Genomic DNA, 57,671 nt, shown 5'->3' with positions numbered 1-57,671 from the left:
CGCCCTGCTCGCGAAGCTGCAGGGCGTGCTCACCGAGCTGCGCGGCACGCTGCCGCAGCTCACAGACCAGGCTGGCGCTGCCGCCCAGCCTGAAGCGGACGCCCCGCCTGCGGCGGCGGGGCAAGACCCTGCCCGCGCGGCTGCACCGCCGCGCGGGGACAGCCCGGCTGCTGCGCAGCAGCCGGGCCAGGCACCCGCTCCTGCCCAAGACGCATCGTCTTGGGTCGGGCGGGTGCTGAAGCTGCTCGGTGCGGAGCACGAGCAGCAGGCAATCCGCGGCGGCACGGCAGCCGCGGGAGGGCGCGAAGCAGCGCTGCCGCCGGCGGCGCTGCAGGCAGCGGCCGGCGGGGCGGATGCCGCCGCCGATACGCTGAAGGGCGTGCTGCTGCAGGTTATGGGCAGCAGCGAGGCCCCGCCCGCGGTCAAGGATGCCGCGGGCCAGCTTGTGGCGCAGCTGACAGGCCAGCAGCTGCTGCTGAATACGGACCGCACCGCGCCGTTCGCGCAGGTGACGCTGTTCCTGCCGCTGCACGGGCCTGACGGCCAGGAGACGGCGTCAGTGCATATCCAGTCAAGGCGTGGCCGCAAAGGTGAGCTGGACGCGGCGAATTGCCGCCTCTGGTTTGACCTGGACATGAAGCAGCTGGGCCAGACCCTGGTGGATGTGCAGGTTGTGGACCGGATTGTCAGCCTGAAGCTGCATAATAACGACCCGTGGATGCTGGAGCTGCTTGAGGGCAGACGGGAGGATATAGCGGCTGCGGTAGAATCCATAGGCTATCAGCTCTCCAGCCTGCGTACCGAGCCGCTGCCGGAGCTGAAGACTGCTGCCTCCGGAGCAGCGGCGGCGGCAAAGCTGGCAGAATTTACTCCCGATTCCTATAAAGGAGTCGATTTCCGGATATGAGTGAGCACGAGAAGCAGGGAATGTCACAACGGATGAAAAAGGCGGTTGCCCTTAAATATACTCCCGGACAGAGCGATGCCCCGGTGGTTGTGGCCAAAGGCCAGGGGGTAATTGCCGAGGCTATCCTGCAGAAAGCCAAAGAGAACGGGGTGGCTGTGCAGGAGGATGCTGCCCTCGTTGAGGTTCTATCCAAGCTGGATCTGGATCAGCAAATACCGCCCGAGCTATACAACCTGGTGGCAGAGATTCTGAGCTTTGTATATCAGAGTGACCGGCAGGCCGGAAAGCGGAACCGTCAATGAGCGGACTCCCGGTAAGCGGAAGGTATAACCGTAAGCTAAAAGGGGCTGCGGCTGAAGCAGCAGCAGCACTCTATCTGGCCTCACGGGGCTATACTGTGCTAGAGAGGAATTGGCGCTGCCGCAGCGGTGAGCTCGACCTCATTGCGGAATATCAGGGCGTACTGGTTTTCATCGAGGTGCGCAGCCGCAGCGGAAGCCCGCTGCCGGGTACGCCGGAGGAGTCGGTGGATGCCCGCAAAATCCGTAAGGTGCGCAGCACAGCCAAGGTCTATTTGCACATGAGGAATCAAGAGGAGTGCGCCGTTTCATTTGATGTAATTAGTGTGCAGCTGAATCCGGATTTAAGCGTCGCTGCACTCCGGCATATCCGGGAGGCTTTTTGAACAAGGAGCGGCTCGTTCCTTTCCGAATGGAGTCTGAATTTGAGGCCAGTCCTGGTGCGGATGTGCTGATTGGGTCATTCCTCCAAGGAAATGGGTAAACATTATTGTGACTTTTAATGCTACCATGAGGAGGCTGTTCCCGTGAATAACCAACCGGTTAATATACAGGTGAGCTTTGCTTGCCAATATTGTGATCACAAGATAGAAGTGGATATGGGAGAGCGGCCTTCAGCGGTGATCTGCTGCAGCAAGTGCAGCAAGAGCTTTACCATTATGCGTCCCGCTATTGCGGAGGAAATCCTGATCGACTGGGAGAATGAGGCGCTGATCCAGAAGATCAGAGCTGAAAAAAGCTTGAGCAGCCACAGCAGTCTTATGTCACTCGTCATCCGGGTGATCGAGCTGCTGACCTGGCGCGACCGGGGGAATGGTCAGGTTGAGGCGATTAAGGAAATGCGCAAATGGCTGGTGGAGCATGAAGAGATCCCTTCATTGGCGGAATTGATTCATTTAGACTCCAACCAGCGTTCGAGCAAGCGGGACTGGCCTAAAGGATAAACCAAAAAAGGCTGGACTTAGGCTTACGCTGATCCCGGATGCCGTTCTGAAAGAACAGCCCGATGGTAAGCTGTTTTAATGAAGGTTTTGGAAGCTTAAGCCCCACTATGTGGGGTTCGTTCCTACCAAGTCCATTCTTTATGCGGGGACATCATTCTTTACATAACGGGAGGGTTATAGAATGCCGGGTGTCTTTTTTACATCGGACCATCATTTTGGACATAAGCTGATAATAGATTTTGAGTCACGGCCCTTCGCAAATGTGCAGGATATGGATCAGGCGATGATTGAGAGCTGGAATGCTGTGGTGGGAGCGGGAGATACTGTTTTTCATCTGGGGGATTTTTCGTTCCTCGGACTCGAAGCGACGCGTGACATTATCAGCCGCCTGCAGGGCTACAAAATACTGATCCTGGGCAATCACGACCGCGGCCGCGGTCGGAGCTGGTGGCTGGAGGCGGGCTTTGACGAGGTCAGTGAATACCCGCTAATCTATAAGGATTTTTTCTTCCTTTCCCATGAGCCGATGTATATGAATAAGCATATGCCTTACGTAAATGTGCACGGTCATATTCATGGGCAGAAATATGAAGGGAAGCATCATTATAATATTTGCGTAGAGCATACCGGGTATAAGCCGCTGTCATTTGAAGCGATTAGAGACGCGGTTACCGTCAGTGAGGAAGGTTAGACATTTTCATAAATATGCACAAGTGCTGCCGTTCCGGGCAGCTATGCATTGCTTGATCAGACATGCCTGTAACTGTATACTGTTATTAAATAGCAAGACTGCGGAAAATGAGGAAGCACCCTTTTTCTTGAGTGATGACGCCCTGCGCGGGCGTATTTCAGGAGAAGAGGTGTTTTTTGTTATGTACGGAAAAATGCACAGTGCCTGCCTGTATGGCATCGAAGGTGTGATGATCGGTGTTGAGATTGATCTGTCCAACGGCTTGCCCCAGACCAGTATTATCGGCTTACCTGATTCAGCTATCCGCGAAGCGGTGGAAAGAGTACGCGCAGCGGTCAAAAACTGCGGATACCGCTATCCCCAGCAGCGGGTTACAGTCAATCTCGCTCCTGCAGATTTGCGCAAGGAGGGCTCAGCCTTCGATCTGGCGATTGCACTGGGTATTCTTACAACCAGCGGGCAATTGCTGATGCCGGCGGCTGCAGAAATGCTGCTGATCGGCGAGCTGGCTCTTGACGGGAGCCTCAGACCGGTGACAGGTGTCCTGCCGATGGTTGAAGCTGCCCGGCGCTCCGGCCTTCAGAGAGTGCTGGTGCCGCACGGCAATGCGGCTGAGGCTGCGTTAATCAGCGGCATGGCTGTCTATGCAGCCGGTCATCTGCGTGAGCTTCCTCAGCCTGCTGACAAAATAACGGTGTCGGCTGCCGGTCAGGCTGAAGGACCCGTTGAGAAGTCGGTTAATCCGGAAGCTGCAGCAGCTTCTGCAGTACATCCGGAAAGTGAGCCGCTGCTCCCGTTTCCGGTTACTGTAATGGAGCATAAGAATGATTCCGGCCGCAGCTGCCAGCCGGTCATGGCACTTGATCTTGAGCACTTACGGTATATTCCGGAAGCCTATGCAAGCAGCGCCTTTAGTCCGTCAGAAGGATTGTTAAAGGAGGATTATGCAGATGTGCTTGGGCAGAGCCATGTGAAGCGGGCTTTGACAATTGCAGCCGCCGGTATGCACAATATTGTACTGGTAGGCCCGCCCGGAACCGGCAAAACCATGATGATCAAGAGGCTGCCTGGTATCCTTCAGGAGCTAAATGACAGTGAATCACTGGAGGTCACCAAAATATTCAGCGCGGCCGGCAAGCTGACGGATACCCGCAACGGGCTTTTGCGCAGCAGGCCTTTCCGTGCCCCGCATCATACCATTTCAGCAGCCGGTCTGATCGGCGGAGGGGGTATACCTAAGCCGGGTGAGGTCAGCCTGGCTCACCGTGGGGTGCTTTTTCTGGATGAGCTGCCTGAATTCTCGCGCAATGTGCTTGAGGTGCTGCGGCAGCCGCTGGAGGATAGCGAGGTTACAATAAGCCGCGCCCGTGCTGCGTTCACCTTTCCAGCCCGTTTTTTGCTGGCCTGCTCGATGAATCCGTGCAGCTGCGGGTATTTGGGGAATGCCGGAGCCCAGCAGCGGTGCACCTGCAGCCCGGCGAAGATTGCCCAGTACCGGGCCAAAATCTCCGGCCCGCTGCTGGACCGGATTGATATGCAGGTGGATGTTCCCCGTCCTTCAGACTGGAACGGGCAGAGCCCGGCCCTATCGTCTGCAGAAATGCGCAAAGACGTACTGAGAGCCCAGCAGTTTCAGGCAGAGCGCTACAGCAAGCTCCCTATTTCCTGGAACAGTGAGCTATCGGGAGCGGCTCTCCGCCGGTATGCTGCCCTAAATAAAGAGAGCAGCATACTGCTGCAAGGAATATTGGAGAGCCTGGGTCTGAGCATGCGGGCGCATGACCGGATTATTAAGCTCGCCCGGACCATTGCCGACCTTGAGGGTGCGGCAGCGATCAGCTCTGCCCACCTGGCGGAAGCTGTGCAATACCGGAATCTGGACCGGCAGGTCGTAACAGAGGAGCTGTTCTGAATCTTTTCCTTCATTATATATGTCCGTTTACAGCTTTAATCCCTTAGCGAAGCTGCGTATTAGCAGTCTGCAGCATAAACAAGCCGCCCGGATCTGTTCCGGACGGCTTGTTTCATACCGGGATAATTCACCGGCAAATGAAAAGCTTAAAGCACATTAAGCTCAACAGCAATGTTGCCGCGGGTAGCGCGGGAATAAGGGCAGGCGCCATGTGCGGCTTCTACAAGCTGCTTGGCAGTTTCGTGGTCAACACCCTTTACCAGCACGTCAAGCTTCACAGCGATGCCGAAGCCGCCGTCCTCAACCTTTCCAAAGCTTACAGTAGCGGTAACCTCGCTGCCTTCAATTTTTATTTTACCGAGCCGGGCTACCATATTCAGTGCGCTGTCAAAGCAGGCGGAATATCCGGCTGCAAACAGCTGCTCGGGATTAGTGCCTTCTCCGCCGGCTCCGCCCATTTCGCGGGGTGTGCTGATGGTCAGGTTCAGCTTAGGGCTTTCAGATTCAATATAACCGTTTCTTCCGCCTACCGCTTTTACTGTTGTTTCATACATTTTTTGTTGAATAGTCATCATAATTAATCACTCCTGTTTTGTATTTAATAAACATTGTACACAATTTAATTTAACACAAAATATAATATAGTCAATAAATTTTTTGCTATTAACATGATATTGCAAGTGAATTGTGATAAAATAACGACATAAAGGCAGGTGAAGAAAAAATGCAAGAACCAACAACTACCCCTGAACTGATGCTTGATAATCAGCTGTGCTTTACGATCTACGCATGCTCGCGTGAATTTACGAAGCTGTATCAGCCTCATCTAGACAAAATCGGACTAACATATTCGCAATATCTGGTTATGATTGTGCTGTGGGAGAAGCAGCAGTGTACGGTTAAGGAGCTTGGCGAAGCCCTGTTCCTGGATTCAGGCACGCTGACTCCGCTGCTGAAGCGGCTGCAGGCCGCAGGCCTTATTCTTCGTGAACGTTCCCTGCAGGATGAACGGAAGGTGCTCATCTCGCTGACCGAAAAAGGCTGGGAGCTGAAGAACGAAGCTGTATGTATTCCGGCCAAAATGGCAGAAGGCGCGATGCTCTCCGCTGAGGAATTTGTCCATCTTCTGGGCCAGTTCAAGGACCTGCTGGGAAGGGTTCATGAAGCAAATAACAAAGCATCTAAATAGTAGTACAAGCCTGTGTCAATGCAACCGTTCGCATTCCGGCATGAAATCAAGCGAAAATATATGTATAAATAGTGAAAGTTTTTGAGGAAAGCGGAATTGAATCATGTTACAATATTCTGGGTTTCACTTTATATACTATAGGTAGGTGCAAATCTGTACCCCGCTGATCAAAACGGAATGCGGCATGGCTGCAGGCTGCCTGCATAAGCCGCCGCAACACTTTAGGAGGCTTCCGGTATGAATATCCACGAGTATCAGGGAAAAGAAGTACTTAAGAAGTACGGCGTTGCCGTACCGAACGGAAAAGTAGCTTATACAGTGGAGGAAGCAGTAGAAGCTGCGGCATCACTCGGTACACCGGTGGTGGTAGTGAAGGCTCAGATTCATGCAGGCGGAAGAGGAAAGGCCGGAGGGGTCAAGGTTGCCAAGTCCCTGGATGAGGTCCGCACCTATGCGGGCGAAATTCTCGGAAAGACACTGGTAACCCATCAGACCGGACCGGAGGGCAAGGAAGTGAAGCGGCTGCTTATTGAAGAGGGCTGCCAGATTGCCAAGGAATACTATATTGGAATTGTCGTAGACCGCAGCTCCGGCCGGGTAGTTATGATGGCCTCCGAAGAAGGCGGAACGGAAATTGAAGAGGTGGCAGCATCCCATCCGGAGAAAATTTTTAAGGAAATCATTGATCCGGCTGTAGGACTGCAGACCTTCCAGGCACGCAAACTGGCTTACAGCATCGCTATCCCGAATGAGCTGGTCAATAAAGCGGTCAAGTTCATGCAAGCGCTCTATTTGGCTTTTGTGGATAAAGATTGCTCGATTGCCGAGATTAATCCGCTGGTTGTGACTGCTGACGGAAATGTAATGGCACTTGATGCCAAACTGAATTTTGACTCCAATGCTTTGTTCCGCCATAAGGATATTCAAGAGCTTCGTGACCTTGATGAAGAAGACGAGAAAGAGATCGAAGCCTCCAAATTTGATCTCAGCTATATCGCCCTGGACGGCAATATCGGCTGTATGGTCAATGGTGCGGGGCTGGCCATGGCGACAATGGATATCATTAAATATTACGGCGGCGAGCCGGCCAATTTCCTGGATGTAGGGGGCGGTGCGACGACTGAGAAGGTTACCGAAGCGTTCAAAATCATTTTGTCTGACGATAAGGTGAACGGCATCTTTGTCAATATATTCGGCGGCATTATGCGCTGTGATGTTATTGCTGAGGGTGTGGTGGAAGCGGCCCGGCAGCTGGGTCTGACCAAACCGCTCGTTGTCCGGCTTGAAGGCACCAATGTGGCACTCGGCAAGCAGATTCTGGCCGGCTCCGGACTCAATATCGTGGCAGCAGATTCCATGGCGGACGGCGCCCGTAAAATTGTGTCTCTTGTGTAACCCCGTACTCGTATTCGACAAACTAAGTAGGGATGTGACCTAAATCATGAGCATTCTTGTAGATAAAAATACGAAAGTGATCACACAGGGAATCACCGGCTCGACAGGCCTGTTCCATACCAAAGGTGCACTGGATTACGGGACCCAGATGGTAGGAGGAGTAACTCCGGGCAAAGGCGGAACCTCTGTTACTATTACTCTGGAAAACGGGAGCGAGGTAAGCCTGCCGGTATTCGATACTGTTGTCCAGGCCAAGGCTGCAACCGGTGCGACAGCCAGTGTGATTTATGTGCCGCCGGCTTTTGCTGCGGATTCCATCATGGAAGCGGTTGATGCCGGGCTGGAGCTCGTTATCTGCATTACCGAAGGCATTCCGGTGCTGGATATGGTCAAGGTATCGCGTTATATGGAAGGAAAGTCCACCGTGCTTATCGGACCTAACTGTCCGGGGGTTATTACTCCGGGAGAGTGTAAAATCGGCATCATGCCGGGCTATATCCATACCCCCGGGTATGTAGGCGTAGTCTCCCGCAGTGGAACCCTTACCTATGAAGCGGTGCACCAGCTGACTGAACGCGGGATCGGGCAGTCCTCGGCTGTCGGAATCGGCGGCGATCCGGTTAAAGGCTCGGAGTTTATTGATATTCTGAAGCTGTTTAATGAAGATCCCGGCACAAAGGCAGTCATTATGATCGGCGAGATCGGCGGAACGGCAGAGGAAGAGGCTGCGCTGTGGATCAAAGAGAACATGACGAAGCCTGTGGTCGGATTTATCGGCGGGGTTACGGCACCTCCGGGCAAACGGATGGGCCATGCCGGAGCGATTATTTCCGGGGGCAAGGGCACTGCCAGCGAAAAAATCGCTGTGCTTGAGTCCTGCGGAATCAGGGTCGCGCCAACTCCGGCCGAAATGGGATCAACGCTGGTGAGTGTGCTGGAGGAGCGCGGTATTTTGAACGCTTTTACCACGCATTAATTCTGATACGGTGAAGCTTTGTCCAAAAAATCATTGTGCTGCTATTCATCAAGTAGTATGATTTGTTAAAGGTAAGCAACCTTTTATTCCTGTGCGCAGGGTAAAGGGTTGCTTTTTTGCGTTCAATTCAGCTGTTGCTGTGACCGCGCTTGCATTTTTATCCGCATTATCACAAAATAGGGAAGGCTGGCCCTTCCCGTCAAAGGGAGAGCGTACATATGGACACACGTGATTTGTTATTCGGGCTGAATGAAGTGGAGGGGATTGGCTGGAAAAGCATCGACAAAATCCGCCGGGCGGGACTTTTGTCGGATCGTGCGTTTGGTTGCCATGCGGAAGAGTGGCAGCAGGTCGGATTAAGCGCGAAAATGTCACAGCGGCTAACCGAAGAATTTGACGCCGGATGGGTCGAAAGGCGCCGTCTTTTAATGGAAGAAAGCGGCGCGGCGATGGTTACCATTCTAGATGAGGAATATCCTCCTATGCTGAAAGAAGCGGCTGAGCCGCCATGGGTGCTGTATTACCGCGGTTCTCTGAAGCTTGCGTCACAGCCTGCGGTCGCCATGGTGGGGACACGGGTGCCGACAGCCTATGGGCGTAAAATCGGGGAAATACTTGCGGAGCAGCTCTGCCGTGCCGGCTTTGCTGTGGTCAGCGGACTGGCCCGCGGCATCGACAGCGTCTGCCATGAGGCTGCTCTGGCCAGCGGCGGGAGAACGATTGCAGTGGTTGCTACAGGGCTCGACACTGTCTATCCGCCTGAGAACCGTGAGCTGGAGCGGGAAATTTCACGCAAAGGTCTTGTCCTGAGCGAATATCCGCTGGGCACCAAAAGCCATCCGGGACTGTTTCCGCAGCGAAACCGGATTATTGCCGGACTGACGCTCGGGACGGTGGTTGTCGAGGCGGATTCCCGCAGCGGCTCGCTCATAACCGCCGATGCAGCCCTTGAGGCCGGAAGGGACGTGTTTGCCGTTCCCGGACCGGTTACCTCCCCGAAGAGCAGAGGCGCGCTGGATCTGATCAAGCAAGGGGCAAAGCTAGTAACCTGTGCTGAAGATATTATTGAGGAATACATAGCTTTTTTACCGGCAAATACAGAAAAAGCGGGAGAAAACAGATGCCAGGATACCTGTTCTGATGACAGGCTCACCGAAAAGAAATTGACAAGTGAGGAGTCTCACCTATACCATATACTGCATCAAGGCCCGTTTACACTGGATGAGCTGCTCTCCAGAACAAGCTGGGATTTTGGACATTTGCATTCAGTTCTGTTATCTTTAATCATAAAAAAAGCGGTAACACAATTGCCGGGTGCAATTTATAAGGTAATTTAATATAGAAGGAACAGAATTTGAGCATAGTCTATCAGTACTTTAAGACGGATTGGCGGCAATGCTCACATCACTTTTAGGAGGATCAATCTATGGCGGATACATTAGTCATTGTCGAATCGCCTGCCAAAGCGAAGACAATCGGCAAATATTTAGGCAGTAAATATATTGTAAAGGCGTCTATGGGGCATATCAGAGATTTGCCGAAGAGTCAGATTGGCGTAGAGGTGGAGAATGACTTCAGTCCCAAGTACATCACGATCCGCGGTAAGGGTTCAATTCTGAAGGAACTTAAAGACGCCAGAAAAAAAGTGAAAAAAGTTTATCTGGCGGCTGACCCGGACCGCGAAGGGGAAGCAATTGCCTGGCATCTGGCGCATGCGCTGGATCTGGATAACACCGAGGAGTGCCGGGTTGTTTTTAACGAAATTACGAAGCAGGCGGTCAAGGATGCCTTCAAGACTCCGCGCAAAATCAATATGGATCTGGTTAATGCGCAGCAGGCCCGGCGTATTCTGGACCGGCTGGTAGGCTATAAGATCAGCCCTTTATTATGGAAGAAAGTCAAAAAGGGCCTGTCAGCCGGCCGGGTGCAATCGGTTGCGGTTAAAATCATAATGGACCGTGAGAATGAAATTTCGGCATTTGTCCCGACTGAATACTGGAGCATCACTGCGAAGCTGGGTATCAAGGGCACTGATTTTGAAGCGAAGTTTCATAAGCTGAACGGCGCGAAAAAAGAGCTGGGTAAGGAAAGTGACGTCCAGGAGGTTCTGGAGGTTATCAAGAATGCGGACTTCAGAGTAGCCGAGGTAAAGGAAAAGGAAAGACAGCGTCATCCTTCCGCACCGTTTACAACAAGCTCGCTTCAGCAGGAGGCTGCCCGTAAGCTTGGCTTCCGCGCTGCCAAAACGATGTCCGTGGCCCAGCAATTGTATGAAGGCGTTGAGCTAGGCAAAGAGGGTACAGTCGGTCTGATCACCTACATGCGTACTGACTCAACACGTATTTCCACAACGGCCCAGGATGAGGCGAAAGAACTGATTCTGGGTAAGTATGGTGAAAAATTCATTCCCGAAACGCCCCGCCAGTATTCCAAAAAAGCAGCAGGGGCGCAGGATGCGCATGAAGCGATCCGCCCGACCTCTGCACTGCGGGAGCCTGAACTCGTCAAGGAATACATGAGCCGGGATCAATTCCGCCTGTATAAGCTGATTTGGGAGCGCTTCGTCTCCAGTCAGATGTCCTCGGCCCTTCTCGATACCCTCTCGGTAGATATTACTGCGGGAACAGCCATATTCCGGGCTGTAGGCTCCAAGGTATCCTTCCCCGGCTTTATGAAGGTTTATGTGGAAGGCAACGATGACGGAACGACGGATGAGGAGAAATTCCTTCCGCCGCTGAAGGCTGGCGACGAGCTCGACAAGCAGGCCATTGAACCTAAGCAGCACTTTACCCAGCCGCCGCCGCGTTACACGGAAGCACGCCTGGTCAAAACGATGGAAGAGCTGGGCATAGGCCGTCCGAGTACGTATGCCCCTACACTGGAAACAATCCAGAAACGCGGCTATGTGGCGATCGAAGAGAAAAAATTCATGCCGACAGAGCTGGGCGAGCTGATTATAGAGCAAATGGAGCAATTCTTCCCGGAAATCCTTGATGTGGAGTTCACTGCTCACATGGAGGGGGACCTTGACCACGTCGAGGAAGGGGCAGAGGATTGGGTCAGAGTGTTGGCCGGATTCTACGAATCCTTTGAGAAGCGGCTGGAGTTTGCCGAGGAAGAAATGAAGGAAATTGAAATTGAAGATGAAGTATCGGATGAGCTCTGCGAGAAATGCGGCAAACCTATGGTGTATAAGCTTGGCCGGTTCGGCAAGTTCCTGGCCTGCTCCGGCTTCCCGGACTGCCGTAATACCAAGCCGATTGTAAAGGACATTGGGGTTACCTGTCCTAAGTGTAACGAAGGCAAGGTCGTGGAGCGCCGCAGTAAAAAAGGACGGGTGTTCTATGGGTGTGACCAGTACCCTGGCTGTGATTTTGTTTCCTGGGACCGTCCGTCCATTAAACCATGTCCTGCTTGCGGATCGTGGATGGTGGAAAAGCGCAACAAGCAAGGAACCAAGCTGCAATGCACTTCCTGTGATCACACGGAAGCAGTGCTTGAAAGCGATGAATTAGCAGAATAACAGACCGTTAGCAGGAGGAACAGAACTTGAAAGACACAGCAAAAGTAACAGTAATCGGCGCGGGCCTTGCCGGCAGTGAGGCTGCCTGGCAGATTGCCTCAAGCGGGGTTCCGGTCAGACTATATGAAATGAGACCGGTGGTTAAAACACCGGCGCACCATACCGACCAGTTTGCCGAGCTGGTATGCAGCAATTCGCTGCGGGCGAACGGGCTTGGCAATGCAGTAGGTGTACTGAAGGAGGAAATGCGGCGTCTTAACTCGCTGGTACTCGGAGCAGCCGACCGTCATGCGGTCCCGGCCGGCGGTGCGCTGGCAGTTGACCGTGACGGGTTCTCGGGAGAGATCACCCGTACGCTGCACGACCATCCGCTCGTGGAGGTTATAAATGAAGAGCTGACGCAGCTGCCTGAGGAAGGGATTGTCGTAATTGCCACCGGTCCCTTGACCTCCCCGGCTCTTTCTTCCGAGATCAAGGCACTGCTTGGGGAAGAGTACTTCTACTTCTATGATGCGGCAGCTCCAATTGTTGAGAAGGACAGCATTGATATGAGTAAGGTATATCTGGCTTCCCGGTACGATAAGGGAGAAGCAGCCTATTTAAACTGTCCGATGAATGAAGAGGAGTTTGAACGGTTTTATGATGCGCTTATTACAGCTGAAACTGCAGCATTAAAGGATTTTGAGAAGGAAATTTATTTCGAAGGCTGCATGCCGATTGAAATCATGATGAAGCGCGGCAAACAGACAGCGCTGTTCGGACCGATGAAACCGGTTGGACTCGTTAACCCCCATACAGGCAAGCTGCCTTATGCAGTTGTTCAGCTGCGCCAGGATAATGCCGCAGGCACACTGTACAATCTGGTAGGCTTCCAGACCCATCTGAAATGGGGCGAGCAAAAACGCGTATTCTCAATGATTCCGGGCCTGGAGAATGCTGAATATGTCCGTTACGGCGTAATGCACCGCAACACCTTTATTAATTCTCCTAAGCTGCTTCATCCTACCTACCAGATGAAGGGTCACGAAAGGCTGTTCTTCGCGGGACAGATGACGGGCGTTGAAGGCTATGTGGAATCCGCCGCATCCGGTATGATTGCCGGAATTAATGCAGCCAGAGCCGCTCAGGGTCAAGAGGGACTAGTCTTTCCTGAGGATAGTGTGCTGGGCAGCATGCCAGCCTATATCACTTCTGCTGATCCGAAGCACTTCCAGCCGATGAATGCCAACTTCGGGCTGCTGCCGAAGCTGCCGAATAAAATCCGCAACAAAAAAGAAAAAAATGAGCTACTTGCCCACCGGGCACTGGATAGCCTGGCTGACTTTGCAAGCCGGACAGGCCTGGAATATAAAGAAACCGTGACAGTGGAGCAGGACCAGTCATAATTTGAAGTTTGCGCAGCATAAGCTTATGATTTATAGAGGATGAACTTAAGGATGCCAGGACCTTCATTCTTAAGTTCATTTGCGTTTAGAAGTGAGTTTATTCAAGGAGGTTGCCAAATTATGTTACCCAGCTTTCATGCAACTACCATCTGTGCCGTGAGACATAACGGCCATGCCGCGATCGCAGGCGACGGCCAGGTCACTTTCGGTGAAAGTGTAATTATGAAGACGACTGCCAAAAAGGTGCGCCGGCTGTACAGAGGACAAGTTATCGCCGGCTTTGCGGGTTCCGTAGCCGATGCCATTACCCTGTTTGAGAAGTTTGAGGGCAAGCTGGAGGAGCATCATGGCAACCTGCAGCGTTCAGCGGTTGAGCTCGCAAAGGATTGGCGGCAGGACCGCATTCTGCGCAAGCTGGAGGCGCTTATGATCGTCATGGACAAGGAAGGCATGCTGCTTATTTCCGGTAACGGAGAGATTATTGAGCCGGATGATGATGTGCTCGCCATCGGTTCAGGGGGGAACTTTGCCCTGGCATCAGGACGGGCGCTTAAGCGCCATGCACCAAATCTGAGTGCAGCTGAGATTGCGAGGGAAGCGCTTCAGATCGCATCCGAGATTTGTGTATATACCAATTCCAATATTATCGTTGAACAATTGTAGGCACGGTGCCACAGAAAGAGGGAGGAAGTCGTAATGGTGAATCAATCGCTCACACCACGCCAGATCGTCGCTGAACTTGATAAATATATCGTAGGCCAGAAGCAGGCTAAGAAATCGGTGGCTGTTGCCCTGCGCAACCGTTACCGCCGCAGCAAGCTGAGTGATGAGCTGCGCGATGAAATTGTTCCTAAAAACATCCTGATGATCGGACCTACCGGTGTCGGCAAAACCGAGATTGCCCGCCGGCTGGCCAAGCTGGTCAATGCCCCGTTCATTAAGGTAGAGGCTACTAAGTTCACCGAGGTAGGTTATGTGGGCCGCGACGTGGAATCTATGGTCCGGGATCTGGTTGAAACCTCCATCCGGATGGTCAAGCTTGAACGGACGGAGAAGGTGAAGGACCGTGCCGAAGAGCTGGCTAACGAACGGATCGTCTCGATTCTGGCTCCTTCATCCTCGAAGAACAAATCCCAGCGCAACCCGTTCGAAATGATCTTCGGCGGGAATAACGCGGGACCGGAAGACACAAAGGATGAGCCGGAGGACGGAAGCCTGAGCGAACGCCGCCGCGGGATCAAGTTTAAGCTGCTTGCAGGCCAGCTGGAGGAGGACATTATTGAGATAGATGTGGAGGATACCTCACCAACGATGCTCGATATGTTTGCCGGCCAGGGAAATGACCAGATGGGCATGAATATGCAGGAGATGTTTGGTAATCTGCTGCCTAAGCGTACGAAAAAACGCAAGCTGCCAATTAAGGAAGCACGCAAGGTGCTGATTCAGGATGAGGCTGCCAAGCTGATTGACATGGATGATGTGATCCAGGAATCGGTTGCCCGGGCAGAGCAGTCCGGTATTATTTTTATCGATGAAATTGATAAGGTAGCCAGCCAGGGTAAGGGATCAGGACCTGATGTCTCCCGTGAAGGCGTGCAAAGGGATATACTGCCTATCGTCGAGGGCTCTACAGTAATGACCAAATACGGTCCTGTGAAGACAGACTACGTGCTGTTCATTGCAGCCGGGGCATTTCATATCGCCAAGCCCTCTGACCTCATTCCGGAGCTGCAGGGCCGCTTTCCGATCCGTGTGGAGCTGAGCAGTCTTACACTCGATGATTTTGTATCCATCCTGACCGAGCCGCAGAATGCACTTACCAAGCAATATGTTAATCTGCTTAAGACAGAGAATATTGAAATCCAGTTCAAGGATGAGGCGATTCAGGAGATTGCCAGAATTGCTGCTTCTGTTAACCAGAACATGGAGAACATCGGTGCGCGGCGTCTGCATACAATCCTGGAAAAGCTGCTGGAGGACCTTTCTTTTGAAGCGCCTGAGCTGACACTGGAGACTATGGTGATTACACCGGAGTATGTTCGCGAAAAACTGGCAGGAATCGCGCAGGACCGCGATTTGAGTCAATATATTCTATAAAGAAGTTAATAATTGCTTTTACTTTAAATTTAGGTATATTGAATTAGTGACTTGCATAAAAGTCGAGAAAAAGAGTTAAAACGTGCAATATATTGACAAATGAAGGCATTTCATGGCATAAAAATGGCAAATAATTGAAAAAGCATGCTTTAAGCCCTCTCTTTTCTGAAAAGATAGGGCTTATTTCTTATTGTAATAATATACAAATTCTACGAGAATCAATGTAGATGAGATTGCTTATAGAACTTTCCATCGACAGCTTTCGACTGCTTGGAGGATAAAAATAGTAAGAAATTTAGCTTTTTTTGTCGAAACAAGCAGGGATTCGCGAGAAGTTGTGGAATTCTTTTCATTATGATAGCTTTGGAAGGGGGATTTCCATGGGTTTGCTGAACAGTGTCAGTTTTCAGAGATTACAGGGAGGCCTTGCTGCCGCCACTAAACGACAAAGTGTCCTGGCCAACAACATCGCTAATGCGGACACACCGGGATTTAAACGCTCAGATGTTTCATTTGAAAGTTTACTTGCCGGGCAGGAGAATGGATTGAAGCCGACACTTGGTGCGAAGATAACTGATTCTCGCCACTTCCAATTCGGGTACGTTTCCGCTGTACCATCTGCTGTCGTGAGTACAGATGCATCAATATCGATGAATAACAACGACAATAATGTGGATATGGACCGCGAGATGGCGCTCAGCGCCGAGAACCAGCTAAGATACAACTCGTATATCGAACAGTTAAACAGTCAGATTACTATGATGCGTACAGTTGTGCAGGGAGGGTAATATATAGTGAACTTTGGTAGCAGCTTTGGAATCAGTGCCTCTGCCTTGACTGCGCAGCGGCTTCGGATGGACGTGATTTCCTCTAACATTGCAAACGCTGAAACGACCAGGGCTTCGGTAGTTGACGGTAAGGCTGTTCCGTATAAGCGCAAGCTTGTCGTGCTTGGAACCGAGCAGAACAACAGCTTTTCCAATATTCTGAATTCCAAGATGAATGGCGGCAGCGGGACCGAGGGTGTGAAGGTGCAGTCTATTATTGAGGATGCTTCGCCTTTGAAGCCCGTCTATAATCCGAGCCATCCGGATGCGGATGCAGAAGGATATGTCTTTATGCCTAACGTCGATCTGACTAAAGAGATGGTAGACATGCTGTCTGCCTCCCGTTCTTATGAAGCTAATGTAACGATGCTTAATGCATCCAAGGCTATGGTAAGCAAAGCGCTCGAGATAGGGAAGTAGGCTTAAAAGAATTTTTAGGAGGGTAATCATTGATACAGAACCTTATGATTGGAACACAGACTGTCCAGCCCCTTGCCATGAAATCCGCAACAGCACAGACGGGTGAAGCGGCCGGTTCCGGTCAAAGCTTTGGAACATTTCTGGAAGACGCTTTGAATCAGGTGGCTGCCCAGGAGCAGCAGGCAAAGGACATGAATAACAAATTTATTCTGGGAGAAGTCAATATCGATGAAGCGATGATTTCTTCACAACAGGCATTACTGAGTTTGCAGCTGACTACACAAGTCCGGAACAAAGTGATTGAAGCCTATCAGGAAATTATGAGAACTCAGATCTAAATAATCCTAGCTTAGTTTCGGATGGGGTGACACTGTGAATGAAAGATTTGCCCAATACAAAGAGAAAGTAAACGAGTATTGGAACAGATTTAGCGGTAAACAAAAAATATTATTTTTCTCTACTCTCTCTATCATTATCGTAATAATCGTAGTTTTGACGGTGCAGCTTTCGAAGACGGAATATGAAGTGGCATTTCGGGATTTGGACAGTACTGACTCCGCCGGAGTTATGGCCTACCTGGATTCTGCGGGAATTCCTTACCAGCTGAGTCCGGATGGCAGAAGCATTTCAGTTCCAAGCACCCAGGCTAACCGTATTAAGGTGGATATCGGATCTCAGGGGATTGTTCAGGAGGGCTCAATCGGATACAAGGTTTTTGATGAATCCTCATCTATGATTGGTACAACAGACAGCGAGTTTGATGTTAAATACAATAACGCGCTGAACGGTGAGATTGAGCAGCTGATGAGACGGATGCAGGGAATTAAGGATGTTAAAGTATTAATTACTCTCCCGAAAGAAACTGTTTTTGCGGCCCAGGAAGGCCAAGAGCAGGCTTATGCGTCCATTGTGCTTTCTTTTGATCCGGGTTTCAGGCCGACACAGGATAATATCGATGGATACTTTAATTTAGTTAAGACCGGTGTCCCGAATTTACCTGTTGATAACATCACGATCACCAGTAACGAGACTGAATTAATGCCTTCAGCCAGAGGCGGACAAGCCGGAATATCCAGCCAGGTGGAAGAGAACTTTGCCCTTCAAAAGAAATTTGAAGACGAAGTCAAAAAGAATGTAAAACAATTTCTCAGTACGCTGACAGGCCCTGATAAAGTGGATGTTCTGGTATTCTCCAAACTCAACTTTGACAAGGAAAACCGTACGGAAAACCTAGTCACGCCTGTGGATACGGAAAATATCCGGGGAATCGAGATAAGCTCACAGATTATCAGCAATACCTATTCGGGTGAGAGTAACGGCACTGGTGGAGTTGCAGGTACAGGGTCGGAAGATGTCGCAGGTTATCCTTCGGGGGCGGATACAGGCACCACTACTTCTGAGGAATCTTCGGAGACCAGAAACTTTGAAGTGAACCGTATTACTAAGGATATTATTGCAAGCCCATATACTGTTAAAGATTTAACCATTAATGTCGCGGTTGAACCACCTGCCGGACAAGAAACTTTGGATGAGGCTACCTCGGACGCAATTCAGAATATTCTGGTTAATATTGTGGGCGCGTCACTTGCAGATTCAGGAGTTGCTTATACTGACGAGGAATTGGACAATAAAGTCTTTGTTTACTCGCAGCAATTTGGAAGTAGTACGGCTGCAGCAAGCGCGGGCGGGCTGCCGACATGGATGATCTGGGCAATTGGAGCAGCGGCGCTGCTAGTCGGTGCCGGCGGAGGCTTCTTGATCTACCGGAGCCGCAAGAATAAGCAAGAGGAAGAAGTGGAAGAAGACATTCCGCTACAGGTTCCTACTGAATTCCCGTCCATTAACTTGGAGAGCGTGACGAATGAAAGTCAGGTTCGCAAGCAACTGGAAAGCCTGGCGAAGAAGAAGCCGGATGAATTCGTAAACCTGCTGCGTACATGGCTTGCAGACGAACAGAGGTGAACTAATGGCAAAAGCTAGCCAGCAGGGTCTCAGCGGCCGCCAAAAGGCGGCGATCCTGCTTATCACACTAGGGCCCGAGGTATCGGCGCAAATATTCAAACATCTACGAGACGAAGAAATTGAACAGCTCACTCTGGAAATAGCCAATGTCCGCAAGGTGGACAGCATGGAAAAAGAGTCGATTATGTCCGAGTTTCATCAAATCTGTCTCGCACAGGAATATATCTCCCAGGGCGGTATCAACTACGCTAAGGAAATTCTTGAAAAGGCGCTTGGTTCAGCCAAGGCGCTTGAGGTCATCAACCGCCTGACGGCGACTTTGCAGGTCAGACCCTTTGACTTTGCACGTAAGGCTGATCCTAACCAAATTCTGAATTTCATTCAAAATGAGAATGTTCAGACGATCGCCCTGGTCTTGTCCTATCTTCAATTTGAACAGGCAGCCACCATTCTGTCCTCATTGCCTCAGGAGAAGCAGGCAGAGGTGGCGAGAAGAATTGCGATTATGGACAGTACCTCGCCGGAGGTTGTTACCCAAATCGAGCGGGTACTGGAACAAAAGCTGTCGGCAACTGTGACTCAGGATTACACGAATGCCGGCGGTATCGAATCTATCGTACAGATTCTGAACGGCGTGGACCGGGGAACAGAGCGGACCATTCTCGATTCACTGGAAATTCAGGATCCGGAGCTGGCCGAAGAGATCAAAAAGCGGATGTTCGTATTCGAAGATATCGTCAACGTCGACAACCGTTCGATCCAGCGTATCATCAAGGATATCGAAAACGCCGATCTGCAGCTGGCACTCAAGGTGGCAAGCGAAGAGGTGCGGGATGTTATTTTCCGCAATATGTCCAAACGGATGGCCGAAACCTTCCGCGAGGAAATGGAATATATGGGTCCAGTGCGGCTGCGTGATGTTGAGGAAGCCCAGACACGCATTGTAGGCACGATCCGCAGACTGGAAGAATCCGGTGAAATTATCATCGCCCGTGGCGGAGGAGATGACATAATTGTCTAAGCTGATCAAACACTCCCAATATGTTCCGGTAGATGTGCTTAAACGGCTGGAACAGGCCAGACAGAATGCTGGAATTGCCGAGGCCTCAGTTGTGGAGGAGCCGGCAAGCGTGGTTCATTATCACGACCCGGCCCGTGAAGAGGCAGAGCAGAGCCGCAGGCAGATGCTGAAGGACGCTCAGGATTTTGCTGAAGAACAGGTGCGCAGTGCATCGCTGGAAGCTGAAAATATTGTGGAATCGGCACGGACAGAAGCGGAAGAATGGTGGCGCCAGCGCCGGGAACAGGACGAGCATTTGATAGAAGGAGTCAAATCCGAAGCGTTTCAGCAAGGCTATCAGGAAGGTCTTACACAGGCAGAGCATGATATGGCCATACGAATGAATGAGATGATGGAAGAGGCGCGTATGGTGCTGCAGGAGGCATACAAGGCGCGCGACGTCATTATTCAGGAAGCAGAGCCTTTCCTGGTGGAGCTAAGCTGCTCTATTGCCGAGAAGATAGTAGACAAGCAGCTGACGGTAGAGCCGCAATTCGCCATGGATCTGATCCGCAAAAATCTGGCGCGCAAACGGGAGCAGGGACTGATCTCCCTGTGTGTCTCTCCTTCTCAGTTTGCCTTTGTCAATGCGGCCCGGGAAGAGCTTGCGCTTGCTGTAGATTCACAAGCCGAGCTTCAGATACTGCCTGATTCCACAGTGAAGGATATGGGGTGTGTCATCCGTTCCTCCTTCGGCAGCATTGATGCACGGATTGACACCCAGCTTGGAGAAATCAAAAAATCGCTCGTGAGAATCGCACTGGACACTGAGGAGCACAGAAATGGGGAAGCCGATGCTTGACAGTGGGCGGTATAAAGAACATTTGCGGAATTTTGATCCGGTCAGAATCAACGGGAAGGTCACCCAGGTTATCGGACTGATGGTGGAGTCGGAGGGTCCGGATGCCAGCATCGGTGATGTGTGTTATATCTACCCTGCCAAAGGCAACAAACCCCTTCAGGCAGAGGTGGTGGGTTTTCGGGACAATAAGGTGCTGCTGATGCCGCTTGGCGAGCTGCAGGCCATCGGGCCGGGCTGCGATGTGGTTGGCACCGGTAAACCGTTGAGCGTCCAGGTAGGCTCTGAGCTGCTGGGCAAGGTGCTTGACGGGCTTGGCCAGCCGCTTGACGGCTCGCTGATTCCGGCACGGATGCCGCATAGCTCCACCTTCAATATTCCATCCAATCCGCTAACGCGTCCGCGTGTGCATGAACCGATCAGCATCGGCGTCAGAGCAATCGATGGCTTGCTGACTATTGGCAAAGGCCAGCGGGTAGGTATTTTTGCCGGCTCAGGGGTAGGAAAGAGTACGCTGATGGGGATGATTGCCCGGAATACCGCAGCTGATGTCAATGTCATTGCATTGGTCGGGGAACGCGGAAGAGAAGTCCTTGACTTTATTGAGCGTGATCTGGGTCCTGAAGGGCTGCAGCGGTCGGTTGTAGTGGTCGCCACATCTGACCAGCCCGCCCTGATCCGGATTAAGGGAGCGCTGATTGCTACCACCATTGCTGAATATTTCCGGGACCGCGGCCTCAACGTTATGCTAATGATGGACTCGGTTACGCGTTACGCGATGGCCCAGCGGGAGGTCGGACTTGCGGTCGGCGAACCGCCGGCTATGAGAGGCTATACGCCTTCTGTATTCGCTAGTCTTCCTAAACTGCTGGAGCGGGCAGGGACCGGCCCTACGGGCTCTATAACAGCCTTTTACACCGTGCTCGTCGACGGTGATGATATGAATGAGCCGATCGCTGATGCCGTGCGGGGAATTCTGGACGGGCACATTGTCCTTAACCGAAGTATCGCCAATAAAGGACATTTTCCGGCTATCGACGTTCTGTCAAGCATCAGCCGGGTGATGAAGGATATCGCACCTGAGGAGCAAATTGCCGCGGCTGAGAATGTAAAGCGGCTGATGGCTGTGTATAAGGATTCTGAAGACTTAATCAATATCGGGGCCTACCAGCGGGGCTCCAACGCCCAGATTGACGAGTCCATGCACTATATCGACAGCATCTGGGAATTCACCAAACAGAAGGTGAATGAGAAGGTTACTTTGTCCGAGGTTCAACAGTCTCTAATTTCACAGTTCTCAAGGAGTTGATAGGCAATGAGGTTCCATTATACTTTTCAAAAAGTTGTGGACTTGAAGGGCAACGAGAAAACACAGGCAGAGTGGATGCTCTCAACTGCACTCGGAGAACTGCAGGCACAGGAAAAAAGCCTTGATGAATTAATGGCCCAGCGCAGTTCACTGATGCTGTCGCTGCAGAACGCAGCTGAACAAAAAACGCCGATGGCTAAAATTATTGAAATGCAGCATTATGTGCAGTACCTGGATTCCTGTATTGCCCGCAAGCATACAGACATCAGACGTGCCCACCAGGAGGTTCAGCACAAGCAGGATCACCTTAGCACAAAGGTACTGGATGAGAAGGTCTGGCTGAAGGCCAGAGACAAGGCACAGAATATTTTTCAGCAGGATATGATTTTACGGGAACAAAACGAACTGGATGAGATGGCTACCGTCCGCTTCGCGATGAAATCCCTCTAACCCGGGAGGTTTCCGCCAGTGGCTAATAATGATATGGAACTTGAAAATGAAGAGTCGGCAAGCAAATTTGAGCGATTTTTGTTCTTGATGATACCGATTATTTTTACGCTCGTGCTGCTTGGAGTGCTGCTGACTCTTTTTAATATGGATATCCGCAACAAAGCGCTGGAAGTGGGGAATAAGCTCCCTTTTGTCAGTCAATGGATTCCTGATCCCCCTGCCGAGCCGGGAGGTGAAGCGGCAGAAGAAGAAGGAGGCAAGGAGCAGGCGGAAAGCTCAGAATCAACGATCAAGGAGCTCAAAGCCCAGCTTGCCGAAAAAGATGCGCAGCTGCAACAGATTAACAACGAGAAGACAGAGCAGGCAACACAGGTTGAAGCGCTGCAAAAGCAGATTGACACGATGACGGCAGAGGCTGCAGCGGCGAAGGCTGCTGTGGAGGAAGAGGATCCCTATCAGGACAAGGTGACTGAGCTTGCTAAGCTGTATTCAGGCATGAAGGCTTCCAAGGCAGCGCCGATTATGGAGAATCTGACTGCAGAAGAGCAGGTGCAGATTTTGAGCGCGATGAACAACGCCAGCAAAACGGCCATTCTTGAAAAAATGGACCCGGAAATGGCGGCGGAAGTGTCAATAAAGCTAAAGGAATCCACTAATTCTACCGATATGGCTATTGCAGCCCTTCAATCAAGGCTCAAACAGAACCAGGCTGACACGGCTGCTGCTCCTGCGGCATCCGGCAATCTGGATCAGGAAAAGCTGAGCCAGACCTTTACGTCAATGCCGGCTGCAGAAGCGGCTGCACTGCTTAGTTCAATGTACACTGTGAGCCCGGACAAAGTAATCACGGTGCTGAATACGGTTGGTGATACTGTAAGATCCTCCATTTTGGCGGAAATGACCAAGAAGGACAGTGCCCTATCCGCAAAAATTCTGAACCGTCTGATGGGCGGTAAATAATTTGCTTGAAAGGAGGTGAAAACAAATATGAGTTTAGTTGTATCATCATTTTCCGCAGGCAATATGCTTCAGGCTGGCGGAGGTGCCGGAGCAGGCGGAACAGTTTCAGCTTCCGGGACGGCTGCGGCTGCAGGAGGCGCAGCAGCACAGCCATTTGCCCAGCAGCTCGTTCAGACAATGAACGGAGCAAACACCCAGGCTGGAGCAGCACCCCAGTCCGGAGGGATAGCTTCATTGCTTCAAGGTCTGCTGGCTGCTGTGCAGTCCGGCGGAGAAGAGGCAGATAGTGCCAGTCACATTGACTTGCTGCAAAATTTGACAGAGGATATGGAACAGCTTGATGAAAGCCTCGCTGCCGATCCGGCACTGCTGGCAGCACTTCAGGGCTGGCTTCTGCAGGTGACCCAGCTGCTATCAGGAAAGGGAGCACCAGATCAAGAGGGTGCTAATGAAGGTAACGGAAATGCCGTGCTTTCGCCGCTCGCCCAGAATCCTGAAACAATCCGTTTCGCGGTTCAGGATGAGCTTAACAGTTTGGTTACTATGCTGCAGCAGGCAAATGTGGAAGGGGATCAGGCACTAACAGGTTCGGGTGCTGAACTATTGAAACAGTTTTCCGCTATCATGACTGAAGCGGCTGCTACTGAGAACAAAGCCAAGAGCAAAGGTTCGAATCACACAGATTCCGCAGCTCTTGTGCCTGTCAAAAACAATGTCGCAGCAGACAACGGAGGCAAATCGCAGCCATCTGAAAAAGTGGTTCCGGTTCTTGTTAATTCATCGGCAGCTACAACTGCTGCAACCATTACACCCCCTGCAATTCCGGCAGGTACTGGTGAACGGTCTGATGTAAATCCTCTGGCACCTGTAGCTAATGCAGCAAATGCAACAGAAGAGAACAGCATTTCCGTATTGACCAAAACACCTCTTGCTGCAGAAAGTGGCAATTCCGCTAAAGCAGAAGAGTCTGTGCCAGAAGTGAGAGCAACTGCTGACAGTAATGATGTAGTGACCGCAGGCCAATTATTAATTAGAGAAGGCCTCGCAGCACCGCTAAAGGCTGAATCACCAAAGGTACCCGTCAGTCAATTTGCCCAGCAGATGGATACGTTTATCAGCGGCAAACTTGAAATAGTACGTAAAGGCGGAATAGCCGAGGCGATTATTACCTTGTTCCCTGAAAATCTGGGGCAGGTTGATGTGAAGATTACAATGCAGAACGGGAATTTGATTGCCCAGTTTGCAACAGTTCATTCCGGGGCCAAAGAAATGCTGGAGCAGCAGATGAGCCAGCTTCGGGCTGCTTTACAATCTCAGGGGATTCAGGTAGAAAAGCTTGAAGTAACACAAAGCACACCGCTTTTCTCCCAGTTCAATGGACAACAGGGACGCCAGCAAAATTCAGGCGGCCAGCAAAACGGCAGCTCCAGAGACCGGCGTGAAGATATCGGGGATGCAGTGCTCGCTGCTGAGCTGAACGGAGAGTTCAAGGAATGGGCGGTGAATAACCGGCAGGAAATTCGCAACCAGGATGGCAGCTTTTCGGCCAAGGCATAGCTTTATGAAAAGTGAGGTGAATTTTTAATGGCATCAACAACTCCAGTATCAAATAATAACCAGTGGAATTACGTGGCAAACAATTCTGATACGGCCAAAACAACAGGCAACTCCACACTGGGTAAAGACCAGTTCCTGAAAATACTGATTACCCAGCTGCAGAATCAGGACCCGATGCAGCCGATGGAGGATAAGGAATTTATTGCCCAGATGGCCCAGTTCTCGTCAGTAGAGCAATTAATGAATATATCAACACAGCTCACCGCCATGAATCAGTCCCTCGGCTCTGTCTCTGGTCTGATCGGCAAGGACATTACCTGGAATGATGCTTCTACAGAGCTGCCGAAGTCAGGCAATGTAGAATCTATCGTGGTCAGCGGCGGGATACAATATGCAGTTGTAGGCAGTGAACGTATTGCTCTCACAAACATTACACAGATTCAGAACGCAGCTCTAAAAGTGGAAACTGTGAGCGGCAATGAGGCAGAAGTAAACAGCGGGGAGAGCGGGGCGATCATATGAACGAACGGCTGACTATAGGCCAGCTGTATCCAGGTACGGTTCATCCGCAGGCGCTCAGACGGTCACCAACGGCTAAAAGCGGTACAGGCAGTGAGGCAAGCTTTGAAAGTGTATTGCAGAATAACATGCTTAAGTTCAGCAATCATGCCGCCAAACGGCTTGAGCAGCGGGGAATTGAGCTTGGCAGCCGCCAGCTGGACCAGATTTCAAATGCTGTAGAGAAGGCAGCAGCTAAGGGCAGCAAGGAATCTCTGATTCTTATGAAGGATATGGCACTTATTGTAAGTGTACCGAACCGTACAGTGGTAACAGCAATGGATGGCAGTTCAATGAAGGACAATGTATTTACGCAAATTGATAGTGCAGTAATCATTTCTTAACCGGCCGGTCCTAACCGGAGAGCCGGAATGGCCGCCGACCGACTGACGCGGCCATGTCAGAATGTATCTATACAACATTTATAAAGAGTCAGCTGACTCTCAATCTAGGGGGACAATAATCAATGTTAAGATCTATGTATTCAGGTGTTTCGGGTATGCGCGGATTTCAGACAAAGCTGGATGTTATCGGTAACAACATTGCCAACGTGAATACAATCGGCTTTAAATCGGGACGGGTTATGTTCAAGGATATTATGAGCCAGACCATCTCCGGTGTTTCAGCGCCGGTAGATGGCGGCCAAGGCGGAGTGAATGCCAAACAGATCGGACTTGGTGTAAGTATTGGCTCTGTTGATACTCTACATCTGGCAGGCAGTGCGATGACTACTAACAATCCTACCGATCTGCGGATCGACGGGGACGGCTTCTTCCTGGTCCGGCTATCCGATGATCAGGAAACTCCGTTTCTGACCCGTGCCGGTGACTTCCATGTAGATGCTAACCGTAACCTGATTACCTCTGACGGTATGCACGTCCTGAGTTCTGACAGTGAAGCAATTCAGCTTGGTGAGGATGTAACGGCCTTCTCAATATCAAGTGACGGCACCATTGTGCAGACAATGGCTGACGGTACGACGGAAGCCGGTGTGCAGATTGGTGTAGCAAAAGTAAGCAACCCGCAAGGTCTGGAAAAAATCGGCGGTAACCTGTTTCGGATGACACTTAACGCTAATGCGGAAGGCGAGCTTGTTCCGACCACCGCCAATGACGCCGAGGTTGGAACAGGTTCAATCGTTGCAGGCCAACTGGAAATGTCCAATGTCGATCTGACCGGTGAATTTACAGAGATGATCGTTACCCAGCGCGGGTTCCAGGCAAATTCCCGGATCATTACTACCTCCGATGAAGTTCTTCAGGAAGTTGTAAATCTGAAACGATAATTCTTTTAGCCTTCCTCGTAAACTTGCTGTATAATAGTAACGTTTCGCCTTCTGGCGTAACTGTTATTAAACCGTCGTGGGGGAGAAATCCTCCCCCTATTTTTTGTTAGGAGGCCTGTTATGATTTCGGTAACAAGATTGAACGGGGCGCCTATGTGGCTTAATGCGCTGCTCGTGGAAATGGTAGAAGAAAGCCCTGATACGTATATCACACTTGTAACAGGCAAAAGATTGATTGTGCTTGAGAAGGCAGAAGAGGTAATAACGAAGATTAGGGATTATAACAGGGACATAGGCACATATGCTGCCACCATTAAAGTCCAATCAATGGAGGAGCTTTCATGAAAAAGATGCTGCCATGGCTCATTACGATTTTACTGGCGATTACGCTTATTGTGGTTGCCGCATTTTTATTGATGGATAGGATATTTCCGAGTGATGTCAATGATGTAAATGCAGCCGTTCAGAATATGGAGGTTGAGAGATTGAGCGCTGACGAAATCGTTGAGCTGTCAACTGAAATTACAGACATCAAAACCAATCTTGCCGACCCCGATTATATCGTTCTAATAAATTTTGCATTTCAGCTGAATACCGTTAAGGCCAAGGAAGACTTTGAAAAGATCAAGGACCTCAAGATCAAACCGCTGCTGATCAAAACGCTTGCCGATACGAAGCCCGAGGAGCTGAACGGGGCGAACGGCAAGGATCAGCTGAGCAGCAAACTGGTAAATCTGATTAACAAGACCTTAACTGAAGGCAAGCTGACCCAGGTTGAAGTGACCAACTTCATCATGACTTCCATTTAGCTGCTGACAGGATAATTCCTTGATAGGGGGGTGAATAAATTGGTTGATGTACTATCACAAAACGAAATTGATGCTCTGCTTGCCGCACTATCTTCCGGTGAAATGGATGCTGACGAGCTCAAAAAAGAAGAAACCCAGAAAAGAATCCGCTCTTACGATTTCAAACGGGCTGTACGCTTTTCGAAGGATCATATCCGCAGCCTTACACGTATCCATGACAATTTCGCCCGCTATCTTACAACCTATTTTTCGGCCCAATTACGCACCTTCGTACAGATCAATGTCGTTCAAGTAGAGCAGCTCCCTTATGATGAGTTTATCCGCTCCATACCCAAGATGACGATTCTGAACATTTTCGAGGCGGAGCCGCTGGAAGGCCGCATGGTTATGGAAGTGCATCCGAATATTGCGTTTGCAATGCTGGACAGAATGCTTGGCGGGTTCGGCACAGCTCCTACCAAAATTACTGCATTGACCGAAATCGAAACAACCATTATGGAAAGAATCTTCAGCAGATGCTTTGAGAGTCTGCAGGAGGCCTGGAAAACGGTCCTTGACATTAGTCCAAGGATGGAGGGGCTCGAGACCAATCCGCAATTTATGCAGATCGTGTCGCCGAATGAAACGATCGCCCTGATATCCCTGAGCACCAAAATCGGGGATACCACCGGGATGATCAACCTCTGTATCCCGCACGTTGTTCTGGAGCCGATCATGTCAAGGCTTTCTGTCCATCAATGGTTTGTATCAGAGAAGAAGGTCAGGGATGAAGTTGAATTAGAGGCGATAAGGTCGAGAGTTAACATGGCACAGCTGCCAATTGTAGCAGAGCTAGGCGAATCGAGGTTATCCATTGCTGAATTTCTCGGGCTTAGTGTCGGCGACGTTATCTCTCTGAACAAAACGGTGGACGCAGGCTTGTCCATTAAAGTAGGGGACAGGCTGAAATTTATCGGAAGCCCCGGGATGATAAAGGATCGTGTGGCTGTACAAATAGACGAGATTGTCAGTGAAGGAGTTGAAGAGTTTGACGAGTAAAGATTATTTATCCCAGGAAGAAATCGATGCTCTTCTCAGACAATCTGCGGAAGGCTCTCTGGCACCCCAGATCAAGACAGTAGATGATTTTCTGACCCCGTTTGAGCAGGATGCCTTAGGGGAAATCGGTAATATTACATTCGGCAGTGCGGCAACTGCGCTTTCTACCCTGCTCGGCAAAAAGGTTGATATCACTACTCCAAAGGTATCGATTATTACGCGCAGCGAGTTTGAAGAGGCTTTCCCGAAACCGCATGTAGCCGTACATGTTCAGTATGTGGACGGGTTCCAGGGAATCAACTCACTGGTTATCAAAATCAGGGACGCCCAGGTTATCGCCGACCTCATGCTTGGCGGAGAAGGTGAACCCAAGGATGAAGAGCTGAACGAAATTCATATCAGCGCCGTGCAGGAAGCTATGAACCAGATGATGGGTTCCTCTGCAACCTCCATGTCAACCATTTTCAACAGGTTTGTTAATATTTCCCCTCCGGGTATTGATATTCTCAATATGTCGAGTGGTGAAGGCGTCGGCAGTCTGCCCGATGATGAAACCTTGATTCAAATCTCCTTCCGCCTAAAGATTGGAGAGCTGATTGATTCAACGATTATGCAGCTCCTGCCTGTGCAGTTTGCCAAGGATATGGTAACCATGCTGCTCGGCGATGTCGGCCAGCCGGAGCAGGAGACTGCAGCAGCGCGGACGGAAGCGCCGCCGGCGCCAGCCGCCTCTGCACCTCCTGCTGCTGAGCCGGCACCGCAAGCACCTCCGGCTCAGCAGGCTCCGCCTCCGCAGGGAGGAATCCCGCCACAATATCCGCCGCAGGGAATGCCGCCTTACCCGGGTATGGAGGGAGGATACTATTATCCTCCGGCAGGGATGCCCGCTTACGGTATGCCGGGCATGCCTCCTTATGGCATGCCGCAATACGGTATGCCGCCGCAGGGAATGCCATATGATCAGGCTCCTCCGCAGACACCGCCGCCAAACCGTAACGTAAATGTGCAGCCTGTACAGTTTGCTAACCTGAACACAGGGGCTTTTGGCAATGTGGATGAAAATAATTTAAATTTATTGATGGACATACCACTGAGAGTAACCGTAGAATTAGGAAGGACCCAAAAGCAGATCAAAGATATTCTGGAAATGTCACAAGGTTCGATTATCGAGCTGGACAAGCTGGCTGGTGAGCCTGTGGACATTCTGGTTAACAACAAGCTGATCGCCAAAGGGGAAGTCGTAGTTATCGACGAAAACTTCGGGGTTCGCGTTACGGATATCGTCAGCCAGTGGGACCGAATCCAAAAATTACAATAAACATACTTAGGGAGGATTTTTTTAAAATGGCTAACCGAATTCTAATCGTGGACGATGCAGCATTTATGAGAATGATGATCCGTGACATTTTGTCGAAAAACGGATTTGAGGTAGTAGGAGAAGCGCAGGACGGTTCGCAGGCAATCGAGAAGTTTAAAGAGCTGCGCCCTGACCTGATTACAATGGACATTACAATGCCTGAAATGGACGGAATTGCCGCCCTGAAGGAAATTAAAAAAGTGGATGCCAACGCCAAAGTCATCATGTGCTCAGCCATGGGTCAGCAGGCTATGGTTATTGATGCCATTCAAGCCGGAGCGAAGGACTTTATTGTGAAGCCTTTCCAGGCAGACCGTGTTGTTGAAGCAATCAACAAAACGCTGGGCGTATAGGCTGGAATAGGGCATGCTAGCCAATTCCGGAATGCTCGGAGACAGCAATCCCCTGCTGAGTTTAATTAAGGTTATTTTTGTGCTTGCCATCATTGTTGTAATTATTGTGCTGCTGATCCGGTTTCTCGGTCGCCGCAACCAGACTTTAATGAGCGGGCAATCCATCCGGACGCTTGGAGCGGCCGGCATGGGCCCTAACAAGTCGGTGCAGATACTGGAGATCGGCGGCAGTCTCTACTTAATCGGGGTCGGTGAGAATATAACCATTCTGGATAAAATCACGGATCCCGCCGAAGTAGCACTTATAGTATCAAGATTTGAGGATCAGGCGGCAGGGCAAAACAATTTTCTCATGCCGCTCCTGTCCAAGGTGAAGGCGAAGATGCGCGGAGAAGTACCTTCACAGGAAATCGAACTAAATGAAACATCCACTTTTTATGAGACCTTGCAATCCAAGCTTGCGCAGGCGCCTGAGCGTAAAGAGAAAATGGAAGAGCTTCTCCGGGATGATAGTCTTAAGGATGAGTCGAGGAACTTATGAACAAAAAGCTGATTCTTTCTTTTCTGTTGCTCGGTATTTTCAGTATGCTGCTCTTACATCCGATTCACGCAGATCCTATTCCGAATATTAACATTCAGGTCGGAGACGGTGACGGTACAGCCGGCGGGGGAACCAGTTCCCTCTCAATTTTGCTCCTTGTGACCGTTTTGAGTGTCGCCCCGGCTTTTTTAGTCCTTATGACCAGCTTTACAAGAATAGTTATTGTGCTGGGCTTCGTCAGAACCTCTCTTGGGACACAGCAGATGCCTCCGAACCAGGTACTGGTGGGGTTGGCGCTGTTTCTTACCCTGTTTATAATGTCACCTACGCTTTCACAGGTGAATGAGCAGGCGTTACAGCCATATATGAACGGGACCCTTACCCAATCCGAGGCGCTCGACAAAGCTGCCGATCCGATGAAGGAATTTATGTTTAAGCAGACGAACACTAAGGATTTGCTGCTGTTTATGAATTATACGGGCAGCAACGCTACGGTTAAGCCTGAAACCTACAGCGATATTCCGCTTACCGTTATGGTGCCTGCGTTTGCCATCGGTGAAATGAAAAAGGCATTTATGATGGGGTTCATGATTTTTATCCCGTTTTTGATTATTGATATTGTAGTTTCAAGTACTCTGATGGCTATGGGGATGATGATGCTTCCGCCGGTCATGATCTCATTACCCTTCAAAATAATGCTCTTCGTACTGGTCGACGGCTGGTATCTGGTCGTTCAGTCACTGCTGCTTAGTTTCAACACCTGACAATAAGAGGAGGCGTATGGGATGAATGCGGAGTTTATCATCGGTCTGGCAGGCCAAGCCGTATATTTGATTCTTGAGACAAGTGCTCCCATGCTGATTCTTGGTCTGGTGGTGGGACTGATCGTCAGTATCTTTCAGGCAACAACGCAGATTCAGGAGCAGACCTTGGCCTTTGTTCCAAAAATTGTTGCTGTACTAATGGCCTTGCTGATTTTCGGGCCTTGGATTATTACTAAGCTCGTAGATTTTACCCGTCAAATTTTGGGCAGTCTTTATATGTATATCGGTTAGGGTTATGGATATGGAGACACTGCTGCAAAGTTTTCCTGTCTTTCTGCTGATTTTTTGTCGAATTACCTCCTTTTTTGTTGTAGTTCCGGTGTTTTCTTCACGGAGCGTGCCAATGCAGTTCAAAATCGGATTGTCTTTTTTTGTTGCCATGGTGGTATTTAGCTCAGGCGGGACTAGTATCACGGTTCCACAGGATCTGACTTATATCATCCTTATTATCAGAGAAGTGTTAATCGGACTGCTGCTGGGATTTCTCGGTTATCTGATGTTTATGACGATTCAGGCGGCCGGTTCATTTATTGATATTCAAATCGGCTTCGGTATCGCTAACGTAATAGATCCGATGACAGGTTCCTCAGCCCCGATTTTTGGTAACTTCAAATTTATGATAGCGTTGACCATGTTTGTCATTATGAATGGTCACCACTATTTGCTTGATGCCATCATTTACAGCTATAACTGGGTGCCTATCGATAACAACCTGTTTGTCAAAATGTTAGACGGTAGCCTGTCGGATTTTCTGGTGCGAAGCTTTGCACAATCGTTTATGCTGGCTTTTCAAATGTCTGCGCCGTTAGTCACAGCATTGTTTCTTACAGATGTCGGCTTGGCTTTCCTGGCACGAACCGCCCCGCAATATAATGTGTTTGTAATTGGAGTTCCGCTTAAAATTATTGTAGGTCTAGCATTGTTCCTGATTCTAATGCCAAGCCTCGCATTCTTGTTTCAGAACCTTTACGACATCATGTTTGAGTCAATGCAAAACCTTCTAAAGCTTCTGGGCAATAGTCCTTAGCTGATTGTTGGGAGTGACAGGAATATGCCAGACATCAAGCGCTATAAGCTTGATCTTCAGCTTTTCGGGGGCGACAAGACGGAAAAGGCAACCCCTAAGAAACGTCAGGATGCCCGTAAAAAGGGACAAATAGCCAAGAGCCCTGAGGTCTCAGGTGCGGTTGTGCTGTTGGCTGCAGTGCTCAGCCTGACTATATTCGGCGGGTTTATGAAAAAACATGTGCTTACGCTGTTTCTGGATGTTTTTCAAAACCGGATGGAAATGGATGTAACCGCGGAAAATGTAGCACGCATGTTCAACGAATATGGGCTGCAGATTTTAATTCTGCTTGCTCCTTTGCTTGGTATTACCTTTGTGCTTGCATTAATTGCTAATTATGCCCAGGTTGGATTTATGGCGACAGGCGAAGGAATAACCCCGAAATTCAGCAAAATCAACCCGATCAAAGGCTTCAAAAATATCTTCTCTATGCGTTCTTTTGTAGAGTTCCTTAAATCGATCTTTAAACTTGTGATTATTACCTACCTGGTGTACAGCACGCTATGGGGTGAAAAGGAGAGCTTTGCCTCCCTGTCACGTATTGATGCGGAAGGGACTTTTAATTTTGCCGCGAAACTGACTATGAATTTAGGCATCAAAATTGGAGTTGCTCTGTTCATAATGGCTGTCTTCGACTATATGTACCAGAAATATGAGCATGAAAAAAGCTTACGGATGTCCAAGCAGGACATCAAGGACGAATACAAAAAAATGGAAGGCGATCCTATTATAAAAGGTAAGATAAGGGAACGCCAGCGCCGGATGGCCATGCAGCGGATGATGCAGGAAGTACCGAAAGCGGATGTTATTATTACAAATCCTACGCATTTTGCGGTTGCCCTGAAATATGACGGCTCCAAGATGGAAGCGCCTGAGATTGTCGCCAAGGGTCAGGATTATGTAGCGCTCCGCATCAGGGAAATGGCCAAGGAGCACGGCGTCATGACTATCGAGAATAAGCCGCTGGCACGGGCATTATTCCAAAGGGCAGAGATCGGGGATGTTGTTCCCCAGGACCTGTTCCAGGCGGTTGCCGAAGTGCTGGCCTATGTATATAAGCTTAAAGGCAAGAGGAGATAAGCCGGGGGAGGAAGAGGGCAGTGAAAGGTAAAGATCTAACAGTTCTGCTGGGCGTTATCGGCATAGTGCTTATGATGATTCTGCCCATCCCGGAATGGCTTCTGGATATATTACTGATTGTTAATATATCAATAGCACTCACAATAATTCTGGTAGCAATGAATACAAGGGATCCGTTGCAATTCTCAATTTTCCCCTCATTATTACTGATTACGACTTTGTTCCGGCTTGCGCTGAATATCTCAACCACCAAGCTGATTCTTTCCGAAGGTCATGCGGGTGAGGTTGTAGCAACATTCGGTGCCTGGATTGCCAGGGGACAGATCGCGATCGGTTTTATCGTGTTTCTGATTCTGGTTGTCGTCCAGTTTATTGTAATTACCAAAGGCTCCGAACGCGTTGCCGAGGTAGGCGCCCGGTTTACACTGGATGCGATGCCCGGTAAACAGATGAGTATCGATGCCGATTTGAATGCCGGAATGATTAATGAGCAGCAGGCCCGGGAACGCCGCCGTAATGTAGAGCGGGAAGCCGATTTCTTCGGGGCGATGGACGGTGCCAGTAAATTCGTAAAAGGTGACGCAATCGCCAGTATCATCATCCTCTTTATTAACCTCATCGGGGGGTTTATTATCGGGATGACGGTTCACGGGGATTCGTTTCAGGAGGCGCTTGCAACCTATTCCGTTCTGACTATCGGGGACGGTCTGGTCAGCCAGATTCCGGCACTGCTCATTTCAACAGCATCCGGTCTGATTGTTACACGCGCCGCATCTGAAGGTAATCTGGCTGAGGATCTCACTGGACAGCTACTGTCTTATCCGAAGCTATTGTATATTGTAGCTGTAACGATCGCTTTTCTAGGATTCTTCACTCCTATTACGGTAATGTCCACATTACCGCTGGCAGGACTTATGGCATATGCGGCCTACAGTATGGGTCAAAAGGCTAACAAACAACTGATTGCCGAAGAGCAGCTGGTTGAAGAAAAGCAAATCGAAGAAGTGCGGAGCCCGGAAAGTGTCATTAACCTGCTTACGGTTGATCCGATTGAGTTCGAGTTCGGCTATGGGCTGATTCCGCTGGCTGATACCGGACAGGGCGGAGATTTGCTTGACCGGATTATTATGATCAGGCGGCAATGCGCACTTGAAATGGGACTTGTTGTTCCGGTTATACGGATCCGCGACAATATTCAACTAAAACCGAATGAATATGTCATAAAAATTAAAGGGAATACCGTCGGCGGCGGTGAATTACTACTTAATCACTATCTCGCCATGAGTCCCGGGTATGATGATGAGTCGATTAACGGCATAGAAACTGTCGAACCGTCCTTTGGCCTTCCGGCCCTCTGGATCGATGAGACGGTTAAAGAGCGGGCTGAGCTGTCCGGCTATACCGTTGTAGATCCGCCTTCTGTTGTAGCAACACATCTGACGGAGCTGATCAAGCGTCACGGGCACGAGCTGCTCGGACGCCAGGAAACAAAACAGCTCGTCGACAATCTTCGCGAGAACTATCCTGTGCTGGTTGATGAACTTATTCCTTCAGTGCTGGCTATCGGTGATGTCCAGAAGGTACTGGGCAAGCTGCTGAGAGAAAAAATCTCGATCCGCGATCTGGTTACCATTTTTGAGACGCTTGCTGATTACGGAACTTATACCAAAGATCCGGATATTCTGACGGAATATGTCCGGCAGTCGCTTTCGAGACAGATTACCCAGCAGTTCTCCCAGACCGGAGAGACCCTGCGGGTCATTACTGTCGGGCCTAATCTGGAAAAGAAAATTTCCGAAAGCGTCCAGCAGACCGAGCAGGGCAGCTATCTGGCGCTAGATCCGGTTTCAACCCAAACTGTGTATCAGAGACTCACTGAACAGATTAACCGTCTCCTGCAATCCGGCCAGCAGCCGATTGTGCTGACATCCCCGACCATCCGGATGTATTTGCGCCAGGTGATTGAACGGACGATGCAGGATATTCCGGTATTATCCTACAGCGAGCTGGAGCCTAATATTGAAATTCAAAGCGTTGGGGTGGTGAACTTATGAGAGTGAAGCGTTATGTGGTAGACACAATGCCTGACGCGATGCAATCCATCCGAAGCGAGCTTGGCAGTGATGCCGTCATCCTCAGCACCAAGGAAGTTAAGGTCGGCGGATTTATGGGATTGTTCCAGAAAAAAAAGATAGAGGTTGTAGCTGCAGTGGAGGAGGCGCGTAAGCCGGCTGCTGCCGTAAGCGCACCGCCTGCACCGCCGAGCATACCGCGCAGCGCTGTGCCGCAGGCATACCAGAAGGCTGTTACAGCCACCCAGGGTCCGCCTAAGGAGAAACGGCCGGCAGCCGAGACGTTTGCCGCCGAAATAGCAGCGGCGCTGTCTGAGGGCAAGGAGGCCGGCGGCGGTGTGGCGGTGCTGCAGGCCGTTACGGAGGAGGAGTATCCCCGGCAGACTGAGCGGAGACCTGTTGCCCCGGAGCCGGCAACTCCCGCCAAAGAAGAAAAGCAGCGTTCGTTGTCGGCCCTTTACGAAAGCATGGATGCAGAGCTGGAGCCTGCCATTTCGACGGCGCTTGAAAGCGATGTGCTCCGTGAAATCAGGGATATGAAGCAATGGATGGAACGGATTGCCCGGTATTCCTCAAGCGGCATCGAGCTGCCGCAGATGCTGGATGAGCTGAAACGCCTGCTGATTGACCAGGATACGGATGCAGTGCTCGTAGAGGAATGGATCGGTACTATTTATGACCGCTGGAATGAGGAAGGCCGGACCTGGACTGCTGACCGGTTTACGGAGATGCTGCAGGAGCAGATTAACACGTTTCTGGCCGGAAGAATTGCCGGCGGGATTGCTGCTGATACCAGCATAGTCTATATCGCCGGACCGACCGGTGTCGGCAAGACAACCTCCATCGCCAAGCTGGCTGCGGAGCAGCTTTTTAAGCACGGCCGGAAGGTAGGACTTATTACTTCGGATACGTACCGGATTTCTGCAGTGGAGCAGCTGCGAACATACGCGGCTATTTTAAATATACCGCTGGAGGTTGTTCAGTCACCAGGTGATCTGCAAAGAGCGATGTTCCGCCTCGAGAGCTGTGACCTGGTATTAATGGATACAGCCGGGCGCAATTACCGTAATGAAATGTTTGTTGCCGAGCTCCAGAGCCTGCTGGCCAAGGAATTGAAGAGCGAAACCTTTCTTGTGCTGAGCATGACCTCCAAGAGCCGGGATATGAAATTAATTGCCGAGCATTTCGGCCGCTATCAGCTCGACAAGGTTATTTTTACCAAGCTGGATGAGACAGGCAGCTACGGGCCGCTGTTCAACGTGTTGAACGATTTTCCGCTCAAGCTGTCTTATCTGACGAACGGCCAGAATGTTCCGGATGATCTGCTGATGGCCTCCAAAGAATTGCTCAGTGAAATGCTGCTGGGAACAGGAGGCTCTTGATGGATCAGGCTCAATCTTTACGGCAGCTGGTATCCAGCCGGGATCCCAAACGCGAGCCCGGATCCGGGCCTACTGCCCGGATCATTACCGTGTGCAGCGGGAAGGGCGGTGTCGGCAAATCTAACTTCACGCTGAATTTCGCTTTGGCGCTGAAGGCGATGGGCAGACGGGTGCTTTTGTTCGATGCCGATATCGGGATGGCCAACATCGACGTGCTTATGGGAGTAACGGCTAAATACAATCTGTACCATCTGTTGAAAAGAGAAGCGGATATCGCTCAGATTATCCAGAACGGGCCCGGTGATCTGCCGTTTATTGCAGGAGGCTCAGGGATGGATGAGCTATTCTCGCTGTCTGAGAGCGACCTGAATTACTTCACGGCACAGATTGCCCAGATTGCTGATACTATGGACTTCATCCTGTTTGATACAGGTGCCGGTCTGTCGAAGGAAACGCTAAAATTTATAACCTCGGCTGATGATTGTCTGGTAGTTACTACACCGGAGCCAACCGCAATAACGGATGCATATGCACTTATGAAGGTTGTACACAATTCCCATCCTGACGTATCCTTCAAGCTGATTGTCAACCAGGCGGGGGATGAAAAGGAGGCAAGGAACACAGGCGATAAAATCCGCATGGCGGCAAGCCGGTTCCTGCAGCTGGACATCCCTTTTCTCGGATTCATCAGCAGTGATGCGCATGTGGTTCAGGCAGTCAAGAAACAAGTTCCATTCTCAGTGGCCTTTCCGAACAGTGCAGCAGCCAAAGACGTGCAACGGCTTGCCCTGAATTACCTCTCCGCCGAACCGGTGGAAACGACAAAGGTACAGGGCATCAAGGGATTTATCAACAAGTGGTTGAAGCGAAAACAGTAATTGTTCAGAATTAGATGGACAGAGGTGGAAGTGCTATGAGGCCATATAAAGTTTTGGTTGTGGATGATTCTGCATTTATGCGCAAGATCATATCCGATTTAATTGAAAGTGATCCTGATTTCAAGGTGACTGATACGGCGGCTACTGGCCGTGAAGCGATAACGAAGGTGAACGAGCTTCAGCCTGATCTGGTGACCATGGATGTGGAAATGCCGGAAATGAACGGCTTGGAGGCATTGAAGGTGATTATGGCCAATCACCCGTTGCCGGTTATTATGCTCTCGGGCATTAACGAGGAGGGCATGAGGGAAACCATTATGGCGCTCGAATCGGGAGCCTTTGATTTTATCCGCAAGCCCTCGATAACCAATTCCCAGGATATAATGGCCGTTGGCGTATCGTTGATTGAACAGATGAAGGGGGCCATGCTTGCCCGGGAGCAGCGTGAAGCGCGAATCTCTTCCCTGAAGGAGCCTGAGGCTGTACTCCCAGAACCTGTCCGTCCCCAGGCTGCAAAGCCTGTTGTTCCTGAGCTGCCGGTGCGGCTGCCCGGGCCGCCTAAGACTAACGAGTCTCCGGCCAAACCTGCGGCAGACAAGCCTAAGTCGGCAGACACGGAGCTGGGTGTAAAGCGGCCTGACTCTGCCAGATCCGGTACGGAGTGGGCCCGGAAGCTGCCTAAGCCTCCGGCAGCTCCTCCCAAACCGGCAGCTCCCGAGCGGCTTAAGAGCCGCAGACAGCTTGAGGCAGCTCCTCCTGCGGCACCTGAGGTTAAAGCGGTGCCAGAGCTTACTGCACCTCAACAGCCTGAGCCACCTGCTGCAGCCGGTGACCGGAAGCAGGGAGGAAAGGGGCTGCGTAAGCTGGTTGCAGTCGGCTGCTCTACAGGAGGCCCGCGGGCGCTTAAAACGTTCCTAGAAAACATCCCGGCGAATTTCCCGGCACCGATAGTGATCGTACAGCATATGCCGCCCAATTTCACGAAGTCACTGGCCCAGCGCCTGAATACCTTTAGTCCGCTTGAAGTGTCTGAGGCTGAGCACGGCATGATTCTTCGCCAGGGTGCTGCCTACATTGCTCCAGGGGGATATCATGTGAAGGTCGTTCCTGCCGCTGGAGGGCAGTACGCTATTGAGCTTACTACAGAAGATGCCCGCAACGGGCACCGCCCTTCAGTCGATACGCTGTATGAATCCCTGCTGCCGCTCACCGGGCTGGAGCGCCATGCGGTCATTATGACCGGCATGGGCAGTGACGGTGCAAGAATGATGAAAGCTTTGTACGATTCAGGGGTAACCTCGACATTCGCCGAGAATGAAGAGACCTGTGTCGTGTATGGAATGCCGCGTTCCGCGGTTGAATTGCATTGTGTTAAATATGTGCTGCCGCTGCAGGAAATTGCACCCCGGCTGGTACAGGCTGTTAAATAAAGGAAAATGCGAACTCGAAGGGGAGGTGCTCGTTAGTGGACATGAATCAATATTTATCCATGTTTATTGATGAGTCAAATGATCATCTGCAGTCATTGAATGAGAGCATGATGGGGCTGGAAGCAAATCCTGAAGATATAAGTATCGTACAGGTGATTTTCCGCTCCGCGCACACCCTAAAGGGTATGGCGGCTACAATGGGATTCGAGGATTTGGCTTCCCTCACCCATCAGATGGAGAATGTGCTTGACCTGGTGCGCAACAATAAACTGCGGATGCAGGATTTTATTTTTGACACACTGTTCAAAAGCCTGGATGCCCTTGAATCCATGGTGCAGGATATTACGGCTGGAGGCGAAGGCAAAGCCGATGTAGCAGCGATAGTCTCTGCACTGCAGGCTATTGTCCGCGGTGAAATTCCGGCTGCAGGAGGAGCTGCTGCGGCAGCGCCGGCTGCTGAAGCCTCCAGTGATCTCCAGATCACCCTGGATGAATTTCAGTATTCTGTACTGGAGCAGTCCCTTCAGGAAGGGCATCAGGTACTGTATATTGACGTAGCTATCCGCAAGGACTGCCAGCTCAAGGCGGTGCGGGCGTACATGGTCTTTGATCTCCTGGAGCGTTCAGGAGAAGTGGTCAAATCCTTCCCTTCGGTTCAGGATATAGAGCAGGAGAAGTTCGATTACGGCTTCTCGCTCTATTACATAACCCAAAAGGGTGCCGATGAAATGAAGTCGATGATCATGAATGTATCTGAAATCGACAATGTAACGGCTGTAGCGCTTGATCAGGAGTCACTCGCCCAGATGGCGCTGGAGGCCGCAGCAACCGCTGAGGCGCCCGCTCCTGTGCAGACGGCTCCCGCAGCTGCTCCGGAGACTTCTCCAGCCGCTCCTGCAGCCAGAGAAGAAAGTGCCGCCAAGGCAGCACCAACCCGCACAGGGTCGGCTCCATCCCGGACAATCCGCGTCGACATCGAGCGCCTGGATGTGCTGATGAACCTATTCAGTGAGCTGCTGATTGACCGTGTACGCCTGGAGCAGCTTGCTTCAGAGGTGCAGAACAGTGACCTTACAGAGACAGTTGAGCATATGGGCCGTGTCAGCGGCGATCTGCAGAACATTGTCATGAAGCTGCGGATGGTGCCCGTAGATACCGTGTTCAACCGGTTCCCGCGTATGGTCCGTGACTTGGCCAAATCGCTGGATAAAAAAATTGATCTTATTGTTACCGGGGCTGAGACCGAGCTGGACCGCACCGTTATCGATGAGATCGGCGATCCCCTGGTGCATCTCCTGCGCAATGCGGTTGACCACGGCGTTGAGTCCATTCAGGACCGGGTTGCCACCGGCAAACCGGAGACGGGTACAGTAAACCTTCGTGCCTTCCACAGCGGCAATCATGTATTTATTGAAATTGAAGATGATGGTGCAGGCATTAAGCCTGAGAAGATCCTTCAATCTGCAATCAAAAAAGGAATTATTACGCAGGAGCAGGCTTCAGGCTACTCAGATGATGAAGCGATTCAGCTGCTGTTCGCTCCGGGCTTCAGTACTGCCGAGGTAATCTCCGATGTATCGGGTCGCGGGGTCGGTCTGGATGTCGTCAAATCGAAGATCACATCACTGGGCGGTAACGTGGTTGTATATTCCACACCGGGCAAGGGTACAAACTTCTCAGTACAGCTTCCGCTCACCCTGTCCATCATTGCGGCCATGCTTGTAAAGATCGGACCAGAGAAATATGCAATCCCGCTCTCTTCCATTGTGGAAACCGGGATCGTGAAGCAAACCCAGATCCGCACCATTCACGGCTCCAAGATGATCGAGTTCCGCAACAGCCATATTCCGCTGCTCTCGCTCAGCAGGTTCTACTCCATTCCTGATTTTGATGAAAGCACAGAAGAGGAAACAGAGATTATCGTTATCCGTAAAGGCGAACGAATGGCGGCTCTAGCTGTTCAGGATTTCATCGGGCAAAATGAAATTGTTATCAAGAATCTCGGCAAGTATCTGCCGGAGGTTCAAGGCATCTCCGGTGCGACCATTCTGGGTGACGGGCAGGTTGCTCTTATTATTGATCCTAATGCATTTATAAAATAATCAGGATAGAACAGGGAGGTTCATTCCATGGCTGAGGATATCAAAGTAATTGTGTTTAAGCTTGGATCAGAAGAATACGGCATTGAAGTGGACAAAGTACAGACTATTGAGCGCATGATGCCGATTACACGTGTTCCGAAGACCTATTCCTTCATCAAAGGCGTTATCAATCTGCGCGGTGTAGTTATTCCGGTAATTAATCTGCGCGGCCGCTTTGGAATTGAAGAGGCCGACCATACCGACCAGACCCGGGTAATTATCGTCAATGTCAATGAGATGGAAGTCGGCTTCATTGTGGATTCGGCTAATGATGTCATTGATTTGAACCGTGATTCTATCGACACACCGCCTGAGGTTGTAGGGGGAATCAAGGCGAAATATCTGGACGGGGTGGCTAAAATCGGAGAAGACCGTCTTCTGATTATGCTTAACCTGTCTGAAGTATTAAATAAGAGTGAAATCGTGCAACTGGAAAGCCTAGAGGGATAGTCCATGGAGCTGTTCAAGAATTTTAAGGATTTCAAAATGGATGTTTTGAAGGAAGTCGGCAACATTGGAGCCGGTAACGCCGCCACCGCGTTGTCCCAGCTTTTGAATAAGCCGATCGATATGGCAGTGCCCAAGGTTCAGCTGCTGAGCTTTGAAGAAATTACCGACAAGGTAGGCGGAGCAGAGGAACTGGTCTATGCCGTGTTTCTGCGCGTTGAAGGGGAAGCACCAGGTAATCTCTTCTTTATTCTTACTCCAGATGCAGCGATCAGCCTGCTGAACCGGATTGCCGGAATTGAAATTCTTCCGGATCAGGAGCTGGGAGAGATGGAATTCTCCGCGCTCAGTGAGATCGGCAACATTCTGGCAGGCTCTTATCTTTCATCGCTTGCAGATTTCACCTCCCTGTCCATGTATCCGACTGTGCCTGCACTGGCTATGGATATGGCCGGGGCCATTCTGGGCTACGGGCTGCTGCAATTCGGCCAGATGGGTGACGATGCGCTGCTCATTGATACCACCTTCCTGGAAGGGCAGAATGAAATTGAAGGCCAATTTTTCCTTATTCCGGATCCCGAATCATTCCCGAAAATTTTCAAAGCATTAGGAGTTCCGTTTGATAATGATTGAGGAGCAAAGCATTATTAAAGTAGGAATGGCAGATCTTAATGTTGGCAGCCAGGACAGTCTGATCCGTACGACCGGTCTTGGCTCCTGCGTGGGCCTTACCTTGTTTGATCCGGGTAAAAAATTGGCGGGGATGGCTCATGTCATGCTGCCTTCCTCAGACATTGCCCGGGAAGGCCAGCTAAACATAGCCAAGTTTGCGGACACGGCGGTTCCTGAGCTGCTGTCCCGCCTGCTGGCACTTGGTGCGGTCCGCAGCCGGATCGTAGCCAAAATGGCCGGAGGCTCGCAAATGTTTGCTTTTGCCGGAGGAAATGACACCATGAGGATCGGGCCTCGTAACGTCGAATCCTGTAAGCTTGCCCTTGAGTCGCTCCGCATTCCCCTGATTGCCGAGGACACGGGCGGAAATTTCGGCCGCACGATTGAAATTGCCTGCAGCACAGGGATGCTTCATATCCGCAGCGTCCAAAAAGGCACAAAGGAAATATAGCCATGGGGAAAATGTTAATCAGCTTTTTGTCCGGGTTAATTGGTTTTTTATTTACCTTTCTGACTAATTACGGGCATAATTTACTTGGGACGAGTCTGATTCGGGGGATTTATGGATTTATTCTTTGGTTTGTGCTTGCTTTCTTCCTGAGATGGGTATTGGGTTTTATTGTGAAGCAATCCGCTTCAGGCAGGAGCAGTGAGCTTGCCGGGGACGATGAAGCACTGGGGGGCAATCTTGATCTGAGCACACCTGATGAAGATGAGGAATTAATCAATCTGCTTAAGCAGAAGCCGGCAGAGGATAACGGGGGCAGTGAAGGCTTTACCCCCCTGCAGCCGCCTAAGCTGGTATCCATGAAAGATCCTGAAGAATTGGCCAAGGCCGTTCGTCACCTGAAAGAAGAATAAGCGGAGTCCTTGCGTCTTGACGGTTTTCCAGCCTGCAGGATGTCCGCTGACTAAACTTTGGGAAGGGTGAAAGCCATTGAACGAGCAAAAAGCTTCTCAAGCAGTCACAGACGGGCTGTGGGAGCAGTGGAAAGAGCACGGTAACCCAGAGGCCAAAAAAAGGCTGATTGAGAATTACCTCCATATTGTTGATTATGTGTCCAGCCGTCTGGCAGTCGGATTACCCAAAAATGTGTCCAAAGACGATCTGGCCAGCAACGGTGTAATGGGGCTTATAGATGCCATAGAAAAGTTCGACTACAAACGCGGCCTGCAGTTCCAGACTTACGCATCCTGGCGTGTACGCGGTGCTATTCTGGACTCTTTACGCCAGAGCGACTGGGTTCCCAGGTCCGTTCGGGAAAAAGCGAAAAAAATCGAGGATGCCTATCAGCAGCTGGAACAGAAATACTTAAGATCAGTCAGTGATGAGGAAATGAGCCAGCATCTGAACATTTCGGAGACGGAGTTTCAAAATATGCTGCAGGATGTGGCTGTCATGTCACTCTGCTCTCTGGAAGACCCGATCCGCGAAGAAGAATCCGAAACACGGATGTCCATACTGGTGGACGATAAAGCCAAAAATCCGGACCGTAAAGTAAATGAGTTTTATCTGCGCGAAACACTCACCAAAGGCATCGAAAAATTAACGGTGAAAGAACGGACCGTAGTGTCCCTTTTATATTATGAGGATTTATCCTTAAGTGAAATTGCCGAGGTGATGTCTTTATCGCCTTCGCGGATTTCACAGCTTCATTCAAAGGCAATTTTGCGTCTGCGTGGAACACTTGAGAAGAACCGTGACCTGCTTATGCAAAATGATTAACCGGGCGACGGTGACAAGGGGGAGCAGTAATTGATCGGTCAGTATGCTTTGAACCAATACGTGAGTATTACGTTTTCGGAGGATAAAGGGATTGCTTATCTTGAATTCTCCAAGAAGGATGAGAATTTTTCCTGTTCCGCCGAAGATTTGGAAAGCTTCCTTTACAGTCATGAAGTTCGTTACGGTATCCAGCACGACATCGTGAAACGGATCAGCAGCAATCCGGAAGAATACTTTTTCAGCAGAGTGCCGGTTGCCATCGGCAATGAGCCGGTCCATGGTGTTGACGGGTATGTTGTCATGGCCATGGATCTGGATGAAGACCGCAAGCCGCTTGAAAAAGAAGACGGCAAGGTAGACTACAAGGATCTGGTGCGGCTTAACAATGTGTTTAAAGGGCAGTTAATCTGCCAGGCTGTTCCGCCGGTGCCCGGTCAGAAGGGCAGGGCTGTTACAGGTGATGAAATCCCGTGCAGACCCGGAAAAGATGCCCGTTTTAAAATCGGTAAAAATGTGCTGCTTGACCAGACTGAGACAGCCATGTATGCGGCAATTGACGGCTTGGTCACGCTCACTGATAAGGGTAAAATCAATGTGTTTCCTGTCTACGAGGTCAATGGCGATGTGGATTACAGCACCGGTAATATTGATTTTGTCGGGACTGTGGTTATCCGCGGCAATGTGCTGACAGGCTTTTCAGTGAAATCCGCAGGCGATATCCGTGTTGTCGGCGGAGTTGAGGGAGCGGAGCTGACTGCCGGGGGCTCTGTGGAGATCACAGGGGGGATAATCGGCTATAATAAAGGACTGATCAGCGCCGGCAAAAATGTTAAGGTCAGCTTTATCCAGGACGGCAATGTGCTTGCGGCTGAAGATGTAATCGTATCCCAGAGCATTATGCACTCCAATATCCGGGCAGGACGGGATGTTTTGTGCAACGGTACCAAGGGGCTGATTGTTGGCGGAATTGTCCAGGCCGGTGAGCGAGTGGTAGCCCGGACAATCGGGAACACAATGTCAACTGCTACGGCAATTGAAGTAGGTGTGGTTCCCGAGCTTCGCAATGAAATCAACGAGCTCCGCCAGGAGCTCCGTCAGCTGCTGGAGAACGATGACAAGACTAACAAGGCGCTGTATTTGTTGAATCAGCTGGCTAATAACGGGCAGCTGTCTTCAGACAAGGTGGCGCTGCGTGTGAAGCTGAATGCAACCAAGCAGGCCCATATGCGTGATGAAAGACGGATTAAAGAACGGGTGCTAGAAATTGAAAAAATGCTGGAGGATACAGCAAAAGCAAGGGTTGAGGTTGTAAAAACAATCTATGGCGGCTCCAAAATCGTGATCGGCAGATACACCAGGTTCGTCAAGGATCCGACGGAACGGGTTGTTTTTCGTTATTCCGACGGCGATATTTCCCTTGCGCCGTATATCTAACAGGCGGGCAGCGCAGGCGGCCGGCCATTCCTGTCTGCCGGAACAATACATTTGGTTTATGGGGAGGGGAACACTGTGAGCCTGAAACCAGTCGAACTGCAAATTGCACTGCCCCGGACAACGGATGCAGGCAAAGTCCAGAACGAACTGCTTCACCGTCCTGTACTCGACCAGCAGCAGCTGGCGGGACAGAACGTAAAGCATGCTGCTGAGCTCGCCCGGCGAACGAATGAAATTGAGGAATCTCCGGATTCGAAGCTAAGAAATGACGGGGAACGCGGAAACGGGCAGGGCAACCATCCATCAGGACAAGGACAGCGCAAAGGCGAGGCTCCCCATGATGCAGAGCACCCTTATAAAGGGCGGCGGTTTGACCTGAGCCTCTAAGCGTCCAAATGAAACCGTAAAGGAGAACACGCATTTGCAACCATGGATATACATTGTGCTGGTAGGCGCTGTTGCTATTGTCTACGCGCTTATCCTGCCGGCACGCCGCAAGGAAGATGGGTCCGAGAAGCAGAGCCTAAAAGATACAGAAGCGGCACTGGAGCTTTATATGGCGGATTTGGAGCGGGAAAACAGTGAAATGCTTGAGCTCGTCAGCAGCATCAAGCAGCAGTCGCAGAGTACCAAGGCAGCTTTGCAGGAAGAGATCAGCGAACTGCGTGAACAGGTTGCCGTTCTGCACAAGAGCACTGCGCTGCTGGATGCCCGGCTGACGGCGGAGGAAAAGGGGCTGCTTCAGCTTACTGCCTTGACCAAAGATAGTGCTGCCAGACGGCCCGCTGAGGGGGGTTCAGCAAATCAGGAAGCTGCTCCGGCTCCAAAAGCAAAACCCGTGAGCTCGATCAAGCTGCGCTATCCGCGGCTATTTGAGCTGCATGAGCAGGGCAAATCCATTGACTCTATCGCCAAAACGGCCGGCCTTCAGCGGGGCGAGGTTCAGCTTATTCTGCAGCTGGCCAAGCAGGAGGAGTCGGTATGATGAAGAACCGTTCATTCATGCTGGGTCTGGGCACGGGACTGATAGCAGGAGCGCTGCTCCTGCAGCTGATGATTTCCGGAGGCGCAGCGCCGCTCACCCGGGAGGAGCTTGTCAGGCAGGCTGAGCAGCTTAACCTGACTGTTACAGACCCGGCTGCCGGGCCGCTGGCTACAGTGGAGCCGGACGGAGCGGATTCTGCGCCTGAGGGTCAGACCGGCGCGGCGCCGGGCGCTGCTACTGCTGCTCCTGCAGCTACACCAGCGCCTACGTCTACACCAGACGCTGCGGTCCAGCCGAGTTCGGCTGCCAAGCCTAGTACGCCCGCCCAGCCGTCCCAGCCGTCCTCAAGCAGCGGGAACGCTGTAGCTCCGGCTGTCCCGGCCAGCCCGCAGACTGCTGCAGCCGGCGTGATTGCCGTGCGCATCCCCTCCGGCAGTACGCTTACACAAACAGCGCAGCTGCTTGCAAAAGCCGGGATTATTAGCGATCAGGCAGGATTTCTGGAGACAGCTATTGACCGGAAAATCAACACAAAAATACAATCCGGCAGTTACAATTTCATCAAAGGTGAGAGTGTGAACTCTATTATTGAAAAGCTGATTACCGTGAAATGAGGCGTAATACGCCAGTAATTCACAAAACTTTTTGTTAATCGTTGCATCCCGTATTTTAATATGGTATAGTAATTGACGGTGTTAAAACACACGCCGGTTGATTTCGACAAGGGGTGCTTTCTTCTGAAGAAAGTCTTGTAGGAAAATGACGCATGGCGGAGGAGACACACAATAAACCAAATCTAGGAGGTGTGTGAAGATGGCAGTAATCTCCATGAAACAGCTTCTCGAAGCTGGGGTACACTTCGGTCACCAGACTCGTCGCTGGAACCCTAAGATGGATCGTTATATCTTCACTGAAAGAAACGGAATTTACATTATTGACCTGCAAAAAACGGTTAAAAAGGTAGAGGAAGCTTACAACTTTGTTAAAAGTGTAGCTGCTGACAACGGCACAATCCTCTTCGTAGGAACCAAGAAGCAAGCTCAGGATTCCGTTAAGGAAGAAGCTGAGCGTTCGGGTATGTTCTTCATCAACCAGCGTTGGCTGGGTGGTACCCTGACTAACTTCCAGACTATTCAGAAGCGTATTGACCGCCTGAAGAAACTGGAAGCTTGGGAAGAAGACGGTACCTTCCAAGTTCTGCCTAAGAAAGAAGTTATCCTTCTCCGCAAAGAGAAAGATCGTCTTGAGAAGTTCCTGGGCGGTATTAAGAACATGAAGGGCCTGCCAAGCGCGCTGTTCATCATCGATCCTCGTAAAGAGCGTATCGCTGTTGCAGAAGCCCGCAAGCTGGGTATCCCTATCGTAGCTATCGTTGATACGAACTGCGATCCGGACGAAATTGACTACGTAATTCCAGGTAACGATGACGCTATCCGCGCCGTTAAATTGTTGACTGGTAAGATGGCGGACGCTGTTGTTGAAGCTCACCAGGGCGAAGACACAACTACTGCTTAAGTAGTAACCGGAACATAAACAAGAACTTAAATGAAAAGGGTGGTTGGCAGGTGGATAACCTCTCACTGCCCTTTTTTTAGGATAAAGGCCTAGAATGGAATAAAACGACAACTATCTGGAGGGAATAACAATGGCAGTAGATGCAAAATCCGTAAAAGAACTTCGTGAAAGAACAGGCGCAGGTATGCTTGATTGCAAAAAGGCGCTTGAAGAAGCAAACGGCGATATCACCAAAGCCGCTGAACTGCTCCGCGAAAAAGGTCTTTCCGCAGCAGCTAACAAAGCTGGACGTATCGCTACTGAAGGTACTGTAGAATCTTACATCCACGCTGGCGGACGTATCGGCGTGCTGGTAGAAATCAACTGCGAAACTGACTTCGTAGGTAAAACAGATTCCTTCAAAGAATTTGCGCGTGACATCGCTATGCAGATCGCTGCAGCCAGCCCGCAGTATGTACGCCGCGAAGAAGTGCCGGCTGATGCTGTTGAGAAGGAAAAAGAAATCCTGAAGGCTCAGGCTCTGAACGAAGGCAAACCAGAGAAGATTGTTGAAAAAATGGTTGAAGGTCGCATCAGCAAGTTCTATGAAGAATATTGCCTGCTTGAGCAGCCTTTCGTTAAAGACCCTGACAAGACAATCTCTCAGCTGCTGAACGAAAAAATCAGCACTATCGGTGAAAACATCTCCATCCGTCGTTTCGTTCGTTACGAGCTGGGTGAAGGTCTTGAGAAAAAGGTTGAGAACTTCGTTGATGAAGTAATGGCGCAAGTTAAACAATAATTAATAAACTGTATTGAAGCATCTTCAGAATTGAATAAGGCAAGCATCAAAAGAACGGAACACGTACACCTAGTGTTCCGTCTTTTGTAAGAAAGTGAGGGTATACAATTGGAACAGCCGGTATTTAAGAGAGTCGTTCTTAAGGTTAGTGGTGAATCTCTGGCAGGACAAAACGGATATGGTATTGATGCTGAGACGATTAATTCCATTGCCGAGCAGGTAAAGGAAGTAGTTGAGCTTGGCGTTCAAGTAGCCATCGTCTGCGGAGGCGGCAACATCTGGCGCGGAATCGCCGGCAGTGCAAGCGGTATTGACCGTGCGACAGCCGATTATATGGGGATGCTTGCAACCGTTATGAACTCGCTTGCTCTGCAGGATGCTTTGGAGCAGATTGATGTTCCTACCCGGGTACAGACCTCCATTTCCATGCAGCAGATTGCTGAACCGTACATCCGCCGCCGGGCCATCCGCCATCTGGAGAAGGGCCGTGTGGTTATTTTTGCAGCCGGAACAGGCAACCCATTCTTCTCGACAGATACAACTGCAGCGCTTAGAGCAGCTGAAATTGAAGCAGAAGTGATTTTGATGGCGAAGAATAAGGTGGACGGTGTCTACTCTGCGGATCCGTTCAAGGATCCTACAGCCGAGAAATTTGAACAGCTGACCTACATGGATGTGCTGAACAAAAATCTTGGGGTAATGGATTCCACCGCCTCCTCTCTGTGCATGGATAATAATATACCGCTCATTGTGTTTGCTATTACAGAGCAAGGCAATATCAAACGTGTCGTTCTCGGTGAGAAGATCGGAACGATTGTTAAAGGGAGTGTAGATTAATGCCACAGACGGTTAAGAAAAATGCCGAAGAACGTATGGAAAAAGCGATTGCTTCCCTGAAGCGTGATCTGGCAACCCTGCGTGCAGGACGCGCATCTACAGCGCTTCTGGACCGCATCCAGGTTGAATATTACGGTGCGCCTACCCCGGTTAACCAGCTGGCCAACATCAGCACACCGGATTCACGTACCCTGCTGATCCAGCCGTGGGACAGATCCTCGGTAGCTGATATTGAACGGGCGATTATGAAATCCGACCTGGGTCTTACGCCGGCTAATGACGGTACCATTATCCGTCTGAGCATTCCGCCGCTTACCGAAGAACGCCGTACCGAGCTGGTGAAATTCACCAAGAAGTTTGGCGAAGAAGCGAAGGTAGCGATCCGCAACATCCGCCGTGATGCCAACGATGACATCAAAAAGATGGAGAAGAACGGCATTTCGGAAGATGAATCACGCGGGCATCAGGAAGATATTCAGAAATCAACGGATAAGTTCATAGCTGAAGTCGATAAGGTGCTCTTGTCCAAAGAAAAAGAGATTATGGAAGTATAATGATAATCAAGAGACCTCAAGGCCCCTCCGCATATGGTGGGGTTTGTCTCTTTCTGATAAGAGCTTGGAGGAAACGGAAATGATCAAACGGATTCAAGCATGGCTTAGCCGTAATGACAGGCAGGAGGAACAGCCTGCTGAGATCTCCCCGGACAATATTCCCCGGCACATAGCAATTATTATGGACGGGAACGGACGCTGGGCGAAACGGCGCGGCCTTCCGCGCATTGTCGGTCATCAAAACGGAATGAAGGCTGTAAAGCGGGCTACCATCGCTGCTGATGATCTGGGAGTAGAATTCCTGACGATGTATGCTTTTTCAACGGAGAACTGGAAGCGGCCCAAGGATGAGGTCGATTTCCTGATGAAGCTGCCCGTGGAATTCCTTGCACTTGAACTGGATGAGCTGATTGAAAAAAATGTGCAGGTACGTGTAATGGGTGACAGTGAAGCCTTGCCTTCCCATACCCGCAAAGCGATGGAAGAGGCTATTGAGCGGACGAAGCACAATACCGGACTTGTCTTGAATTTCGCGCTGAATTACGGCGGGCGTAAAGAGCTTGAGGACTGTATGCGTGAGCTTGGTAATGAGATTAAGGCCGGCAAGCTGTTGCCGGAGGAGATCACCTCCGAGCTGATTGACAGCAGGCTGTTATCCGGCGGCTTGCCGGATCCGGATCTGCTGATCCGCACCAGCGGAGAAATGCGGCTGAGTAATTTTATGCTCTGGCAGGTCGCGTACAGTGAGTTCTGGTTCACGGATGCATACTGGCCTGAGTTTGACAAGACGCATTTAATGCAGGCTGTTGCCGAATATCAGCGCCGTACACGCCGTTATGGCGGATTGAAGTAGCCTGATGGGAGATGAGAAGCTTTGAAGCAACGACTCATTACCGGAATTGTTGCCGGGGCGCTGTTCTTGGGCCTTTGTGCGATCGGGGGCTGGTCCTATCACCTCCTGCTGACTGCCATGGCGCTTGTAGGGTTATATGAATTTGTCAAAATGACGGGGCTCGCTCCTTTTAGCGGCACAGCCCTGCTTGGTTACGCTTCAATTATCGGCTTCATGATCCCCTGGGGATTGCTGGATGCTGCCGCCTGGCTGTCATGGGAACAGGGAGTATGGCTATTATTGCTGGTTTTCCTGCTGGTAACAGTATTCAGTAAAAACAAACTTGATATTAAGCTTACAGCGCTATTATTTACCGGAATTGTATACATAGGAACGGGTTTTTCCTATATGGGTACCGCCCGGGCTGCAGGTGACGGTCACGGGCTGTTCTGGACGCTGCTGCTGCTGTGCTGTATCTGGGGCAGTGACGCAGGTGCTTACTTTGTCGGCAGAAGCTTCGGGAAAAACAAGCTGTGGCCGGCAATCAGCCCCAACAAAACCATTGAGGGTGCGCTCGGCGGTGTGGCGATTTCCGTGATCATCTCGGTAATATTTGCTGTGTTCGCTCCTAATCTGCTGACAATTGGACAGGCACTGCTGATCGGCTTGTCTGCCGCTGTTTTCGGCCAGCTTGGTGATCTGGTGCAGTCTGCCTATAAACGGGTGTACGGTATTAAGGATTCAGGCTCGCTGCTGCCTGGTCATGGTGGCATTCTTGACCGCTGCGACAGCTGGATTATCGTATTTCCTTTCGTACATATCGTAATGCTGATGCCTTACTATTAAACGACAGGGAGAAGATACAACTGTGAAAAGAATAAGCATTCTCGGCTCCACCGGCTCCATAGGCACACAGACACTGGATGTGGTTGCCATGCATCCGGAGCAGTTTATAGTGGACGGCCTGGCTGCGGGCGGCAACACGGACCTGCTGCTGGAGCAGGTCCGCCGTTTTAACCCGCGCCGTGTATCGGTCTCTACGAAGCAGCATGCGGATGCCATCCGGTCCAGCCTGCCTAAGGATGTCGAGCTTTACTACGGTAATGAAGGTCTGGTGGAAATTGCAGCCGGAGGGGATGCCCAGACGGTTGTAACTGCGCTGGTGGGCAGCATCGGCCTGGAGTCCACGCTTGCTGCAATTGAAGCCGGACGCCACATCGGGCTGGCCAACAAAGAAACGCTCGTGACTGCAGGCCATCTGGTAACAGAGCTGGCCGGCCGTAAGGGAGTGAAGCTCCTGCCGGTTGACAGCGAGCATTCCGCTATTTTTCAGTGCCTGAACGGTGAGAACCGCGCAGATATTGCTGCCATAACAGTTACGGCTTCCGGGGGCTCTTTCCGGGATTACAGCCGTGACCAGCTGGACAATGTTACTGTTGAAGATGCACTGCGTCACCCCAACTGGACTATGGGAGCCAAGATTACGATTGACTCGGCTACCATGGTCAACAAGGGCCTTGAGGTTATTGAAGCCCACTGGCTGTTCGGTCTTCCGTATGAGCAGATTAATGTATTACTGCATCCGGAGAGTATTATACATTCCTATGTGGAATTTTGTGACAGCAGCATTATCGCCCAGCTGGGCAGCCCGGATATGCGTGTACCGATTCAGTATGCCCTTACTTATCCGGACCGCTGGCCTTCACCGGCTTCCCGGCTGTCACTCGCCGAAATCGGCCGCCTGACCTTCCGTGAAATGGATTATGTCCGGTATCCGCTGCTTAAGCTGGCAATGGAATGCGGCAAGGCCGGCGGGACGGCAACCACCGCGTATAATGCGGCGAATGAGGTGGCGGTGGCCCGCTTCCTGCGCCGTGAAATTTCCTTTTTACACATTGAAGAGATCATTGACGAGGTACTGCAGCGGCATGTGAATGTGGACAGGCCGGATCTGCAGCAGATTGAGCATTGCGATACAGTAACCCGGGGAATTGCAGCTAAGCTCTAAACGCCGGTAAGGCGTAAAAGCTTAAGCGGAGCGGGGGATTCTACGTTGCCCTGTAAAAATAGGCTGAGACTGTTGATTCTCTTGTGCCGGACCTTGGAATAATGATAAATTAAGAGGACATACTTCGGTCTTACACCTAAAGGGGGAATGTTACGGATGGAAATGGTAAGGGTCGTTTTTTTAACGGTGCTTATGTTTTTTGTTCTGGTGACTGTCCATGAATGGGGACATTATTACTTCGCCAGACGCGCCGGTATTCTTGTACGTGAATTTGCTATCGGTTTCGGCCCGAAACTGTTTTCTTATAGACGCGGTGAAACCCAGTTCACGCTCCGGCTGCTGCCTTTTGGCGGCTATGCGCGGATGGCAGGGGAGGATCCTGAAATTGTTGAAATCGGCCAGGGGCAGATGATTGCGGTCAGGCTCGGGCAGGACAACAAGGTCAAGAATATCTATCTTGATTCGCTGGACACCCGCAGAAATGTAATCCGCGGAGAAGCGCAGTTTACCGATCTTGAGGATGAGCTCAAAATCCGTCTCGATGTAGACGGCGAGGTTACTACCTATGACGTGCATCCGCAGGCGATGATGATCAAAGGCGGACAGCAGACCCAAATTGCCCCTAAAGACCGTCAGTTCGGCAGCAAAACCGTCGGACAGCGTGCCTTGGCTATCGTAGCCGGACCGGTAATGAACTTCATTCTGGCGTTTGTGCTGTTTGCGCTGCATCTGCAGCTTGCAGGCATTCCAATCGAGAATCCTACCGTGGTCAGAATCGGTGAAATATCTGCAGGCATGCCGGCAGAAGAGGCCGGTTTACAGGTGGGGGATATCGTAGTCTCTGTTAACGGTGAGCAAATCGGCGGAGATTATATGAAAATGATTAACCTGACCTCGGCTTCCCAGGGCAAAGAGATGGACTGGGTGCTGCAGCGCGGGAGTGAAACCTATGAAGTCACGATGATTCCCCGGACAATGGAAGGGCAAGAAGGGGGCAAAGTAGGGGTCACACGGGATGTAGAGACACGCAAAGCCGGCTTTGGCGAGACGATTACCAAATCAGGCACAGCCATGGTTACTACAACTGAACTGATCTTTACCGGATTTAAGCAGCTGATCAACAACTTCAGCCTGGATGATGTTTCCGGTCCTGTAGGCACGGCCCAGATGACGGGAAGAATTGCCCAGCAGGGCATAGAATATCTCACTTACTGGGCGGCCATTCTCAGCCTGTACCTCGGGATCTTTAATCTGCTGCCCGTTCCGGCGCTGGACGGAAGCCGTCTGGTCTTCCTGGGTGTCGAAGCGCTGCGCGGCAAGCCGGTGGATCCGAACCGTGAGGGGATGGTCCATTTTGTCGGCTTCGCCCTGCTGTTCCTGGTTGTAATCGTTGTAACCTATAATGATATATTGCGCCTGATTACAGGCTGATTTATGGCGGAACCGCAAATGACGGCCGGACGGCTAAGGAGCCGGGCTGCATGTTGCCGGATAATTTAGGAGGATTTCATGACATGGCTAAAGATAAGCAGTTCGTTACGGAAATAACGCCGCAAAGCGAGGATTTCTCGCGCTGGTATATTGATGTAATCAAAAAAGCGGATCTGATGGATTATTCGCCGGTCCGCGGCTGTATCGTATTCAAACCGGAGGGCTACGAAATCTGGGAGCATATCCAGGAGGAAATGAACCGCCGCCTCAAAGCGACCGGACACCGTAACGCCTACTTCCCTGTGTTCATTCCGGAGAGCTTTTTCCAGAAGGAAAAGGATCATATCGAAGGCTTCAATCCGGAGCTGCCGTGGGTAACTGAGGCCGGCGGAGATGTGCTGGAGGAACGTCTGGCTGTCCGTCCGACCTCGGAAACCATGTTCGGGCACATGTACTCCAAATGGATCCAGTCCTATCGTGACCTGCCGGTGCTGATCAACCAGTGGGCGAATGTGGTACGCTGGGAAAAACGCACGCTGCCGTTCATCCGGACTACAGAGTTCCTGTGGCAGGAAGGCCATACGGCGCATGAGAATGAAACCGAAGCTAGGGAAGAAACCATGCGGATGCTGGAGAACTACCGTGATTTCGTGGAGACCTTCCTGGCGATTCCGGTTGTTACCGGCCAGAAGACGCCTTCAGAGCGGTTTGCCGGTGCAGTGGACACTTACTCCATTGAAGCGATGATGAAGGATGGACGGGCTGTTCAGGCCGCCACTTCCCATTATCTTGGAACCAAGTTCGCGGAAGCATTTGAAATTCAGTATCTAAGCCGCGAGAATGTACTGGAGCACGTGCATACTACTTCGTGGGGATCTACTACCCGCCTGATCGGCTCGCTGATCATGGTTCACGGGGATGACCGCGGACTTGCGCTTCCGCCTAAGGTTGCTCCGACTCAGGTTATCATGATTCCGATTGGACCGCCTAAGACCCGTGAAGCCGTAATCGGCCGGACGGACGAGCTGTTCAAGCAGCTGAAGGATGCCGGGGTGCGTGTGCGTGTAGACGACCGCGCGGATCTGACACCAGGCTGGAAGTTCAATGAATATGAAATGCGCGGAGTGCCTGTGCGTCTTGAGCTGGGACCGCGTGATATGGAAAACGGCGTCTGCGTGCTTGTTTCCCGTGTGACCGGCGAGAAGAAGGTAATTCAGCAGGACAATCTTGTAGCAGAGGTTCAAGCCATGCTGGAGCAGGTGCATAACGAAATGTTCGAGCGTGCGCTGAAATTCCGCGAGGATCACTTCTATTCTGCGGATACGCTTGAAGAAATGAAGGCCTCGATGGAGGAGAAGCGCGGCTTTGCCCTGGCAGGCTGGTGCGGAACCGAGGAATGCGAGGATAAGGTAAAAGAAGTAACGGGTGCGGGCAGCCGCAATATTCCGTTTAATCCGGCAGAACAGAAGACCACCTGTATCTGCTGCGGTAAGCCGGCCAAGCATACGGTTGTTTTTGCCAAAGCCTATTAAGCAGGAAACAAGTATAATAGACAGTATCTGAATGCAGCTTCTGGCGAGAGGAGTCGGCGGTCCGAAAGAACCCAACACTTTGTCGACCCGGAAGCTTTTTATCATTATTATTGCGTAAGCAGGTGGGGGAAGCATGGAACAGAACGCGGAGAGAAGAAAAAGGTTCGAGCTCCTGATGAAGCAGGGGGAAATTCCGCCTGCGCTGATTGATCCCTATTTTTTGGACGGACAGATTGAGCGGGTAGAGATCAGCCGGGGTAATAAGGACTGGCATATTGTCATATCCAAGGATAGTCTTGTTCCGGCACAGATGTACCGGACATTTTGTTTGAGAATGCGTGAGAAGCTGCAGCATATTGCCAAGGTTAGCTTCCTGTTTTTATATGATGAGGAGAAGGTTGACAGGCAAGGGGTTGTACAGGAGTACTGGGGACTGTTTCTGGAGTGGGCGCAGCGGGAAATTCCTTCGGTTAACGGCTGGCTGACCCGGTCTGCGCAGGAGCTTCAGGACAGTACGCTTGTGCTTAGCCTGAATGACAAGATGTCACTGGAGCTGGCCCGCAAAAAGGGAATCGAAGGCGCCATTATCAAATTTTACGATAAATATTTCGGGCTGGAGCTGAAGGTCAAGCTGCAGATTGCCGAGAATGAGAGCAGTAAAGCGGATGCCTATGAGGAATTCCAGCAGAAGCTGCAGCAGGAGCAGCGCGAAATCGTTGAAATGATGATGATGAACAGCAGCGAACCGGAAGAGCCGGAGGAAGAAGCCGATCCGGGTGAGGTAATCAAGCTTCAGGTCGGCTATGAAATCAAGGAGCAGGCTACACCGATTCTGCAGATACAGGATGAGGAGAAGAAAATTACGATTCAGGGTACGATTTTTGGCCTGGAGAGCAAAGAGCTGCGCAACGGCAATACCCTGTTCACCTACTTTATAACGGATTTTACGGATTCCCTGCAGATAAAAATGTTCGCCAAAACCAAGGAAGACCTGAAAATTATGAGCCAGCTGGCCAACGGCAAGTGGGTTAGAGCGCGCGGCAAGGTTGAATACGACCGGTTCATGCAGATTCCTGAGCTGGTAATGATTCCATCGGATCTGTCCGAGGTAAACGCACCGCCGGCCCGCAAGGATAATGCCAAGCAAAAACGGGTCGAATTCCACCTGCACACAACAATGAGCACAATGGATGCCGTCACGCCGATCGGTGAGTACATCAAAACGGCCGCCAAATGGGGCCACCCGGCAATTGCAGTCTCTGATCACGGTAACGTGCAGAGTTTTCCGGAAGCCAACCATGCAGTCCATAAGCATAAAATCAAAATGCTCTACGGTGTGGAAGCCAACGTCGTCAACGATGCGGTTAATATTGTGGAAAATGCACAGCCGATGGATCTCAAGACAGCAACCTATGTCGTATTCGATATCGAGACCACCGGT

Annotated in this window: 62 protein-coding genes (2 of these 62 running past the window's edge); 61 read left to right on the top strand and 1 reads right to left on the bottom strand. The window is 50.9% G+C overall.

Features of this window, described 5'->3' with window-relative positions; translation table 11 throughout:
• The 6 genes from R70723_RS18965 to R70723_RS18940 all read left to right on the top strand — a co-directional run.
• A protein-coding gene (locus tag R70723_RS18965) for a hypothetical protein (protein ID WP_039874320.1) crosses the window boundary here: on the top strand, positions 1-907 show its final stretch. It extends 1,313 nt beyond the left edge of the window; 907 of the gene's 2,220 nt are visible here — the last part of the coding sequence; the start codon falls outside the window, past its left edge; the stop codon is at positions 905-907.
• Positions 904-1,209, top strand: a complete 306-nt coding sequence (locus tag R70723_RS18960) for an EscU/YscU/HrcU family type III secretion system export apparatus switch protein (protein WP_039874318.1) — start codon at positions 904-906, stop codon at positions 1,207-1,209. The genes R70723_RS18965 and R70723_RS18960 overlap by 4 nt, the downstream gene beginning before the upstream one ends.
• Positions 1,206-1,592, top strand: a complete 387-nt coding sequence (locus R70723_RS18955) for a YraN family protein (RefSeq protein ID WP_039874316.1) — start codon at positions 1,206-1,208, stop codon at positions 1,590-1,592. The genes R70723_RS18960 and R70723_RS18955 overlap by 4 nt, the downstream gene beginning before the upstream one ends.
• Positions 1,593-1,733: 141 nt before the next feature.
• Positions 1,734-2,150, top strand: a complete 417-nt coding sequence (locus R70723_RS18950) for a hypothetical protein (protein WP_052421384.1) — start codon at positions 1,734-1,736, stop codon at positions 2,148-2,150.
• A gap of 181 nt (positions 2,151-2,331) precedes the next feature.
• Complete coding sequence (locus R70723_RS18945; RefSeq protein WP_039874314.1) at positions 2,332-2,841, top strand: metallophosphoesterase; 510 nt, start codon at positions 2,332-2,334, stop codon at positions 2,839-2,841.
• Positions 2,842-3,022: 181 nt separating this feature from the next.
• On the top strand, positions 3,023-4,753 hold the full coding sequence (locus R70723_RS18940; RefSeq protein WP_039878988.1) for a YifB family Mg chelatase-like AAA ATPase: 1,731 nt from the start codon (positions 3,023-3,025) through the stop codon (positions 4,751-4,753).
• 146 nt (positions 4,754-4,899) lie between these two features.
• Here the strand turns inward: R70723_RS18940 and R70723_RS18935 are convergent, their stop codons facing one another.
• Positions 4,900-5,328 (bottom strand): organic hydroperoxide resistance protein, encoded by a 429-nt coding sequence (locus R70723_RS18935; RefSeq protein ID WP_039874311.1) that lies wholly within the window; start codon positions 5,326-5,328, stop codon positions 4,900-4,902.
• Between the two features lie 149 nt (positions 5,329-5,477).
• On the opposite strand from R70723_RS18935, the gene R70723_RS18930 reads away from it, so the two are divergent.
• The 55 genes from R70723_RS18930 to R70723_RS18660 all read left to right on the top strand — a co-directional run.
• The gene (locus R70723_RS18930) at positions 5,478-5,942 is read left to right on the top strand and encodes a MarR family winged helix-turn-helix transcriptional regulator (RefSeq protein WP_039874309.1); all 465 of its coding nucleotides are present in this window, start codon (positions 5,478-5,480) and stop codon (positions 5,940-5,942) included.
• A gap of 237 nt (positions 5,943-6,179) precedes the next feature.
• Positions 6,180-7,337 carry an ADP-forming succinate--CoA ligase subunit beta gene (sucC, locus tag R70723_RS18925; protein ID WP_039874308.1) on the top strand — a complete coding sequence of 386 codons (1,158 nt, stop codon included), beginning with the start codon at positions 6,180-6,182 and terminating at the stop codon, positions 7,335-7,337.
• Between the two features lie 46 nt (positions 7,338-7,383).
• Entirely contained in the window at positions 7,384-8,313 is a 930-nt protein-coding gene (gene sucD, locus R70723_RS18920; protein ID WP_039874306.1) for a succinate--CoA ligase subunit alpha, read from the top strand.
• Positions 8,314-8,531: 218 nt separating this feature from the next.
• Positions 8,532-9,650 (top strand): DNA-processing protein DprA, encoded by a 1,119-nt coding sequence (gene dprA / locus R70723_RS18915; RefSeq protein ID WP_039874305.1) that lies wholly within the window; start codon positions 8,532-8,534, stop codon positions 9,648-9,650.
• 89 nt (positions 9,651-9,739) lie between these two features.
• The gene (topA, locus tag R70723_RS18910; protein WP_039874304.1) at positions 9,740-11,836 is read left to right on the top strand and encodes a type I DNA topoisomerase; all 2,097 of its coding nucleotides are present in this window, start codon (positions 9,740-9,742) and stop codon (positions 11,834-11,836) included.
• Positions 11,837-11,862: 26 nt separating this feature from the next.
• Entirely contained in the window at positions 11,863-13,221 is a 1,359-nt protein-coding gene (trmFO, locus tag R70723_RS18905; RefSeq protein WP_039874303.1) for an FADH(2)-oxidizing methylenetetrahydrofolate--tRNA-(uracil(54)-C(5))-methyltransferase TrmFO, read from the top strand.
• A 120-nt stretch (positions 13,222-13,341) separates the two neighbouring features.
• Positions 13,342-13,884 carry an ATP-dependent protease subunit HslV gene (gene hslV, locus R70723_RS18900; protein WP_039874302.1) on the top strand — a complete coding sequence of 181 codons (543 nt, stop codon included), beginning with the start codon at positions 13,342-13,344 and terminating at the stop codon, positions 13,882-13,884.
• Between the two features lie 33 nt (positions 13,885-13,917).
• Complete coding sequence (hslU, locus tag R70723_RS18895) at positions 13,918-15,318, top strand: ATP-dependent protease ATPase subunit HslU (protein WP_039874301.1); 1,401 nt, start codon at positions 13,918-13,920, stop codon at positions 15,316-15,318.
• A 380-nt stretch (positions 15,319-15,698) separates the two neighbouring features.
• Positions 15,699-16,106 (top strand): flagellar basal body rod protein FlgB, encoded by a 408-nt coding sequence (flgB, locus tag R70723_RS18890; protein ID WP_039874299.1) that lies wholly within the window; start codon positions 15,699-15,701, stop codon positions 16,104-16,106.
• A gap of 6 nt (positions 16,107-16,112) precedes the next feature.
• Positions 16,113-16,565 (top strand): flagellar basal body rod protein FlgC, encoded by a 453-nt coding sequence (gene flgC / locus R70723_RS18885; RefSeq protein WP_039874297.1) that lies wholly within the window; start codon positions 16,113-16,115, stop codon positions 16,563-16,565.
• 29 nt (positions 16,566-16,594) lie between these two features.
• Positions 16,595-16,903, top strand: a complete 309-nt coding sequence (gene fliE, locus R70723_RS18880) for a flagellar hook-basal body complex protein FliE (protein ID WP_039874295.1) — start codon at positions 16,595-16,597, stop codon at positions 16,901-16,903.
• A gap of 34 nt (positions 16,904-16,937) precedes the next feature.
• The gene (gene fliF / locus R70723_RS18875; protein WP_039874293.1) at positions 16,938-18,527 is read left to right on the top strand and encodes a flagellar basal-body MS-ring/collar protein FliF; all 1,590 of its coding nucleotides are present in this window, start codon (positions 16,938-16,940) and stop codon (positions 18,525-18,527) included.
• Positions 18,528-18,531: 4 nt separating this feature from the next.
• Complete coding sequence (gene fliG, locus R70723_RS18870; RefSeq protein WP_039874291.1) at positions 18,532-19,548, top strand: flagellar motor switch protein FliG; 1,017 nt, start codon at positions 18,532-18,534, stop codon at positions 19,546-19,548.
• Positions 19,541-20,389, top strand: a complete 849-nt coding sequence (locus R70723_RS18865; protein ID WP_039874288.1) for a FliH/SctL family protein — start codon at positions 19,541-19,543, stop codon at positions 20,387-20,389. The genes fliG and R70723_RS18865 overlap by 8 nt, the downstream gene beginning before the upstream one ends.
• Positions 20,382-21,695 (top strand): flagellar protein export ATPase FliI, encoded by a 1,314-nt coding sequence (fliI, locus tag R70723_RS18860; RefSeq protein WP_039878987.1) that lies wholly within the window; start codon positions 20,382-20,384, stop codon positions 21,693-21,695. Before R70723_RS18865 ends, fliI begins: the two co-directional genes overlap by 8 nt.
• A 6-nt stretch (positions 21,696-21,701) precedes the next feature.
• Entirely contained in the window at positions 21,702-22,145 is a 444-nt protein-coding gene (gene fliJ, locus R70723_RS18855) for a flagellar export protein FliJ (protein WP_039874286.1), read from the top strand.
• Between the two features lie 18 nt (positions 22,146-22,163).
• On the top strand, positions 22,164-23,105 hold the full coding sequence (locus R70723_RS18850) for a MotE family protein (protein ID WP_052421383.1): 942 nt from the start codon (positions 22,164-22,166) through the stop codon (positions 23,103-23,105).
• A gap of 27 nt (positions 23,106-23,132) precedes the next feature.
• Positions 23,133-24,662 (top strand): flagellar hook-length control protein FliK, encoded by a 1,530-nt coding sequence (locus tag R70723_RS32180; RefSeq protein WP_052421382.1) that lies wholly within the window; start codon positions 23,133-23,135, stop codon positions 24,660-24,662.
• 27 nt (positions 24,663-24,689) lie between these two features.
• Positions 24,690-25,184, top strand: a complete 495-nt coding sequence (flgD, locus tag R70723_RS18840) for a flagellar hook assembly protein FlgD (protein ID WP_039874284.1) — start codon at positions 24,690-24,692, stop codon at positions 25,182-25,184.
• Complete coding sequence (locus R70723_RS18835) at positions 25,181-25,564, top strand: TIGR02530 family flagellar biosynthesis protein (protein WP_039874280.1); 384 nt, start codon at positions 25,181-25,183, stop codon at positions 25,562-25,564. Before flgD ends, R70723_RS18835 begins: the two co-directional genes overlap by 4 nt.
• Before the next feature lie 122 nt (positions 25,565-25,686).
• A complete protein-coding gene (gene flgG, locus R70723_RS18830; protein WP_039874277.1) occupies positions 25,687-26,505 on the top strand; it encodes a flagellar basal body rod protein FlgG in 819 nt (272 codons plus the stop codon).
• 120 nt (positions 26,506-26,625) lie between these two features.
• Complete coding sequence (locus R70723_RS18825; protein ID WP_039874275.1) at positions 26,626-26,850, top strand: flagellar FlbD family protein; 225 nt, start codon at positions 26,626-26,628, stop codon at positions 26,848-26,850.
• A complete protein-coding gene (locus tag R70723_RS18820; protein WP_039874273.1) occupies positions 26,847-27,314 on the top strand; it encodes a flagellar basal body-associated FliL family protein in 468 nt (155 codons plus the stop codon). The genes R70723_RS18825 and R70723_RS18820 overlap by 4 nt, the downstream gene beginning before the upstream one ends.
• 39 nt (positions 27,315-27,353) lie before the next feature.
• Positions 27,354-28,352 (top strand): flagellar motor switch protein FliM, encoded by a 999-nt coding sequence (gene fliM / locus R70723_RS18815; RefSeq protein WP_039874265.1) that lies wholly within the window; start codon positions 27,354-27,356, stop codon positions 28,350-28,352.
• The gene (gene fliY, locus R70723_RS18810; protein WP_039874262.1) at positions 28,342-29,670 is read left to right on the top strand and encodes a flagellar motor switch phosphatase FliY; all 1,329 of its coding nucleotides are present in this window, start codon (positions 28,342-28,344) and stop codon (positions 29,668-29,670) included. Before fliM ends, fliY begins: the two co-directional genes overlap by 11 nt.
• A 26-nt stretch (positions 29,671-29,696) precedes the next feature.
• A complete protein-coding gene (locus R70723_RS18805; protein ID WP_039874260.1) occupies positions 29,697-30,062 on the top strand; it encodes a response regulator in 366 nt (121 codons plus the stop codon).
• Positions 30,063-30,075: 13 nt separating this feature from the next.
• The gene (locus R70723_RS18800; RefSeq protein WP_039874258.1) at positions 30,076-30,603 is read left to right on the top strand and encodes a flagellar biosynthetic protein FliO; all 528 of its coding nucleotides are present in this window, start codon (positions 30,076-30,078) and stop codon (positions 30,601-30,603) included.
• Entirely contained in the window at positions 30,600-31,367 is a 768-nt protein-coding gene (fliP, locus tag R70723_RS18795) for a flagellar type III secretion system pore protein FliP (RefSeq protein ID WP_039874256.1), read from the top strand. The genes R70723_RS18800 and fliP overlap by 4 nt, the downstream gene beginning before the upstream one ends.
• A gap of 21 nt (positions 31,368-31,388) precedes the next feature.
• Positions 31,389-31,658 carry a flagellar biosynthesis protein FliQ gene (gene fliQ, locus R70723_RS18790; RefSeq protein ID WP_039874253.1) on the top strand — a complete coding sequence of 90 codons (270 nt, stop codon included), beginning with the start codon at positions 31,389-31,391 and terminating at the stop codon, positions 31,656-31,658.
• 10 nt (positions 31,659-31,668) lie between these two features.
• On the top strand, positions 31,669-32,454 hold the full coding sequence (fliR, locus tag R70723_RS18785; protein WP_039874251.1) for a flagellar biosynthetic protein FliR: 786 nt from the start codon (positions 31,669-31,671) through the stop codon (positions 32,452-32,454).
• Positions 32,455-32,478: 24 nt separating this feature from the next.
• Complete coding sequence (gene flhB, locus R70723_RS18780) at positions 32,479-33,573, top strand: flagellar biosynthesis protein FlhB (RefSeq protein ID WP_039874250.1); 1,095 nt, start codon at positions 32,479-32,481, stop codon at positions 33,571-33,573.
• A 20-nt stretch (positions 33,574-33,593) separates the two neighbouring features.
• Positions 33,594-35,627 carry a flagellar biosynthesis protein FlhA gene (flhA, locus tag R70723_RS18775; RefSeq protein WP_039874248.1) on the top strand — a complete coding sequence of 678 codons (2,034 nt, stop codon included), beginning with the start codon at positions 33,594-33,596 and terminating at the stop codon, positions 35,625-35,627.
• Positions 35,624-37,027, top strand: a complete 1,404-nt coding sequence (gene flhF, locus R70723_RS18770) for a flagellar biosynthesis GTPase FlhF (protein WP_039874246.1) — start codon at positions 35,624-35,626, stop codon at positions 37,025-37,027. The genes flhA and flhF overlap by 4 nt, the downstream gene beginning before the upstream one ends.
• A complete protein-coding gene (locus tag R70723_RS18765) occupies positions 37,024-37,905 on the top strand; it encodes a MinD/ParA family protein (protein WP_039874243.1) in 882 nt (293 codons plus the stop codon). Before flhF ends, R70723_RS18765 begins: the two co-directional genes overlap by 4 nt.
• A gap of 35 nt (positions 37,906-37,940) precedes the next feature.
• On the top strand, positions 37,941-39,335 hold the full coding sequence (gene cheB, locus R70723_RS18760; protein ID WP_039874241.1) for a protein-glutamate methylesterase/protein-glutamine glutaminase: 1,395 nt from the start codon (positions 37,941-37,943) through the stop codon (positions 39,333-39,335).
• 35 nt (positions 39,336-39,370) lie between these two features.
• Complete coding sequence (locus R70723_RS18755) at positions 39,371-41,437, top strand: chemotaxis protein CheA (RefSeq protein ID WP_039874238.1); 2,067 nt, start codon at positions 39,371-39,373, stop codon at positions 41,435-41,437.
• Between the two features lie 27 nt (positions 41,438-41,464).
• Positions 41,465-41,926 (top strand): chemotaxis protein CheW, encoded by a 462-nt coding sequence (locus R70723_RS18750; RefSeq protein ID WP_039874235.1) that lies wholly within the window; start codon positions 41,465-41,467, stop codon positions 41,924-41,926.
• Positions 41,927-41,929: 3 nt separating this feature from the next.
• Positions 41,930-42,556 carry a chemotaxis protein CheC gene (locus R70723_RS18745; protein WP_039874232.1) on the top strand — a complete coding sequence of 209 codons (627 nt, stop codon included), beginning with the start codon at positions 41,930-41,932 and terminating at the stop codon, positions 42,554-42,556.
• A complete protein-coding gene (locus tag R70723_RS18740; RefSeq protein ID WP_039874230.1) occupies positions 42,549-43,046 on the top strand; it encodes a chemotaxis protein CheD in 498 nt (165 codons plus the stop codon). The genes R70723_RS18745 and R70723_RS18740 overlap by 8 nt, the downstream gene beginning before the upstream one ends.
• Before the next feature lie 2 nt (positions 43,047-43,048).
• Positions 43,049-43,456, top strand: coding sequence for a hypothetical protein (locus R70723_RS18735; protein WP_039874228.1), 408 nt, complete (start codon positions 43,049-43,051; stop codon positions 43,454-43,456).
• A 76-nt stretch (positions 43,457-43,532) separates the two neighbouring features.
• Complete coding sequence (locus tag R70723_RS18730; protein ID WP_039874227.1) at positions 43,533-44,321, top strand: FliA/WhiG family RNA polymerase sigma factor; 789 nt, start codon at positions 43,533-43,535, stop codon at positions 44,319-44,321.
• A 30-nt stretch (positions 44,322-44,351) separates the two neighbouring features.
• On the top strand, positions 44,352-45,755 hold the full coding sequence (locus R70723_RS18725) for a flagellar assembly protein A (protein WP_039874225.1): 1,404 nt from the start codon (positions 44,352-44,354) through the stop codon (positions 45,753-45,755).
• Between the two features lie 75 nt (positions 45,756-45,830).
• Positions 45,831-46,142, top strand: a complete 312-nt coding sequence (locus R70723_RS18720) for a hypothetical protein (protein WP_039874223.1) — start codon at positions 45,831-45,833, stop codon at positions 46,140-46,142.
• A 34-nt stretch (positions 46,143-46,176) separates the two neighbouring features.
• On the top strand, positions 46,177-46,740 hold the full coding sequence (locus tag R70723_RS18715) for a hypothetical protein (protein WP_039874221.1): 564 nt from the start codon (positions 46,177-46,179) through the stop codon (positions 46,738-46,740).
• Entirely contained in the window at positions 46,737-47,354 is a 618-nt protein-coding gene (locus R70723_RS18710; RefSeq protein WP_039874219.1) for an MltG/YceG/YrrL family protein, read from the top strand. Before R70723_RS18715 ends, R70723_RS18710 begins: the two co-directional genes overlap by 4 nt.
• A gap of 199 nt (positions 47,355-47,553) precedes the next feature.
• Positions 47,554-48,255: a 30S ribosomal protein S2 gene (gene rpsB, locus R70723_RS18705; protein ID WP_039874217.1), complete on the top strand. Its 702-nt coding sequence runs from the start codon at positions 47,554-47,556 to the stop codon at positions 48,253-48,255.
• Between the two features lie 130 nt (positions 48,256-48,385).
• Positions 48,386-49,036, top strand: a complete 651-nt coding sequence (gene tsf, locus R70723_RS18700; protein ID WP_039874214.1) for a translation elongation factor Ts — start codon at positions 48,386-48,388, stop codon at positions 49,034-49,036.
• A 108-nt stretch (positions 49,037-49,144) separates the two neighbouring features.
• Entirely contained in the window at positions 49,145-49,873 is a 729-nt protein-coding gene (gene pyrH / locus R70723_RS18695) for a UMP kinase (RefSeq protein ID WP_039874212.1), read from the top strand.
• Positions 49,873-50,427, top strand: coding sequence for a ribosome recycling factor (gene frr, locus R70723_RS18690; RefSeq protein ID WP_039874210.1), 555 nt, complete (start codon positions 49,873-49,875; stop codon positions 50,425-50,427). Before pyrH ends, frr begins: the two co-directional genes overlap by 1 nt.
• Before the next feature lie 79 nt (positions 50,428-50,506).
• On the top strand, positions 50,507-51,280 hold the full coding sequence (locus R70723_RS18685; RefSeq protein WP_039874208.1) for an undecaprenyl pyrophosphate synthase: 774 nt from the start codon (positions 50,507-50,509) through the stop codon (positions 51,278-51,280).
• Positions 51,281-51,301: 21 nt separating this feature from the next.
• The gene (locus R70723_RS18680; protein WP_039874206.1) at positions 51,302-52,105 is read left to right on the top strand and encodes a phosphatidate cytidylyltransferase; all 804 of its coding nucleotides are present in this window, start codon (positions 51,302-51,304) and stop codon (positions 52,103-52,105) included.
• 22 nt (positions 52,106-52,127) lie between these two features.
• The gene (locus tag R70723_RS18675) at positions 52,128-53,267 is read left to right on the top strand and encodes a 1-deoxy-D-xylulose-5-phosphate reductoisomerase (protein WP_039874203.1); all 1,140 of its coding nucleotides are present in this window, start codon (positions 52,128-52,130) and stop codon (positions 53,265-53,267) included.
• 156 nt (positions 53,268-53,423) lie between these two features.
• Positions 53,424-54,698, top strand: a complete 1,275-nt coding sequence (gene rseP / locus R70723_RS18670) for an RIP metalloprotease RseP (protein ID WP_039874202.1) — start codon at positions 53,424-53,426, stop codon at positions 54,696-54,698.
• 83 nt (positions 54,699-54,781) lie between these two features.
• Entirely contained in the window at positions 54,782-56,230 is a 1,449-nt protein-coding gene (gene proS / locus R70723_RS18665) for a proline--tRNA ligase (RefSeq protein WP_039874201.1), read from the top strand.
• 133 nt (positions 56,231-56,363) lie between these two features.
• Positions 56,364-57,671, top strand: partial view of a PolC-type DNA polymerase III gene (locus tag R70723_RS18660; protein WP_039874199.1) — the 5' end (the start) only. 3,027 nt of this gene lie beyond the right edge of the window; the window shows 1,308 of its 4,335 coding nt (coding positions 1-1,308); its start codon is at positions 56,364-56,366; its stop codon lies beyond the right edge, outside the window.

Source organism: Paenibacillus sp. FSL R7-0273 (assembly GCF_000758625.1).
Taxonomy (GTDB): domain Bacteria; phylum Bacillota; class Bacilli; order Paenibacillales; family Paenibacillaceae; genus Paenibacillus_AQ.
Note: the sequence above shows the minus strand (reverse complement) of the source record. Positions and strands in the feature narration are given on the sequence as shown.

Bases quoted from the DNA above. Each gene is read 5' to 3' on its own strand.
- R70723_RS18960 (WP_039874318.1), top strand. From the start codon at position 904: ATGAGTGAGCACGAGAAGCAGGGAATGTCACAACGGATGAAAAAGGCG.
- R70723_RS18955 (WP_039874316.1), top strand. From the start codon at position 1,206: ATGAGCGGACTCCCGGTAAGCGGAAGGTATAACCGTAAGCTAAAAGGG.
- R70723_RS18945 (WP_039874314.1), top strand. From the start codon at position 2,332: ATGCCGGGTGTCTTTTTTACATCGGACCATCATTTTGGACATAAGCTG.
- R70723_RS18940 (WP_039878988.1), top strand. From the start codon at position 3,023: ATGTACGGAAAAATGCACAGTGCCTGCCTGTATGGCATCGAAGGTGTG.
- R70723_RS18935 (WP_039874311.1), bottom strand. From the start codon at position 5,328: ATGATGACTATTCAACAAAAAATGTATGAAACAACAGTAAAAGCGGTA.
- R70723_RS18930 (WP_039874309.1), top strand. From the start codon at position 5,478: ATGCAAGAACCAACAACTACCCCTGAACTGATGCTTGATAATCAGCTG.
- sucC (WP_039874308.1), top strand. From the start codon at position 6,180: ATGAATATCCACGAGTATCAGGGAAAAGAAGTACTTAAGAAGTACGGC.
- sucD (WP_039874306.1), top strand. From the start codon at position 7,384: ATGAGCATTCTTGTAGATAAAAATACGAAAGTGATCACACAGGGAATC.
- dprA (WP_039874305.1), top strand. From the start codon at position 8,532: ATGGACACACGTGATTTGTTATTCGGGCTGAATGAAGTGGAGGGGATT.
- topA (WP_039874304.1), top strand. From the start codon at position 9,740: ATGGCGGATACATTAGTCATTGTCGAATCGCCTGCCAAAGCGAAGACA.
- hslV (WP_039874302.1), top strand. From the start codon at position 13,342: ATGTTACCCAGCTTTCATGCAACTACCATCTGTGCCGTGAGACATAAC.
- hslU (WP_039874301.1), top strand. From the start codon at position 13,918: ATGGTGAATCAATCGCTCACACCACGCCAGATCGTCGCTGAACTTGAT.
- flgB (WP_039874299.1), top strand. From the start codon at position 15,699: ATGGGTTTGCTGAACAGTGTCAGTTTTCAGAGATTACAGGGAGGCCTT.
- fliG (WP_039874291.1), top strand. From the start codon at position 18,532: ATGGCAAAAGCTAGCCAGCAGGGTCTCAGCGGCCGCCAAAAGGCGGCG.
- fliI (WP_039878987.1), top strand. From the start codon at position 20,382: ATGCTTGACAGTGGGCGGTATAAAGAACATTTGCGGAATTTTGATCCG.
- fliJ (WP_039874286.1), top strand. From the start codon at position 21,702: ATGAGGTTCCATTATACTTTTCAAAAAGTTGTGGACTTGAAGGGCAAC.
- R70723_RS32180 (WP_052421382.1), top strand. From the start codon at position 23,133: ATGAGTTTAGTTGTATCATCATTTTCCGCAGGCAATATGCTTCAGGCT.
- flgD (WP_039874284.1), top strand. From the start codon at position 24,690: ATGGCATCAACAACTCCAGTATCAAATAATAACCAGTGGAATTACGTG.
- R70723_RS18835 (WP_039874280.1), top strand. From the start codon at position 25,181: ATGAACGAACGGCTGACTATAGGCCAGCTGTATCCAGGTACGGTTCAT.
- flgG (WP_039874277.1), top strand. From the start codon at position 25,687: ATGTTAAGATCTATGTATTCAGGTGTTTCGGGTATGCGCGGATTTCAG.
- R70723_RS18825 (WP_039874275.1), top strand. From the start codon at position 26,626: ATGATTTCGGTAACAAGATTGAACGGGGCGCCTATGTGGCTTAATGCG.
- R70723_RS18820 (WP_039874273.1), top strand. From the start codon at position 26,847: ATGAAAAAGATGCTGCCATGGCTCATTACGATTTTACTGGCGATTACG.
- R70723_RS18805 (WP_039874260.1), top strand. From the start codon at position 29,697: ATGGCTAACCGAATTCTAATCGTGGACGATGCAGCATTTATGAGAATG.
- R70723_RS18800 (WP_039874258.1), top strand. From the start codon at position 30,076: ATGCTAGCCAATTCCGGAATGCTCGGAGACAGCAATCCCCTGCTGAGT.
- fliP (WP_039874256.1), top strand. From the start codon at position 30,600: ATGAACAAAAAGCTGATTCTTTCTTTTCTGTTGCTCGGTATTTTCAGT.
- fliQ (WP_039874253.1), top strand. From the start codon at position 31,389: ATGAATGCGGAGTTTATCATCGGTCTGGCAGGCCAAGCCGTATATTTG.
- fliR (WP_039874251.1), top strand. From the start codon at position 31,669: ATGGAGACACTGCTGCAAAGTTTTCCTGTCTTTCTGCTGATTTTTTGT.
- flhB (WP_039874250.1), top strand. From the start codon at position 32,479: ATGCCAGACATCAAGCGCTATAAGCTTGATCTTCAGCTTTTCGGGGGC.
- flhF (WP_039874246.1), top strand. From the start codon at position 35,624: ATGAGAGTGAAGCGTTATGTGGTAGACACAATGCCTGACGCGATGCAA.
- cheB (WP_039874241.1), top strand. From the start codon at position 37,941: ATGAGGCCATATAAAGTTTTGGTTGTGGATGATTCTGCATTTATGCGC.
- R70723_RS18750 (WP_039874235.1), top strand. From the start codon at position 41,465: ATGGCTGAGGATATCAAAGTAATTGTGTTTAAGCTTGGATCAGAAGAA.
- R70723_RS18745 (WP_039874232.1), top strand. From the start codon at position 41,930: ATGGAGCTGTTCAAGAATTTTAAGGATTTCAAAATGGATGTTTTGAAG.
- R70723_RS18740 (WP_039874230.1), top strand. From the start codon at position 42,549: ATGATTGAGGAGCAAAGCATTATTAAAGTAGGAATGGCAGATCTTAAT.
- R70723_RS18735 (WP_039874228.1), top strand. From the start codon at position 43,049: ATGGGGAAAATGTTAATCAGCTTTTTGTCCGGGTTAATTGGTTTTTTA.
- R70723_RS18710 (WP_039874219.1), top strand. From the start codon at position 46,737: ATGATGAAGAACCGTTCATTCATGCTGGGTCTGGGCACGGGACTGATA.
- rpsB (WP_039874217.1), top strand. From the start codon at position 47,554: ATGGCAGTAATCTCCATGAAACAGCTTCTCGAAGCTGGGGTACACTTC.
- tsf (WP_039874214.1), top strand. From the start codon at position 48,386: ATGGCAGTAGATGCAAAATCCGTAAAAGAACTTCGTGAAAGAACAGGC.
- frr (WP_039874210.1), top strand. From the start codon at position 49,873: ATGCCACAGACGGTTAAGAAAAATGCCGAAGAACGTATGGAAAAAGCG.
- R70723_RS18685 (WP_039874208.1), top strand. From the start codon at position 50,507: ATGATCAAACGGATTCAAGCATGGCTTAGCCGTAATGACAGGCAGGAG.
- rseP (WP_039874202.1), top strand. From the start codon at position 53,424: ATGGAAATGGTAAGGGTCGTTTTTTTAACGGTGCTTATGTTTTTTGTT.
- proS (WP_039874201.1), top strand. From the start codon at position 54,782: ATGGCTAAAGATAAGCAGTTCGTTACGGAAATAACGCCGCAAAGCGAG.